This is a genomic window from Cupriavidus sp. 09_S30, from assembly GCF_056930435.1.
Window position 1 is genome coordinate 2,687,346 of the sequence record NZ_JBXOWI010000001.1, and the last position, 55,837, is coordinate 2,743,182.

General features: G+C 66.9%; 55 protein-coding genes and 1 tRNA gene (2 of these 56 only partly in view). 17 read left to right on the top strand and 39 right to left on the bottom strand.

The window, feature by feature from the left end:
• Positions 1-336 carry the 3' portion of a LysR family transcriptional regulator gene (locus tag AC1Z3O_RS12715; RefSeq protein WP_483516077.1) on the top strand. The gene continues 600 nt to the left of window position 1, outside the view, so only the last 336 of its 936 coding nucleotides appear in the window; its start codon lies beyond the left edge, outside the window; its stop codon occupies positions 334-336.
• Positions 337-355: 19 nt separating this feature from the next.
• Here the strand turns inward: AC1Z3O_RS12715 and AC1Z3O_RS12720 are convergent, their stop codons facing one another.
• The 3 genes from AC1Z3O_RS12720 to AC1Z3O_RS12730 form a co-directional block, all read right to left on the bottom strand.
• Entirely contained in the window at positions 356-1,483 is a 1,128-nt protein-coding gene (locus AC1Z3O_RS12720; RefSeq protein ID WP_483516078.1) for an acyl-CoA dehydrogenase family protein, read from the bottom strand.
• A 74-nt stretch (positions 1,484-1,557) separates the two neighbouring features.
• Positions 1,558-3,150: an AMP-binding protein gene (locus tag AC1Z3O_RS12725; protein ID WP_483516079.1), complete on the bottom strand. Its 1,593-nt coding sequence runs from the start codon at positions 3,148-3,150 to the stop codon at positions 1,558-1,560.
• 34 nt (positions 3,151-3,184) lie between these two features.
• Complete coding sequence (locus AC1Z3O_RS12730; protein ID WP_483516080.1) at positions 3,185-3,982, bottom strand: IclR family transcriptional regulator; 798 nt, start codon at positions 3,980-3,982, stop codon at positions 3,185-3,187.
• A 220-nt stretch (positions 3,983-4,202) separates the two neighbouring features.
• On the opposite strand from AC1Z3O_RS12730, the gene AC1Z3O_RS12735 reads away from it, so the two are divergent.
• The 4 genes from AC1Z3O_RS12735 (at position 4,203) to AC1Z3O_RS12750 (ending at position 8,434) form a co-directional block, all read left to right on the top strand.
• Complete coding sequence (locus tag AC1Z3O_RS12735; protein WP_483516081.1) at positions 4,203-5,381, top strand: thiolase family protein; 1,179 nt, start codon at positions 4,203-4,205, stop codon at positions 5,379-5,381.
• 54 nt (positions 5,382-5,435) lie between these two features.
• On the top strand, positions 5,436-6,203 hold the full coding sequence (locus AC1Z3O_RS12740) for an SDR family NAD(P)-dependent oxidoreductase (RefSeq protein ID WP_483516082.1): 768 nt from the start codon (positions 5,436-5,438) through the stop codon (positions 6,201-6,203).
• Between the two features lie 33 nt (positions 6,204-6,236).
• Positions 6,237-7,001 carry a crotonase/enoyl-CoA hydratase family protein gene (locus tag AC1Z3O_RS12745; protein ID WP_483516083.1) on the top strand — a complete coding sequence of 255 codons (765 nt, stop codon included), beginning with the start codon at positions 6,237-6,239 and terminating at the stop codon, positions 6,999-7,001.
• 446 nt (positions 7,002-7,447) lie between these two features.
• A complete protein-coding gene (locus tag AC1Z3O_RS12750; RefSeq protein ID WP_483516084.1) occupies positions 7,448-8,434 on the top strand; it encodes a Bug family tripartite tricarboxylate transporter substrate binding protein in 987 nt (328 codons plus the stop codon).
• 47 nt (positions 8,435-8,481) lie between these two features.
• Here AC1Z3O_RS12750 and AC1Z3O_RS12755 read toward each other — a convergent pair whose 3' ends face one another.
• The 23 genes from AC1Z3O_RS12755 to AC1Z3O_RS12865 all read right to left on the bottom strand — a co-directional run bounded on the left by AC1Z3O_RS12755 (position 8,482) and on the right by AC1Z3O_RS12865 (position 32,031).
• A complete protein-coding gene (locus AC1Z3O_RS12755; protein ID WP_483516085.1) occupies positions 8,482-9,156 on the bottom strand; it encodes an NUDIX domain-containing protein in 675 nt (224 codons plus the stop codon).
• Positions 9,157-9,197: 41 nt separating this feature from the next.
• Complete coding sequence (locus AC1Z3O_RS12760; protein ID WP_483516086.1) at positions 9,198-9,509, bottom strand: DUF2818 family protein; 312 nt, start codon at positions 9,507-9,509, stop codon at positions 9,198-9,200.
• Between the two features lie 19 nt (positions 9,510-9,528).
• Positions 9,529-11,004, bottom strand: a complete 1,476-nt coding sequence (gene nuoN, locus AC1Z3O_RS12765; protein WP_483516087.1) for an NADH-quinone oxidoreductase subunit NuoN — start codon at positions 11,002-11,004, stop codon at positions 9,529-9,531.
• 19 nt (positions 11,005-11,023) lie between these two features.
• Positions 11,024-12,490 carry an NADH-quinone oxidoreductase subunit M gene (locus AC1Z3O_RS12770; protein ID WP_483516088.1) on the bottom strand — a complete coding sequence of 489 codons (1,467 nt, stop codon included), beginning with the start codon at positions 12,488-12,490 and terminating at the stop codon, positions 11,024-11,026.
• A 13-nt stretch (positions 12,491-12,503) separates the two neighbouring features.
• Positions 12,504-14,594 (bottom strand): NADH-quinone oxidoreductase subunit L, encoded by a 2,091-nt coding sequence (gene nuoL / locus AC1Z3O_RS12775; protein ID WP_483516089.1) that lies wholly within the window; start codon positions 14,592-14,594, stop codon positions 12,504-12,506.
• A 62-nt stretch (positions 14,595-14,656) separates the two neighbouring features.
• Complete coding sequence (gene nuoK, locus AC1Z3O_RS12780) at positions 14,657-14,962, bottom strand: NADH-quinone oxidoreductase subunit NuoK (protein ID WP_010809122.1); 306 nt, start codon at positions 14,960-14,962, stop codon at positions 14,657-14,659.
• A 17-nt stretch (positions 14,963-14,979) separates the two neighbouring features.
• Positions 14,980-15,618, bottom strand: a complete 639-nt coding sequence (locus AC1Z3O_RS12785) for an NADH-quinone oxidoreductase subunit J (RefSeq protein ID WP_483516090.1) — start codon at positions 15,616-15,618, stop codon at positions 14,980-14,982.
• Positions 15,619-15,784: 166 nt separating this feature from the next.
• Complete coding sequence (nuoI, locus tag AC1Z3O_RS12790; protein WP_483516091.1) at positions 15,785-16,276, bottom strand: NADH-quinone oxidoreductase subunit NuoI; 492 nt, start codon at positions 16,274-16,276, stop codon at positions 15,785-15,787.
• A 71-nt stretch (positions 16,277-16,347) separates the two neighbouring features.
• Positions 16,348-17,412 (bottom strand): NADH-quinone oxidoreductase subunit NuoH, encoded by a 1,065-nt coding sequence (gene nuoH, locus AC1Z3O_RS12795; RefSeq protein WP_483516092.1) that lies wholly within the window; start codon positions 17,410-17,412, stop codon positions 16,348-16,350.
• Positions 17,413-17,433: 21 nt separating this feature from the next.
• Positions 17,434-19,800 (bottom strand): NADH-quinone oxidoreductase subunit NuoG, encoded by a 2,367-nt coding sequence (nuoG, locus tag AC1Z3O_RS12800; protein WP_483516093.1) that lies wholly within the window; start codon positions 19,798-19,800, stop codon positions 17,434-17,436.
• 12 nt (positions 19,801-19,812) lie between these two features.
• Positions 19,813-21,108 (bottom strand): NADH-quinone oxidoreductase subunit NuoF, encoded by a 1,296-nt coding sequence (nuoF, locus tag AC1Z3O_RS12805; protein ID WP_483516094.1) that lies wholly within the window; start codon positions 21,106-21,108, stop codon positions 19,813-19,815.
• A 1-nt stretch (position 21,109) separates the two neighbouring features.
• The gene (nuoE, locus tag AC1Z3O_RS12810; RefSeq protein WP_483516095.1) at positions 21,110-21,607 is read right to left on the bottom strand and encodes an NADH-quinone oxidoreductase subunit NuoE; all 498 of its coding nucleotides are present in this window, start codon (positions 21,605-21,607) and stop codon (positions 21,110-21,112) included.
• 195 nt (positions 21,608-21,802) lie between these two features.
• Positions 21,803-23,056 carry an NADH-quinone oxidoreductase subunit D gene (locus AC1Z3O_RS12815; protein ID WP_483516096.1) on the bottom strand — a complete coding sequence of 418 codons (1,254 nt, stop codon included), beginning with the start codon at positions 23,054-23,056 and terminating at the stop codon, positions 21,803-21,805.
• Between the two features lie 8 nt (positions 23,057-23,064).
• Positions 23,065-23,664: an NADH-quinone oxidoreductase subunit C gene (locus AC1Z3O_RS12820; protein ID WP_483516097.1), complete on the bottom strand. Its 600-nt coding sequence runs from the start codon at positions 23,662-23,664 to the stop codon at positions 23,065-23,067.
• Between the two features lies 1 nt (position 23,665).
• Positions 23,666-24,148 carry a NuoB/complex I 20 kDa subunit family protein gene (locus AC1Z3O_RS12825; RefSeq protein WP_020203631.1) on the bottom strand — a complete coding sequence of 161 codons (483 nt, stop codon included), beginning with the start codon at positions 24,146-24,148 and terminating at the stop codon, positions 23,666-23,668.
• A gap of 6 nt (positions 24,149-24,154) precedes the next feature.
• Entirely contained in the window at positions 24,155-24,514 is a 360-nt protein-coding gene (locus AC1Z3O_RS12830; RefSeq protein ID WP_483516098.1) for an NADH-quinone oxidoreductase subunit A, read from the bottom strand.
• Between the two features lie 162 nt (positions 24,515-24,676).
• A tRNA-Leu gene (locus tag AC1Z3O_RS12835) sits at positions 24,677-24,761 on the bottom strand.
• A 200-nt stretch (positions 24,762-24,961) separates the two neighbouring features.
• Complete coding sequence (gene secG / locus AC1Z3O_RS12840) at positions 24,962-25,336, bottom strand: preprotein translocase subunit SecG (RefSeq protein WP_483516099.1); 375 nt, start codon at positions 25,334-25,336, stop codon at positions 24,962-24,964.
• Positions 25,337-25,382: 46 nt separating this feature from the next.
• Positions 25,383-26,120: a triose-phosphate isomerase gene (gene tpiA, locus AC1Z3O_RS12845; protein ID WP_483516100.1), complete on the bottom strand. Its 738-nt coding sequence runs from the start codon at positions 26,118-26,120 to the stop codon at positions 25,383-25,385.
• A gap of 440 nt (positions 26,121-26,560) precedes the next feature.
• Positions 26,561-27,565, bottom strand: coding sequence for an NAD(P)H-quinone oxidoreductase (locus AC1Z3O_RS12850; RefSeq protein ID WP_483516101.1), 1,005 nt, complete (start codon positions 27,563-27,565; stop codon positions 26,561-26,563).
• Positions 27,566-27,764: 199 nt separating this feature from the next.
• The gene (pnp, locus tag AC1Z3O_RS12855; protein ID WP_483516102.1) at positions 27,765-29,933 is read right to left on the bottom strand and encodes a polyribonucleotide nucleotidyltransferase; all 2,169 of its coding nucleotides are present in this window, start codon (positions 29,931-29,933) and stop codon (positions 27,765-27,767) included.
• Positions 29,934-30,364: 431 nt separating this feature from the next.
• Positions 30,365-30,634, bottom strand: coding sequence for a 30S ribosomal protein S15 (rpsO, locus tag AC1Z3O_RS12860; RefSeq protein ID WP_483516103.1), 270 nt, complete (start codon positions 30,632-30,634; stop codon positions 30,365-30,367).
• A 158-nt stretch (positions 30,635-30,792) separates the two neighbouring features.
• On the bottom strand, positions 30,793-32,031 hold the full coding sequence (locus AC1Z3O_RS12865; protein ID WP_483516104.1) for a branched-chain amino acid ABC transporter substrate-binding protein: 1,239 nt from the start codon (positions 32,029-32,031) through the stop codon (positions 30,793-30,795).
• Positions 32,032-32,362: 331 nt separating this feature from the next.
• Between AC1Z3O_RS12865 and AC1Z3O_RS12870 the strand changes: the two genes are divergently transcribed.
• Positions 32,363-32,890 (top strand): hypothetical protein, encoded by a 528-nt coding sequence (locus AC1Z3O_RS12870; RefSeq protein WP_483516105.1) that lies wholly within the window; start codon positions 32,363-32,365, stop codon positions 32,888-32,890.
• Between the two features lie 97 nt (positions 32,891-32,987).
• Here AC1Z3O_RS12870 and AC1Z3O_RS12875 read toward each other — a convergent pair whose 3' ends face one another.
• The 8 genes from AC1Z3O_RS12875 to AC1Z3O_RS12910 all read right to left on the bottom strand — a co-directional run bounded on the left by AC1Z3O_RS12875 (position 32,988) and on the right by AC1Z3O_RS12910 (position 40,846).
• Positions 32,988-34,529 (bottom strand): 2-isopropylmalate synthase, encoded by a 1,542-nt coding sequence (locus AC1Z3O_RS12875; RefSeq protein WP_483516106.1) that lies wholly within the window; start codon positions 34,527-34,529, stop codon positions 32,988-32,990.
• Between the two features lie 319 nt (positions 34,530-34,848).
• On the bottom strand, positions 34,849-35,358 hold the full coding sequence (gene lysM / locus AC1Z3O_RS12880; RefSeq protein ID WP_483516107.1) for a peptidoglycan-binding protein LysM: 510 nt from the start codon (positions 35,356-35,358) through the stop codon (positions 34,849-34,851).
• Positions 35,359-35,540: 182 nt separating this feature from the next.
• Positions 35,541-36,446: a CDP-diacylglycerol--serine O-phosphatidyltransferase gene (gene pssA, locus AC1Z3O_RS12885; protein ID WP_483516108.1), complete on the bottom strand. Its 906-nt coding sequence runs from the start codon at positions 36,444-36,446 to the stop codon at positions 35,541-35,543.
• A 27-nt stretch (positions 36,447-36,473) separates the two neighbouring features.
• Positions 36,474-37,136, bottom strand: coding sequence for a phosphatidylserine decarboxylase (locus AC1Z3O_RS12890; protein ID WP_483516109.1), 663 nt, complete (start codon positions 37,134-37,136; stop codon positions 36,474-36,476).
• A 156-nt stretch (positions 37,137-37,292) separates the two neighbouring features.
• Complete coding sequence (ilvC, locus tag AC1Z3O_RS12895; RefSeq protein ID WP_483516110.1) at positions 37,293-38,309, bottom strand: ketol-acid reductoisomerase; 1,017 nt, start codon at positions 38,307-38,309, stop codon at positions 37,293-37,295.
• Positions 38,310-38,416: 107 nt separating this feature from the next.
• Complete coding sequence (gene ilvN / locus AC1Z3O_RS12900) at positions 38,417-38,908, bottom strand: acetolactate synthase small subunit (protein WP_483516111.1); 492 nt, start codon at positions 38,906-38,908, stop codon at positions 38,417-38,419.
• Positions 38,908-40,671 (bottom strand): acetolactate synthase 3 catalytic subunit, encoded by a 1,764-nt coding sequence (locus tag AC1Z3O_RS12905; RefSeq protein WP_483516112.1) that lies wholly within the window; start codon positions 40,669-40,671, stop codon positions 38,908-38,910. Before AC1Z3O_RS12905 ends, ilvN begins: the two co-directional genes overlap by 1 nt.
• Before the next feature lies 1 nt (position 40,672).
• Entirely contained in the window at positions 40,673-40,846 is a 174-nt protein-coding gene (locus tag AC1Z3O_RS12910; RefSeq protein WP_483516113.1) for a hypothetical protein, read from the bottom strand.
• 202 nt (positions 40,847-41,048) lie between these two features.
• Here AC1Z3O_RS12910 and AC1Z3O_RS12915 point away from each other — a divergent pair, with 202 nt between their 5' ends.
• From AC1Z3O_RS12915 to AC1Z3O_RS12960, 10 genes are all read left to right on the top strand, one after another.
• Positions 41,049-41,615, top strand: coding sequence for an RNA polymerase sigma factor (locus AC1Z3O_RS12915; protein WP_483516114.1), 567 nt, complete (start codon positions 41,049-41,051; stop codon positions 41,613-41,615).
• Positions 41,612-42,046 carry a DUF3619 family protein gene (locus AC1Z3O_RS12920; RefSeq protein WP_483516115.1) on the top strand — a complete coding sequence of 145 codons (435 nt, stop codon included), beginning with the start codon at positions 41,612-41,614 and terminating at the stop codon, positions 42,044-42,046. Before AC1Z3O_RS12915 ends, AC1Z3O_RS12920 begins: the two co-directional genes overlap by 4 nt.
• A gap of 5 nt (positions 42,047-42,051) precedes the next feature.
• Complete coding sequence (locus tag AC1Z3O_RS12925; protein ID WP_483516116.1) at positions 42,052-42,813, top strand: DUF3106 domain-containing protein; 762 nt, start codon at positions 42,052-42,054, stop codon at positions 42,811-42,813.
• Between the two features lie 117 nt (positions 42,814-42,930).
• Complete coding sequence (locus AC1Z3O_RS12930; protein ID WP_483516117.1) at positions 42,931-43,458, top strand: RDD family protein; 528 nt, start codon at positions 42,931-42,933, stop codon at positions 43,456-43,458.
• Positions 43,455-44,501: an esterase/lipase family protein gene (locus tag AC1Z3O_RS12935; RefSeq protein ID WP_483516118.1), complete on the top strand. Its 1,047-nt coding sequence runs from the start codon at positions 43,455-43,457 to the stop codon at positions 44,499-44,501. The genes AC1Z3O_RS12930 and AC1Z3O_RS12935 overlap by 4 nt, the downstream gene beginning before the upstream one ends.
• A 153-nt stretch (positions 44,502-44,654) precedes the next feature.
• A complete protein-coding gene (locus AC1Z3O_RS12940; RefSeq protein WP_483516119.1) occupies positions 44,655-45,647 on the top strand; it encodes a UDP-2,3-diacylglucosamine diphosphatase in 993 nt (330 codons plus the stop codon).
• Positions 45,648-45,820: 173 nt separating this feature from the next.
• Positions 45,821-46,963: a glycosyltransferase family 4 protein gene (locus AC1Z3O_RS12945; RefSeq protein WP_483516120.1), complete on the top strand. Its 1,143-nt coding sequence runs from the start codon at positions 45,821-45,823 to the stop codon at positions 46,961-46,963.
• Positions 46,860-47,357: a diacylglycerol kinase gene (locus AC1Z3O_RS12950; protein WP_483516121.1), complete on the top strand. Its 498-nt coding sequence runs from the start codon at positions 46,860-46,862 to the stop codon at positions 47,355-47,357. The genes AC1Z3O_RS12945 and AC1Z3O_RS12950 overlap by 104 nt, the downstream gene beginning before the upstream one ends.
• Before the next feature lie 110 nt (positions 47,358-47,467).
• Positions 47,468-48,166 carry a TetR/AcrR family transcriptional regulator gene (locus tag AC1Z3O_RS12955; RefSeq protein WP_483516122.1) on the top strand — a complete coding sequence of 233 codons (699 nt, stop codon included), beginning with the start codon at positions 47,468-47,470 and terminating at the stop codon, positions 48,164-48,166.
• A complete protein-coding gene (locus tag AC1Z3O_RS12960; protein WP_483516123.1) occupies positions 48,163-48,747 on the top strand; it encodes an LOG family protein in 585 nt (194 codons plus the stop codon). Before AC1Z3O_RS12955 ends, AC1Z3O_RS12960 begins: the two co-directional genes overlap by 4 nt.
• A 27-nt stretch (positions 48,748-48,774) precedes the next feature.
• Here AC1Z3O_RS12960 and AC1Z3O_RS12965 read toward each other — a convergent pair whose 3' ends face one another.
• The 5 genes from AC1Z3O_RS12965 to AC1Z3O_RS12985 form a co-directional block, all read right to left on the bottom strand.
• Positions 48,775-49,383 (bottom strand): DUF924 family protein, encoded by a 609-nt coding sequence (locus tag AC1Z3O_RS12965; RefSeq protein WP_483516124.1) that lies wholly within the window; start codon positions 49,381-49,383, stop codon positions 48,775-48,777.
• 48 nt (positions 49,384-49,431) lie between these two features.
• Entirely contained in the window at positions 49,432-49,872 is a 441-nt protein-coding gene (locus AC1Z3O_RS12970; RefSeq protein ID WP_483516125.1) for a group II truncated hemoglobin, read from the bottom strand.
• An 89-nt stretch (positions 49,873-49,961) separates the two neighbouring features.
• Positions 49,962-52,604 carry an ABC transporter permease gene (locus tag AC1Z3O_RS12975; RefSeq protein WP_483516126.1) on the bottom strand — a complete coding sequence of 881 codons (2,643 nt, stop codon included), beginning with the start codon at positions 52,602-52,604 and terminating at the stop codon, positions 49,962-49,964.
• Positions 52,605-52,875: 271 nt separating this feature from the next.
• Positions 52,876-53,487, bottom strand: coding sequence for a DUF4126 domain-containing protein (locus AC1Z3O_RS12980; RefSeq protein ID WP_483516127.1), 612 nt, complete (start codon positions 53,485-53,487; stop codon positions 52,876-52,878).
• A 205-nt stretch (positions 53,488-53,692) separates the two neighbouring features.
• Entirely contained in the window at positions 53,693-54,628 is a 936-nt protein-coding gene (locus AC1Z3O_RS12985; RefSeq protein ID WP_483516128.1) for a LysR substrate-binding domain-containing protein, read from the bottom strand.
• 227 nt (positions 54,629-54,855) lie between these two features.
• On the opposite strand from AC1Z3O_RS12985, the gene xdhA reads away from it, so the two are divergent.
• Positions 54,856-55,837, top strand: partial view of a xanthine dehydrogenase small subunit gene (xdhA, locus tag AC1Z3O_RS12990; protein ID WP_483516129.1) — the 5' portion only. It continues 530 nt past the right edge of the window; only the first 982 of its 1,512 coding nucleotides appear in the window; the start codon lies at positions 54,856-54,858; the stop codon falls past the right edge of the window.

Consider the following 55,837-nt stretch of genomic DNA (forward strand, 5'->3'; position numbering starts at 1 on the left):
GCGGGCCTGCACAGCGCAGCCATGACCGCCTGCCAGATCGCCGGCTTCGTGCCACGCGTGGCGCAGGAAGCGATCCAGGTGCAGACGGTGCTGGCGCTGGTGGAGAGCGGGCTGGGCGTGGCCCTGGTGCCGTCCATCATGCAGCGCTTCGCCAGCGAGCGCATCCTCTACCGCGAGCTGGAGGACTTCCCCGCCGCCGCCGCGATCGGGCTGGCCCTGGCCTACCGGCCCGAGCAGCAGAGCGCGGCCGCGCAGCGCTTTCGCGATGTGGCCGCGCGCGTGTTCCCGCTGCCGCAGGCCAAGGCCGGCGCCACGGGCACGGACGGCGGCCACTAGTTCAGCGGACTAGTCGCGCCTACAGCGTGCGCGCGATGATCTCACGCATGATCTCGCTGCTGCCGCCGAAGATACGCTGCACGCGCGCGTCGACCCAGGCGCCGCCGATCGCGTATTCGCTCATATAGCCGTAGCCGCCGTGCAGCTGCAGGAACTCATCCAGCACGCGGCCCTGCATCTCGGTGGCGTTGAGCTTGGCCATCGCCGCACGGTCCGGCGTCAGCTCGCGCCGCAGGTGCAGCGCCAGGCAATCGTCGACGAAGACGCGCAGCATGGTCGCCTGCGCCTTGGCCTCGGCCAGCTTGAAGCGCGTGTTCTGGAAGGACAGCACGGTCTGGCCGAAGGTGCGGCGCTCGCGCGTGTACTCGATGGTGCGCGCGAGGAAGGCCTCGATCGAGGCGGCGGCGCGCACTGCGATCACCAGCCGCTCCTGCGCCAGCTCGTGCATCAGGTAGCCGAAGCCGGCGTTCTCCTCGCCCAGGCGGTTGCCCACCGGCACGCGCACGTCCTCGAAGAACAGCTCGGCGGTGTCCTGCGCCTTCAGGCCGATCTTCTTCAGCTTGCGGCCCTTGCTGAAGCCCGGTGTGCCTTCCTCCACGACGATCAGCGAGATGCCGCGTGCGCCCGCCTCAGGGTCGGTCTTGGCCACCACGATCACCAGGCCGGCGTTCTGCCCGTTGGTGATGAAGGTCTTCTGCCCGTTGATGACGTAGTGGTCACCCTCGCGGCGCGCGGTGGTGCGCACGGCCTTGAGGTCGCTGCCGGTGCCCGGCTCGGTCATGGCGATGGCGCCGATCACCTCGCCGCGCGACATGGCAGGCAGCCAGCGCGCCTTCTGTTCATCGTTGCCGTAGGCGTGGATATAGGGTGCGACGATGTCCGAATGCAGGTTGAAGCCCACGCCGCTGGCGTTGATGCGCGCCATCTCCTCGATCAGCACCGCCGAGTGGCCGAAGTCGCCACCGCCGCCGAAGGGCTCGGGCAGCATCGGGTTGAGCAGGCCCTCTGCGCCCGCCTTGCGCCACAGCGCCTTGGGCACGATGCCCTCCTCTTCCCAGTCGGCGTGATAGGGCGCGATCTCGCGCTCGACGAAGCGGCGCACCTGGGTGCGGAACTGTTCATGGTCCTCGCGGAAAACACTACGCATGATGACTTCCTTGGAATGCTCGGCTTGCACCCGGCTAGCGGGTGCGGTCAGGGAAAAGGGATTCCGGACGGGATTCAGGACGCGGCCGCCGCGCGGCGCGCCTGCACGGCGAAGCCCGCGGCGGGCGAGGCGCGGTAGCGTTCCTTGAGCTCGCGGCGCAGCAGCTTGCCGGTCTCCAGCCGCGGCAGCGGTCCTTCGAACACCACGGTGCGCGGCAGCTTCAGCCGGCCCAGCCGGGCCAGGCAGAAGTCGACCAGCTCCTGCGCCAGGTCGGCGCCGGCCCGCGCGGGGTCGCGCAGTTGCACGACGGCCTTGGCGACCTCGCCGAATTCCTCGTCGGGCACGCCCACCACCGCGGCGTCGTAGACGGCCGGATGCTGCATCAGCACGCTCTCCACCTCCTGCGGGTAAACGTTGACGCCGCCGCTCAGGATCAGGTCGGAGCGGCGGTCGCTCAGGTAGAGGTAGCCCTCGGCATCGACGTGGCCGAGGTCGCCGTAGGTGGCCCAGCCCCGATCGTTGTAGGCCTTGCGGGTCTTCTCCGGGTCGTTGTGGTAGGCGAAGTTCGCCACGCCGGAGAAATAGATCATGCCGACCTCGCCCGGCGGCAACTCGCGCCCGTCCTCGCCGACGATGTGGATCGTGCCGGCGGTGGCACGCCCCACCGAACCGGGATGGTTGCGCCAGTCCTGCGGACCGATCGCCGCGGTACCCGCCCCTTCCGAGCCGGCGTAGTACTCGTGGATGACGTCGCCCCACCAGTCCAGCATGGCCTGCTTGATGTGGACCGGGCACGGCGCGGCGGCGTGGATGGCCACGCGCATCGAGCCGAGGTCATGGCGCGCGCGCACCTCGTCCGGCAGGTTCAGCAGGCGCACGAACATGGTGGGCACCCACTGGCTGTGGGTCACGCGGTAGCGCTCGATGGCGGCCAGCGCCTGCGCCGCGTCGAAGCGGCCCAGCGCCACGCAGCTGCCGCCCACCTCGATCGTGCGCATGATGTAGCGCAGCGGCGCGGCATGGTAGAACGGCGCGGTCGACAGGTAGACGGCGCTGTCGTCGAAGCCGAAGCTGCGGCGCCAGGCCTCGACCTCGATATCGGGCCGGTCGCGCTCGGCAAAGGGCAGCAGCGGGCGGCGGATGCCCTTGGGCAGGCCGGTGGTGCCGGAGGAGTACAGCATGTCGCGCCCGAGCGGGCGCTCGGGCAGCGGCGCGGCCATGTCGACGGCGGCAAGCGCCGCCTCATAGCTGTCGAAGCCTTCGGTGGCGTCATCCAGCGTCACGTAGCGCAGCGTATCCGCCCCGTCCTGCGCGCGCGCCGCGCGCACGGCCTGCGCCAGCGGCAGCGTGGCCGCCGATGCGATCAGCACCTTGGCCTCGCAGTCCTTGACCACGTAGGCCGCCTCCGGCGGCGCCAGGTGGGTGTTGACGGCCGTGTAGTAGAGGCCGGCGCGGCGTGCGCCCCAGGCCAGCTCGATCAGCTGCGGCTGGTTCTCCAGCAGCAGCGCGATGGCGTCACCGGCCTGCAGGCCGAGCGACACCAGCCAGCGCGCCGCGCGCTCGGCGCGGCGGTCGAGCTCGCCATAGGTCAGGACACTACCGGTGTCGATCTGGATCAGGGCGGCCTTGTCTGCTTGTGTTTGCGCCCAGCGGTGCAGCTTGGTCATGACTGCTTGTCTCCTCCTGCATTGAAATCCTGCGCTACCCGATCGTCCCCAGCGAGGCCTCCACGCTGCGCACCAGCGTCACCAGGCGCGGACCGAGGTTGTCGGCGAGCTGCTTGCTCTGCTCGCTGTAGGTCGGCACCGAGGCGGCGAAGATCCAGGTCTCGCCGTCGCGGCGCGCGCGCATAGGCACGGCGATCGATTCGATCTCGCGGTGCAGGTCGCGCTGGCCGCGGCTGAATCCGTACTCCTCCAGATCGCGCGCGGCATCGGCCAGGCGCTGCTGCAGCCAGGCCTCGCGCTGCGGATCCTGGGCCTTCAGCCCGGCCAGGTAGGCCGCGCGCTCCTCCGGCGTCATCTGCAACAGGTAGGCGCGGCCGGAGCCGGTGCGCGAGATCGACACGCGCATGCCCACCTCGGGGCGGAACACCTTGCTGCCCACGCCCTGCACGATCTCCACATAGCTGAGGGTATGGCCGATGCCGAGCGTCAGCTCGAGCTGGCCGCAGATATGGTCGGCCAGCTCCTGCATCAGCGGCCGCGCAAGCTGGCGCACCGTCATGCGCGCCAGTGCCGGCGCCGCCAGGTTCAGCAGGCCGACGCCGGGCACGTACTTGGACACGCGCTCCGAATAGCGCAGCAGGCCCAGTTCGCACAGGGTGTCGAGCAGCCGGAACAAGGTTGGCTTGGCCAGCCCGGTCATCTCCATCAGTTCGCGCCCGCTCAGTTCCTGCGCCGTCGGCGAGAAGCAGCCGAGGATGGAAACGCCGCGCGCCAGCGCGCTGACCAGCCGGCCCTCGCCATCCTGGTCCACCGCCGTCATGGGATGGTTCATGCCAGCCCCTCACTATTTCGATACGTCAGTCTCATTAACCGCATCTTGCATTCCAAATAACTACATCGTCAACAAATATTTCTGCGTTTACGCTAGACTTTTCGAGCCACCAAGCTTTAAGCGGGCAAGCGGTAACACGTATTTCGGGCCACTCGTCTCATTTTCTCAGATCGAGCCTTGTCCGAATCCAGCCTTATTCGCCGCATCACAGGAGACAAGCATGCAGCAAGCCGTCATCGTCGACGCCATCCGCAGCCCCATGGGCCGCTCCAAGCCGGGTTCGGCCTTCACCGAGCTCCATGCCACCGAACTGCTGGCCCAGGTGCTCAAGGGGCTGGTCGAGCGCAACCGGCTCGATCCCGGCCTGGTGGACGACGTCATCACCGGCTGCGTGACGCAGGCCGGCGAGCAGTCGGCCGGCCCGGGCCGCGTGGCCTGGCTGGCCGCCGGCTTCCCCGAGCACGTGCCCGCCACCACCATCGACCGCAAGTGCGGCTCCAGCCAGCAGGCCGTGCATTTTGCCGCACAGGGCATCATGGCCGGCGCCTACGATATCGTGATCGCCTGCGGCATCGAGTCGATGAGCCGCGTGCCGATGGGCTCGGCGCGCATCGGCCAGAACCCCTACGGCCCGTCGATGGAAGCGCGCTATGCGCCCGGCCTGGTGTCGCAGGGCGTAGCCGCCGAGCTGGTGGCGGCCAAGTACGAGCTGTCGCGCCAGGCGATGGACAGCTACTCGGCGCGCTCGCACGAGCTGGCCGCCGCCGCGCGTGAAAGCGGCGCCTTCCGGCGCGAGATCCTGCCCATCGTGACGCCCAACGGCGTGATCGAACACGACGAGACGATCCGCCCGGGTACCTCGGTGGAGAAGCTCGGCACGCTGCAGGCCTCCTTCCGCAACGACGAACTGAGCGCGCGCTTCCCGCAGGTCGGGTGGAGCGTCACCGCCGGCAATGCCTCGCAGATCAGCGACGGCGCCGCCGCCATCCTGCTGATGAGCGAGTCGGCGGCGCAGCGCCTCGGCCTGAAGCCGCGCGCGCGCTTCGTGGCATTCGATGTGTGCGGCGACGATCCGGTGACGATGCTGACCGCCCCCATTCCCGCCAGCCAGCGCGCGTTGAAGAAGAGCGGCCTAAGCCTGGACCAGATCGATCACTACGAGATCAACGAGGCTTTCGCCTGCGTGCCGCTGGCCTGGCAGAAGGCGCTCGGCGCCGATGCGGCACGCCTGAACCCGCGCGGCGGCGCCATCGCGCTCGGCCACCCGCTGGGCGCATCGGGCGCCCGCCTGATGACCACCATGCTGCACGCCCTGGAAGACAGCGGCGGCCGCTATGGCCTGCAGTCGATGTGCGAGGCCGGCGGCATGGCCAACGCCACCATCATTGAGCGCCTCTGAACCCTTGGCATTTCCCATCAATCGCTAGAACGCTAGAACAGCAGGAGACCCGAAATGAAGCTTGACTCGCAAATGTCCGCCGTTGTCACCGGCGGTGCCTCCGGCCTCGGCCTGGCCAGCGCCCGGCGCCTGATCGAACGCGGCGTGGCCGTGGTGATCTGCGACCTGTCCGCAGAGCGCGGCGCGGCCGCCGTCGACTCTCTGCAAGGCAAGGTCACCTTCGTGCAGGCCGACGTCTGCGACACCGAGCAGATGAACCGCGTCTACGACGCCGCCGAGGCCCTCGGCCCGCTGCGCGGGCTGGTGCACTGCGCCGGCCTGGGCGGCCCGGTGCGGCTGGTCGAGAAGGACGGCTCGCCCGGCTCGCTGGAGAAGTACGAATCCATCGTGCGCATCAACCTGATCGGTACCTTCAACACGCTGCGCCTCGCGGCCGTGCGCATGGCCAAGAACGAGCCCATCGACGGCGAACGCGGCGCCTGCGTGCTGACCGCCTCGGTGGCCGCCTACGAAGGCCAGATCGGCCAGATCCCCTACGCCTCGGCCAAGGCCGGCATCGTCGGCATGACGCTGGTGGCGGCACGCGACCTGGCGCAGCGCCTGATCCGCGTCTGCACCATCGCCCCGGGCCTGTTCGACACGCCGCTGCTGGCCAAGCTGCCGGAGAACGTGCGCACCTCGCTGGGCGCCATGGTGCCGCACCCGGCTCGACTGGGCGCGCCTGACGAGTACGCCTCGACCGCGCTGCACATCCTCGAGAACCCGATGCTCAACGGCGAGACCATCCGCCTGGACGGCGCCATCCGCATGCAGCCGCGCTGAGGCGCCGCGCGCCACACAGGAGGAGACGAGACCATGAGCGACACCCTGCAGCTTGAGACGCGCGGCAATGTGCTGCTGATCACCATCAACCGCCCCGAGGCGCGCAACGCGATGGACTTCGAGACCGCCACGGCGCTGGCCGCGGCGATCGACAAGCTCGAGTCGGACGACGCACTGGCACTGGCGGTACTGACCGGCGCCGGCGGCACCTTCTGCTCCGGCATGGACCTGAAGGGCTTCCTGGCCGGCAAGCGTCCCAGCATCCCGGGGCGCGGCTTCGGCGGCATCACCGAGGCGCCACCGCGCAAGGTTCTGATCGCGGCGGTGGAAGGCTACGCGCTCGCCGGCGGCTTCGAGCTGGCGCTGGCCTGCGACCTGATCGTGGCCTCGCGCGCGGCGAAGTTCGGCCTACCCGAGGTCAAGCGCGGCCTGGTGGCCGCCGCCGGCGGCCTGATGCGGCTGCCGCGCCGCGTGCCCTACCACGTGGCGATGGAGTACGCGCTGACCGGGGACATGATGGGCGCCGAGCAGGCCCACGTCCACGGACTGGTCAATCGCCTGACCGAGCCAGGGCAGGCGCTGGACGGCGCGCTCGAGCTGGCTGCCGCCATCGGCGCCAACGGCCCGCTGGCGGTCGCCACCAGCAAGCGCATCGTCGCCGAATCGGCGGACTGGTCGAACGAAGAGATGTTCGAACGCCAGCGCCCGCTGGTGACACCGGTCCTCGCCTCGGCCGATGCCCGCGAAGGCGCCGCGGCCTTCGCCGAGAAGCGCAAGCCGGTCTGGACGGGGAAGTAGGCGGCAGCAGGCAGGCTCGTCGGCAACGAGGGCGTTCTCGCCTTGGGCGGGTGATTGCTGGCGACGATGTGGCGGACAACACCGGTGGCTTCGTCCCGGCCCCGGCGTGCTGGAGCACACCGACGGCTTCGTCTGTACGTGGCGCCTTGCTAGACCACCCCTCTCCCCAACCCTCTCCCCATGAGGGGAGAGGGAGCCAAGACCTCGTACTTGGCCCATGGTGTTGGCGCATCGTGTCGGCATTGGCCGGCGCGACGGGCTCGGCTAGTGCGATGGGTTTCGCCGCCGCGCCGGTTTGCTCCCCTCTCCCGCTTGCGGGAGAGGGGCCGGGGGAGAGGGCAGGCCTTCGCTGCCCTGATGGCACCCGCCTCGCGCAAACGCACCGCCCCCCCCAAACCGCCCGCCTGCCACCCCACCATCAAAAGACAACACAAGAGGAGACACCCATGCAATCCACCCCAACCGCCCGGCGGCCGCTGCTGAAGGCCGCGCTGGCGCTGCTCGCCGCCGCGGCGCTGCCGACGGCCCACGCCGACAGCTGGCCCGAGCGTCCCATCACCATCATCGTGCCCGGCGCGGCCGGCGGCACCACCGACATCCCGACCCGCCTGGTAGGCCAGAAGCTGTCGCAGATGCTGGGCCAGCCGGTCATCGTCGACAACCGGCCCGGCAGCGGCGGCATCATCGGCACCCAGGCCTTGCTGCGCGCGCAGCCTGACGGCTACACACTGGTGGTCGGCAACACCGGCTCGCACGCGATCAACTACAGCGCCTACAAGCAGCTCAGCTACAAGCCGCAGGACTTCGTGCCGATCACGGACATGATCTCCTTCCCCAACGTACTGGTGGTCAACGCGCAATCCCCGCTCCAGTCTGTGGGGGACCTCGTCGCCGCCTTGAAGCAGAAGCCCGGCCAACTGTCCTTCAGCTCGGCCGGCATCGGCCAGACCACGCACCTCACCGGAGAACTGTTCGGCATCCGCACGGGCACGCGTGCAATCCACGTCCCCTACCGTGGCTCGACACCGGCCACCACCGCGCTGCTGGCCGGCGAGACGGTCTTCATGTTCGACAACCTGACGCAGGCCCTGCCCCATATCCGCGCGGGCAAGCTGCGCGCGCTGGCGGTGACCAGCACCGAGCGCCTGTCCACCCTGCCCAATGTGCCGACCATGGCGCAAGCCGGCGTGCCCGACTTCGTCGTGATGGGCTGGCTGGGCGTGTTCGCGCCAGCGCGCACGCCGCCGGCCGTGGTGGCGCGACTGCAGGAATCGTTGTCGAAAGTGATGCGCGACCCGGAAATCGTGGCGAAATTCCACGACATGGGCGGATTGGCGGGTGGCGAGCCGCAGGCCCGCTTCGCCGCCCTGGTGGCCAGTGAGCAGAAACGCTGGGCCGAGACCATCCGGGCGTCGGGCGTCAGCCTGGACTGAGGCGAGGCCGGCGCGGCCGCAGCGGCCGCCGCGTCATGTCTGCGCTGTCAGTGCGGCACCGGGCGCTCGCCCGGCTGCCAGGCACCCGACAGGATCTTCTCCAGCCAGAACGCACCGATGATGGTCTTGACATCGCTGACTCGCCCTTCTCGCACCCAGTCAAGCAGCTGCCCGGCCGGCATGATGAAGGTCTCCAGGAATTCGCCGTCGTCGAGCTTGGCCTCGCCCGGGTGCAGGTCCCGCGCCAGGAAGATGTCGATGAACTCCGTCGAGTAGGAGATGACCGGGTGGATGCGGGTCAGGTAGTCCCAGCGTTCGGCGCGGTAGCCCGTCTCTTCCATCAGTTCGCGCTCGCCGCAGCGCAGCGCGCCCTCCTCCGGATCCAGCTTGCCGGCGGGAAACTCCACCATCACCTGCCCGATCGGGTAGCGGAACTGCCGCTCCATCAGCACGCGGCCATCGTCGAACAGCGGGATCATCATCACCGCGCCGGGATGCAGCACATACTCCCGCCCGGTGTGCTTGCCATCCGGCAGCGCGACGATATCCTGCTTCAGCGTAAGGAATTTGCCCCGATGCAACGTCGCCGAAGCGACGCAGGTTTCCTTGAGCCCAGCATCGTGGGCAGATTCATCGTGGGCAGATTGGGTGACTTCGTTGCGGCCGGCCGCATCGGTGGCCGGAGAAGCGGCCGCGCGGGCCAGGTCGATCTTGTCGCTCATGAACACTCCGGAATGGGCGCGGCCCGTTCCCGGAGGGAGCTTCAGGCCGCGGCGCGGTGCTTGACGAGATATTGCCAGGTGAAGCCCGGGAAGGCGAACACCAGCATCATGCAGGCGGTGATGGCGTAGAACTGCCAGCCCTGCGGGAAGGCGTTGCCAAGGCTCGCCTCCACCGCAAAGCCGACTGCGCCGGCCACGAAATACAAGGCGACCAGTTCGCCCAGGCGCAGCCACAGCGGCTTGGCGGGCCGGCGCAGCGGCACCAGCCCGAACAGCCGCTGGTTGACGAACGGCAGGTTGGCACAGATCAGTGCCAGCAGGATGACAAACCAGCCGCCCGTCGAGGAATCCATCGCTGCCGCTCCGTCTGGATCAGGACGCCAGCGTGGCGCGGATCGCCGTGTAGCACAGGTTCATCAGCGCGGCCGGGAAGATGCCGAGCAGGATGATCGCCGCGCCGTTCAGGCTGAGCAGCGAGCGCAGGCCGAAGGTGGCTTCCATCTTCTCCTCGCCCACCGGTGCGTCGAAGTACATCAGCTTGACCACACGCAGGTAGTAGAAGGCGCCAATCAGCGAGAACATCACCGCCACCACCGCCAGCCAGGTCTGGCCGGTACCGATGACTGCCTGCAGCACCGACAGCTTGGCGTAGAAGCCCATGGTCGGCGGAATGCCGGCCAGCGAGAACATCATCACCAGCATCAGGAAGGCGAACCACGGATTGCGGCGCGACATGCCCTTCAGGTCTTCCAGCGTCTCGGCCTCGAAGCCCTTGCTGGTACGCAGCAGGATGATGCCGAAGGTGCCCAGCGTGGTCAGCAGGTAGGTCACCGAGTAGAACATCGACGCGCTGTAGGCGTCGGCAGCGCCGTCGGCCTTGCCGCCGGCAACGCCCGACAGCATGCCCAGCAGCACGAAGCCCATGTGCGAGATGGTGGAGTACGCCAGCATCCGCTTCAGGTTGGTCTGCACGATGGCGGTCAGGTTGCCGATCGCAAGCGAGGCGACGGACAGCACCACCAGCATCATCTGCCAGTCGACAGCCAGCGGCAGCAGGCCTTCCACCAGCACGCGCAGCATCAGCGCGAACGCAGCCACCTTCGCGCCGCCGGCGATCAGCAGCGTGACCGCGGTCGGCGAGCCTTCGTAGATGTCCGGAATCCACATGTGGAACGGTGCGGCGCCCATCTTGAACGACAGGCCGGCGACGATGAAGACCACGCCGAAGGCCAGCATGGTGCCATTGACGCGGCCGGACTCGACCACGCGGAACACCTCGCCCAGGTTCAGCGAACCCGTCGCGCCGTACATCATCGACATGCCGTACAGCAGGAAGCCCGATGCCAGCGCGCCCAGCACGAAGTACTTCATCGCCGACTCGGAGGTCACGCGCGACTCGCGGCGCAGCGCCACCAGGGCGTACGACGACAGCGACAGCAGCTCCAGGCCCAGGTACAGGGTCAGGAAGTTGTTGCCGGTGATCATCACGATCTGGCCGCCCAGCGTGAACAGCGACAGCATGTAGAACTCGCTGGCGAACATGTCGCGCTCGGCGAGGTAGTTGCGGGTGTAGACCAGCGTGGCGAACATGCCCAGGCTGCAGAAGGCCGACAGCACGTTGGCCATCGGGTCCACCACCACCAGGTTGGCGAAGGCGTAGTGCGTCTCGCCGCCGGCGGCGTCCAGGGCGAACCAGAACGTCAATACCAGCGAGGTCAGCAGGGACAGCGGATAGGCCAAGCTCTGCTTGCCCTTGCCGCGCGCCAGGTCGATCCAGTTGATCGCGGCGATGGCAATGGCCAGGAAGATGATTGGCGCCACAGCTGCCAGACTAGAGGACGGTTGCATATTTATCTCTCTCCCCGGCTTACAGCTTCGACTGCGCCACGTGGGACAGCAGGTTCACCACGGACGCGTGCATCACGTCGGTAAAGGGTTTCGGATACAGGCCCATGTACAGGGTCATGATCGCCAGCAGGCCGAGCATGAAGAACTCGCGCTTGTTCAGGTCGAGCAGCTCGCGCACGTGCTCGTGCACCATGTCGCCAAAAATCACGCGCTTGACCATCCACAGCGAATAGGCTGCGCCGAAGATCAGGGCGGTGGCCGCCAGCAGGCCGATCCAGAAATTGAACTTGACCGCGCCCAGGATCACCATGAACTCGCCGACGAAGCCCGAGGTAGCAGGCAGGCCGCAGTTGGCCATGGCGAAGAACACTGCCAGCGCCGCGTACTTGGGCATGGTGTTGACCACGCCGCCGTAGTCGGCGATCTGGCGCGAGTGCACGCGGTCGTACAGCACGCCGATACACAGGAACATCGCGCCCGAGACGAAGCCGTGCGAGATCATCTGCACGATGCCGCCTTCAATGCCGATCTCGCTGAAGATGAAGAAGCCCAGCGTGACGAAGCCCATGTGCGCGATCGACGAGTAGGCGACCAGCTTCTTCATGTCGGCCTGCACCAGCGCCACCAGGCCGATGTAGATCACCGCGATCAGCGAGATCGTGATGATGAACGGGGCCATCGTGTGGCTGGCGTCCGGGGCGATCGGCAGCGAGAAGCGCAGGAAGCCGTAGGCGCCCAGCTTCAGCATGATGGCGGCCAGCACCACCGAGCCGCCGGTCGGCGCTTCCACGTGGGCGTCGGGCAGCCAGGTATGCACCGGCCACATCGGCACCTTGACCGCGAAGGCCATGAAGAAGGCGACGAACAGCGCGATCTGCTCGTTCATCGACAGCTTGGCGTCATGCCACTGCAGGATCTCGAAGGTACCGGTCTTGTTGTACAGGTACATCAGCGCGACCAGGGTCAGCAGCGAGCCCAGCAGCGTGTACAGGAAGAACTTGAAGGCCGCGTAGACACGGTTCGGACCGCCCCAGACACCGATGATGATGTACATCGGGATCAGCGTGGCCTCGAAGAACACGTAGAACAGCAGGCCGTCCAGCGCCGCGAACACGCCGACCATCAGGCCCGACAGGATCAGGAACGAGGCCATGTACTCGGCCACGCGCTCGGTGATCACTTCCCAGGCCGAGATCACCACGATCACCGTGATGAAGGCGGTCAGCACGACGAACCACATCGAGATGCCGTCAACACCCAGGTGGTACTGGACATTGAAGCGCTCGATCCAGTTCGCCTTCTCTTCGAACTGCATGGCCGCGGTGGCGCGGTCGAAGTGGAAGACCAGGGGCAGCGTGGCGACGAAGCTCACCACCGAGCCGAACAGCGACATCCAGCGCACGAAGCACTTGCTGCGGTCGGAACCGTAGGCGAGTACCAGCAAGCCGAAGAAGATAGGCAGCCAGATTGCGAATGACAGAACCATTTCGTTGTTTTCCTTACTTGCCGCCTATCACGCCGGTGACGGTCAGAGTCAGCAGCACCAGCATGCCCACGATCATCGCGAACGCGTAGTGGTAGATATAGCCGGACTGCAGGTAGCGGCTGGCGGCAGCGAACGAAGCCACCACGCGCGCCGAGCCGTTGACCACCAGGCCGTCGATCAGGCCCTGGTCGCCGCCCTTCCACAGGCCACCACCGAGCAGGCGCGCGCCCTTGGCGAACAGTGCCTGGTTGATGTCGTCCATGTAGTACTTGTTCTCGAGCAGCTTGTACAGGCCGGAGAAGCGTTGCTTGATCGCCTCCGGGATGTCCGGGCGCTTCATGTAGAAGAACCAGGACAGGACCACGCCGGCGATGGCCAGCCACAGCACGGGAGTGGTCACGGAATGCAGGGCCATCGGCACCCAGCCGTGGAAGGCCTCGGTCAGCTCCGCCATCGAATGGTGGTTCTCGCCGACGAAGATCACGTCCTTGAAGGCCACGCCATGCTTGAAGAAGTCGCCGAACAGCAGCGGCTCGATCGCGAAGGCACCGGCAATCACCGACGGGATCGCCAGCAGCACCAGCGGCAGGGTCACCACCCACGGCGACTCGTGCGGCTTCTCGCCCGGCGCCAGGCCGTGGTGATGGTCGGCCGAGACCTCCTCGTCCTCATGGTCGCCATGATGATGGTGCTGATCATGGTTGACCTTGCCGAAGCGCTCCTCGCCGTGGAAGACCAGGAAGTACATGCGGAAGGAGTAGAACGCCGTGACGAACACGCCAGCCAGCACCGCGAAGTAGGCGAAGCCCGAACCCGCGATGTGCGACTCGGCCACCGCCTCGATGATCGAGTCCTTGGAGTAGAAGCCCGCGAAGAACGGCGTGCCGATCAGGGCCAGCGAACCGACCAGGGAGGTGATCCAGGTGATCGGCATGTACTTGCGCAGGCCGCCCATATTGCGGATGTCCTGGTCATGGTGCATGCCCATGATGACCGAGCCGGCGCCGAGGAACAGCAGTGCCTTGAAGAAGGCGTGGGTCATCAGGTGGAACACGGCGACCGAGTAGGCGGAAGCGCCCAGCGCCACGGTCATGTAGCCGAGCTGCGACAGCGTCGAGTACGCGACCACGCGCTTGATGTCGTTCTGGATGATGCCCAGGAAGCCCATGAACAGCGCGGTGATGGCGCCGATCACCAGCACGAAGGACAGCGCGGTGTCGGACAGCTCGAACAGCGGCGACATGCGGCTGACCATGAAGATGCCGGCCGTCACCATGGTGGCGGCGTGGATCAGCGCGGAGATCGGGGTCGGGCCTTCCATCGAGTCAGGCAGCCAGACGTGCAGCGGGAACTGCGCCGACTTGCCCATCGCGCCGATGAACAGGCAGATGCAGGCGACCGTGATCATCAGCCAGTCGGTGCCGGGGAAGATCACCGTGGCCAGCTGGTCGCGCTGGGAGAACACATCGGTGTAGTTCAGGCTGCCGCTGTAGGCCAGCAGCAGGCCGATGCCCAGGATGAAGCCGAAGTCGCCGACGCGGTTGACCAGGAAGGCCTTCAGGTTGGCGAAGATCGCGGTCGGGCGGGTGTACCAGAAACCGATCAGCAGGTAGGAAACCAGGCCCACCGCTTCCCAGCCGAAGAACAGCTGCAGGAAGTTGTTGCTCATCACCAGCATCAGCATCGAGAAGGTGAAGAGCGAGATGTAGGCAAAGAAGCGGTTGTAGCCGTCGTCGCCCTGCATGTAGCCGACGGTGTAGATATGCACCATCAGCGACACGAAGGTGACGACCACCATCATCATCGCGGTCAGCGAGTCGACCAGGAAGCCAACCTCCATCTTCAGGCCGCCGATGTTCATCCATTCGTAGATGGTGGCGTTGAAGCTGGCGCCGTCCATCACGTCGCGCAGCACGAGCACCGACAGCACGAAGGCGATGGCCACGCCGAGGATGGTCACCGTGTGGGCCATCATGCGGCCGGCGCGGGATTCCGAGGACGTGCAGCCGAAGAACTTGGTGCCGAACAGGCCGGCTATCGTGGCGCCGGCGAGCGGCGCCAGCGGAATCGCCAGCAGCAGGTTGGGGTTGAGCGTGGTTGCCATAGGACGCTTAGTGGTGTGCGGTCGGTGATCGATCTGGGGTCTTTACGTGTGCGTGCATGGGATCAGCCCTTGAGCGTGTCCATGTCGTCCACGTTGATCGTGTCCAGGTTGCGGAACAGCACGACCAGGATCGCGAGACCGATTGCCGACTCGGCGGCGGCCACCGTGAGGATGAAGAAAACGAAAACCTGTCCGGCCAGGTCTCCCAGGTAGTGGGAGAAGGCGACGAAATTGATGTTGACCGCGAGCAGCATCAGCTCGATCGCCATCAGCAGCACGATCACATTCTTGCGGTTCAGGAAGATACCAACGATGCTGATGGCGAACAGGATCGCACCGAGCACGAGGAAATGGGCGAGAGAGAGCACAGCGTTTCTCCGTGGCTTCAGTTCTGATTGTTGGCGGCGTCGGCGGCGCCGGCACGGGCCTGCGCAGGCATCGAGACCAGGCGCACGCGGTCTTCGCGGCGGGTGCGCAGCTGCTCCGAGATGACCTGGGTCTTGGTGTCCTTGCGGCGGCGCAGGGTCAGCGCGACGGCGGCGATGATGGCCACCAGCAGGATGATGCCGGCCACTTCGAAGGCGTAGATGTAGTCGTTGTAGATCAGCTTGCCCAGCGCGGCCGTGTTGGAGTAGTCCGGGCTTTGCGATGCGGCGCTGACCACGGGGGTGGTGGTGCCGATGAAGTTGCGCACCAGCACGATGGCCATCTCGGCGATGATCAGCGCGCCGACAACCGAGCCCAGCGGCACGTAGGTCCAGAAGTCCCGCCGCAGGTGCTCGATGTCGATGTCGATCATCATCACCACGAACAGGAACAGCACCATCACCGCGCCGACGTACACCAGCACCAGCAGGATGGCGAGGAATTCCGCCTTGAGCAGCATCCAGATCGCGGCGGCCGTGAAGAACGACAGCACGAGGAACAGTGCGGAGTGCACCGGGTTCTTCGCCGTGATGACTTTAAGTGCGGAGAGCACCAGCACCAGCGCAAAGGCGTAGAAGATGGAGGTCGTGAGTTCCATGGTCCCTATCGGATCCTCTTGGGGCCGCGCGGCACGCGCCACCCCTGTGGCACGCGCTTGCGGCATCCTTGCATTGGCCCCTCGCAGGGCCCGATTCAATTTCCGTTGGCTGCGGCAGCCGGTCCTTCCGTCCGCCGCGCCGGCTCAACCGCCTCCAGGCGGCCGATCAGCGATACTTGGCGTCAGCCGCCTTGGCCGCGGCGATCTGCGGTTCGTAGCGGTCGCCCACTGCCAGGAGCATGTCCTTGGTGAAGTACAGGTCGCCCCGCTTCTCGCCGTGGTATTCGAGAATCTGCGTCTCGACGATGGCGTCCACCGGGCAGGCTTCTTCGCAGAAGCCGCAGAAGATGCACTTGGTCAGGTCGATGTCATAGCGCGTGGTACGGCGCGTGCCGTCGGCGCGGACATCGGACTCGATGGAAATGGCCAGCGCCGGGCACACGGCCTCGCACAGCTTGCAGGCGATGCAGCGCTCTTCCCCGTTGGGATAGCGGCGCAGGGCGTGCAGGCCGCGGAAACGCGGCGAGATCGGGGTTTTCTCTTCCGGAAACTGGACGGTGACCTTGCGGGCGAAGAGATAACGCCCGGTCAGCGCCATACCCTTGAAGAGTTCCTTCAGGAGCAGGCTGTTGAAGAAGTCCTTGATGGCGAGCAGCATGACGATTGCTTCCTAGTGATTCCGCTCGGCGCGCGCGTCGGCGCGCGCCGTTCGTTGGCCCTTCCGGCCGTTCAGTGCCAGATGTTCCACGGCGACTTGATCCAGATCGCCACGATGACCAGCCAGGCCACGGTCAGCGGAATGAACACCTTCCAGCCCAGGCGCATGATCTGGTCATAGCGGTAGCGCGGGAAGGAAGCGCGGATCCAGATGAATACCGACAGCAGCAGGAATACCTTGAACAGCAGCCAGAAGAAGCCCGGGATCAGGTTCAGCACGGGGATGTCGAACGGCGCGGCCCAGCCACCCAGGAACATCAGCGCGGTCATCGTCGAGATGATGATCATGTTGATGTATTCGGCCAGGAAGAACAGCGCGAACGCCATGCCCGAGTATTCGATCATGTGGCCGGCCACGATTTCCGACTCGCCTTCCACCACGTCGAACGGGTGGCGGTTGGTTTCGGCCACGCCCGAGATGAAGTACACGGCGAACATCGGCAGCAGCGGCAGCCAGTTCCAGGACAGGATGTTCAGGCCCATGCCGGCGAAGTAGCCGGTGTTCTGGCTGTTGACGATGGCCGACAGGTTCAGGCTGCCCGCCACCATCAGCACCGTCACCAGTGCGAAGCCCATGGCGATTTCGTAGGAAATCATCTGGGCCGCGGCGCGCATCGCGCCGATGAAGGCGTACTTGGAGTTCGAGGACCAGCCGGCCAGGATCACGCCGTACACGCCCACCGAGCTGATCGCCATCACGTACAGCAGGCCCGCGTTGACGTTGGCCATCACCACTTCGGCCTGGAACGGAATCACCGCCCACACCGCCAGCGCCGGCATCAGCACCATCAGCGGCGCGATCAGGTAGATGCCGCGGCTGACCTGGGTCGGCGTCATCACTTCCTTGAGCAGCAGCTTCAGCACGTCGGCGATCGGCTGCAGCAGGCCCAGCGGGCCCACGCGGTTCGGGCCCAGGCGCACGTGCATCCAGCCGATCAGCTTGCGCTCCCACAGAATCAGGTATGCCACGCACAGCAGCAGCGGCAGCACGATGACCACGGCGCGGATCAGGATCCAGAGCGGGGTCCAGGCGATGCCGAACACGTTGTGGCCTTGCGAGGTAATCCAGTCGATCATGTTTCTATCTCGCTATTCTTCTTACGCCGTGACCGCCGGTGCCGCCTTCGCGGCGCCGAGTTCGACGGCCTTCTCGACCTTGACCTGGCCGAACATCGCGCCCAGCGCAGCAGCGGCGCTCGTCGCGGCTGGCACGCGCACGGTGTTGGCCGGCAGCGTGGCTTCGAGCACGCCCGGCAGCACCACGCTGCCCTCGCCCTGCGTCACGCGCACCGGATCGCCGGACTGGATGCCCAGGCTCTCGAACAGCGCGGTCGGCAGGCCGACCTGCATCGCGCGGCGGGCGGCAGCGGTGAGCTGCAGCGAGTCGGCGCGGCGCACGATCGGATCGGCGTGGTAGATGGGCACGTCGGCAATACGCTCGACGCCCTTGCCGGCGGCGCTCACACGGATCGCGGCCTGCGTGGCGTTGTTGAGCTGCGGCGCGACCGGCTTGGCCAGCACGTCGTCGCGCACGGCTTCCGAGGTCTCGTAGTCGAAGCCCGGCACATCCAGCATATTGCCCAGCACGCGCAGCACCTTCCAGGCCGGGCGCGACTCGCCCAGCGCGCGCACCACGCCGTTGAAGCTCTGCGGCAGGCCTTCGCAGTTGACGAAGGTGCCCGAGGTTTCGGTGAACGGCGCGACCGGCAGAATCACGTCCGCATACTGCAGCGCCGCTTCCGAGCGGAACGGCGACAGCATCACCACCGTGCCCGCCTGCGACAGCGTGGCCAGCGCGCGGCGCGGCTCGGCCGAGTCGAACTCGGGTTCGGTGTTCAGCAGCACGTAGGCCTTGCGCGGTGCGTCCAGCATGGCCTGCGCAGTGGCGCCGCCCTGCTGCGGCAGCGCGCCGGCGAGGTAGCCGCCGACCGTGTTGGCCGCTTCGGTCAGGAAGCCCAGCGTGGCGCCGGTCTCGTTGGCGATCCACTGTGCCAGCGCATGCAGCGCGGAGAATTGCGGGTGGCGCACGGCCTCGTTGCCGAGGAAGACGGCACGGCGCTCGCCGGACAGCAGCGCCTCGGCCACGGTCTTGGCCTTGTCGTCGCCATCGAAGCCTTCGGTGCCGGCCGGTGCGGCCACGCCCTTGGCGGCGGCCACGGCGCGGGCGATGCCTGCCAGCGCGGCGGTCCAGCCCGAGGGGGCCACGTCGATGCGGGCGGCCAGCGGCATCAGCAGGTCTTCACCGCCGGCGCCCAGCAAGGCGACGCGGGCGCCCTTCTTGCCGGCCTGGCGCAGACGCGAGGCCAGCAGCGGATGATCCTTGCGCAGCGAGGAGCCGATCACCAGCACGCGCTGCAGCGTGCTCACATCGGCCACCGGCATGCCCAGCCACGGCGCGCCTTGCAGGCCAGCCGAGAAGTCGGTCTGGCGCAGGCGGAAATCGATATTGTCGCTGCCGAGGCCACGCACCAGCTTGGCCAGCAGGTGCAGTTCTTCCAGCGTGCTGTGCGGGCTGGCCAGTGCGGCGATCTGGTCCGCGCCATGCTCGCGCTTGATGCCGGCCAGGCCGTTCGCCACGTACTCGAGCGCGGTCTGCCAGTCGGTTTCCATCCAGTCGCCGCCCTGCTTGATCATGGGCTTGGTCAGGCGGTCGGCGCTGTTCAGCCCTTCGTACGAGAAGCGGTCCTTGTCGGACAGCCAGCACTCGTTGACCTCTTCGTTCTCGAGCGGCACCACGCGCATCACGCGCTGGTTCTTGGTCTGCACCACCAGGTTGGCGCCCAGGCCGTCGTGCGGCGACACCGACTTGCGGCGGGCCAGTTCCCAGGTACGGGCCGAGTAGCGGAACGGCTTGCTGGTCAGCGCGCCGACCGGGCACAGGTCGATCATATTGCCCGACAGCTCGGAATCCACCGTCTGGCCGACGAAGGTGGTGATCTCCGAGTGTTCGCCGCGGTTGAGCATGCCCAGCTCCATCACGCCGGCCACTTCCTGGCCGAAGCGCACGCAGCGGGTGCAGTGGATGCAGCGCGTCATCTCCTCCATGGAGATCAGCGGGCCCACGTTCTTGTGGAACACCACGCGCTTCTCTTCCTTGTAGCGCGATTCGCTGCCACCGTAGCCCACGGCCAGATCCTGCAGCTGGCACTCGCCGCCCTGATCGCAGATCGGGCAATCCAGCGGGTGGTTGATCAGCAGGAATTCCATGACGGACTTCTGGGCCTTGACCGCCTTCTCCGAGTTGGTGAAGACCTTCATGCCGGGGGTGACCGGCGTGGCGCACGCCGGCAGCGCCTTGGGCGCCTTTTCAACTTCGACCAGGCACATGCGGCAGTTCGCCGCGATGGACAGTTTGCGGTGGTAGCAGAAGTGCGGGATGTAGGTGCCCAGCTGGCGGGCCGCTTCCATCACCAGGCTGCCTTCAGCAACCTCAACCTTCTTACCGTCGATCTCGAGTTCAACCATGTTCTGCCACGCTTAGATGTAGGCCGGAACCATGCACTGCTTGTGTTCGACGTGATATTCGAACTCTTTCCAGTAGTGCTTGAGCATGCCGCGGACCGGCATTGCTGCCGCATCACCGAGCGCGCAGATGGTGCGGCCCATGATGTTTTCCGCGACGTTGTTGAGCACGTCCAGGTCTTCCTGGCGGCCTTCTCCGTGTTCGATGCGATTGACCATGCGGTACAGCCAGCCGGTGCCTTCACGGCACGGCGTGCACTGGCCGCACGATTCTTCAAAGTAGAAATACGACAGGCGCAGCAGCGACCGCACCATGCAGCGCGTCTCGTCCATGACGATCACGGCGCCCGAGCCCAGCATCGAGCCGGCCTTGGCGATCGAATCGTAGTCCATGGTCGACGCCATCATCAGGTCGGCCGGCACCACCGGCGCCGACGATCCACCCGGGATCACCGCCTTGAGGGCCTTGCCACCGCGCATGCCGCCCGCCAGCTCCAGCAGTGTGGAGAACGGCGTGCCCAGCGGGATTTCGTAGTTGCCCGGACGCTCGACGTCACCCGAAATCGAGAAGATCTTGGTGCCGCCGTTGTTCGGCTTGCCCATCTTCAGGTATTCCTCGGGGCCGACGCCCAGCAGGAACGGCACCGCGGCGAACGTCTCGGTGTTGTTGATGGTGGTCGGCTTGCCATACAGGCCGAAGCTGGCCGGGAAAGGCGGCTTGAAGCGCGGCTGGCCCTTCTTGCCTTCCAGCGATTCAAGCAGCGCGGTTTCCTCGCCGCAGATGTACGCGCCATAGCCATGGTGCGCGTGCAGCTGGAAGTTGAAGCCCGAACCCAGGATGTTGTCGCCCAGGAAGCCGGCCGCGCGCGCCTCTTCGAGCGCCTGCTCGAAGATCTTGTATTCGTTCCAGATCTCGCCGTGGATGTAGTTGTAGCCCACGGTGATGCCCATCGCGTACGCGCCGATGGCCATGCCTTCGATCAGCGCGTGCGGGTTGTAGCGGATGATGTCGCGGTCCTTGAACGTGCCAGGCTCACCTTCGTCGGTGTTGCAGACGAGGTATTTCTGGCCCGGGAACTGGCGCGGCATGAAGCTCCACTTCAGGCCGGTCGGGAAGCCCGCGCCGCCGCGGCCACGCAGGCCCGAGGCCTTGACGTCGGCGATCACCTGCTCGGGAGGGATCTTCTCGGTCAGGATGCGCGTGAGCTGCTGGTAGCCGCCGCGCTTGACGTAGTCCTCGAGGTGCCAGTTCTGGCCGTCGAGGCCGGCCAGGATCAGCGGCTTGATGTGGCGGTCGTGCAGAGAGGTCATCTTACTTGCTCCCCTTCCCGGCTTCGGCCTTCAGTTCGTCGACCAGCGCATCGAGCTTCTCGTTGCTCATGAAGCTGCACATGCGGGTGTTGTTGACGATCATCACCGGCGCGTCGCCGCAGGCGCCCATGCACTCACCCTCTTTCAGGGTGAAGCAGCCATCGGGGGTGGTTTCGTTGTAATCGATGCCGAGCTTGCGCTTCAGGTGCTCGGCGGCGCGCTCGCCGCCCGACAGGGCGCACGGCAGGTTGGTGCAGACGGTCAGCTTGTACTTGCCCACCGGCTTGGTGTCGTACATGTTGTAGAAGGTCGCCACTTCCTCGACCCACACCGGCGGCATGTCGAGATAGCTCGCGACGAACTGCATGACTTCGGGGGAAACCCAGCCCACCTCGCCCTGTGCCACGGCCAGTGCCGCCATCACTGCCGACTGCTTCTGGTCGGCCGGATACTTGGCGATCGCGCGATCGATTTCCTTGAGAGCTTCTGCTGATAGCATGGTCATTGCAGTAATACGCCGGAACTCCCTTACATCGGTGTTCCGCAGGTTTGCAGCCGTCGCTGCCGTCCTTGCCCGTTCGCCGCCGGCGCGCTTAGCGCTTGCCGGTGCGCCGCAGGTTTCACCCGGCCGCGCCCCATCGCGGGCGCGGCGCCGGTGCGCCCGGATCGTCGTCCGGGAGCCCGCGGCCTGTCTTCAGCGGTCGATCTCGCCGAAGACGATGTCCTGGGTGCCGATGATCGTCACCGCATCGGCAATCATGTGGCCCTTGGCCATCTCGTCGAGCGCCGCCAGGTGCGGGAAGCCCGGTGCCCGGATCTTCAGGCGGTAGGGCTTGTTAGCGCCGTCCGAGATCGCATAGATGCCGAACTCGCCCTTCGGGTGCTCCACCGCCGCGTAGGCCTCGCCTTCGGGCACGTGAATGCCTTCGGTGAAGAGCTTGAAGTGGTGGATCAGCTCTTCCATATTGGTCTTCATGTCCACCCGCGACGGCGGCGCCACCTTGTGGTTCTCGGTGATCACCGGGCCCGGGTTGCGACGCAGCCAGTCGATGCACTGCTTGATGATGCGGTTGGACTGGCGCATCTCTTCCACGCGCACCAGGTAGCGCGCGTAGCAGTCGCCGCCCACGCCCACCGGCACGTCGAACTCGACCTTGTCGTAGACCTCGTAGGGCTGCTTCTTGCGCAGGTCCCACTCGATGCCCGAACCGCGCAGCATCGGGCCGGTGAAGCCCATCTGCAGCGCCCGCTCGGGGCTGACCACGCCGATGCCGACCAGGCGCTGCTTCCAGATCCGGTTGTCGGTCAGCAGCGTCTCGTACTCGTCGACGTAGGTCGGGAAGCGGTTGGTGAAGTCTTCGATGAAGTCCAGCAGCGAACCCGAACGAGCCTCGTTCATCGCCTTGATGGCGCGCTCGTTATGGACTTTCGACGCCTTGTATTGCGGCATCGTGTCAGGCAGGTCGCGATAGACGCCGCCCGGACGGTAGTAGGCCGCGTGCATGCGCGCGCCCGACACCGCCTCGTACATATCGAACAGGTCCTCGCGCTCGCGGAAGGCGTACAGGAACACCGCCATCGCACCCACGTCCAGCGCGTGAGCGCCGATCCACATCAGGTGGTTCATCACGCGGGTGATCTCGTCGAACATCACGCGGATGTACTGGGCGCGCAGCGGCACCTCGAGATCCAGCAGGCGCTCGATGGCCATCACATAGGCGTGCTCATTGACCATCATCGACACGTAGTCGAGACGGTCCATGTAGGGCACGCTCTGGATCCAGGTCTTCTGCTCGGCCAGCTTCTCGGTCGCGCGGTGCAGCAGGCCGATGTGCGGGTCGGCACGCTGGATGACTTCGCCGTCCAGCTCCAGCACCAGGCGCAGCACGCCGTGTGCCGCCGGGTGCTGCGGACCGAAGTTCAGGGTGTAGTTCTTGATGTCTGCCATTGCGCTTCTCAGTGCTGCAAGCCGCCGTAGTTCTCTTCCCGGATCACGCGCGGCGTGACTTCACGCGGCTCGATGGTCACGGGCTGGTAGATCACCCGCTTCTGCTCGGGGTCGTAGCGCATTTCCACGTAGCCCGAGACCGGGAAGTCCTTGCGGAACGGGTGGCCGACGAAACCGTAGTCGGTCAGGATGCGGCGCAGGTCGGGATGGCCCTCGAACACGATGCCGTAGAAATCGAAGGCCTCGCGCTCGAACCAGTTGACCGAGTTCCAGACGTCGATCAGCGACGCCACCACCGGCAGATCGTCGTCCGGCGCGAACACGCGCAGGCGCAGGCGCCAGTTGTGCGTGATGGACAGCAGATGCGAGACGGCCGCAAAGCGGAGACCGTCCCAGGCGCCGTCGCCGTAGGAGGAATAGTCCACGCCGCACAGGTCGATCAGCTGCTCGAAGCACAGCGCGGGATCGTCGCGCAGCAGGCGGGCGCTTTCCAGGTAGTCGTCGGCCTTGACGATCAGCGTCAGTTCGCCGTTCGCCTCGATCAGCTTCTGCACGCGCTTGCCCAGGACTTTCTCCAGGGCGGCCTTGAGGGTATCGATGCTTGCCATGTCAGCCCTTGCGCGCGATGGTGTTGGTGCGGCGGATCTTGTTCTGCAACTGGATCACACCGTAGATCAGCGCCTCCGCGGTCGGCGGGCAACCCGGCACGTAGATATCGACGGGCACGATGCGGTCGCAGCCGCGCACCACCGAGTACGAATAGTGATAGTAGCCGCCGCCGTTGGCGCACGAGCCCATCGAGATGACCCAGCGCGGCTCGGCCATCTGATCGTAGACCTTGCGCAGCGCCGGCGCCATCTTGTTGCACAGCGTGCCGGCCACGATCATCACGTCGGACTGGCGCGGCGACGGACGGAAGACCACGCCGAAGCGGTCCAGGTCGTAGCGCGCAGCGCCGGCATGCATCATTTCCACAGCACAGCAGGCCAGGCCGAAGGTCATCGGCCACAGCGACCCGGTGCGGGTCCAGTTGATCAGCTTGTCAGCGGTGGTCGTGACAAAGCCTTCGTTGAGAACGCCTTCGATTGCCATTTCACATCACTCCCAATCGAGCGCGCCCTTTTTCCAGATGTAGACGAAGCCCACGATGAATTCCAGCAGAAACACGCCCATGGCGATGAACCCCGGCCAGCCGATTTCCCTCAGGGCAACGCCCCATGGGAAGAGAAAGGCTGTCTCGAGATCGAACAGAATGAAGAGGATGGCGATGAGGTAGTAGCGCACGTCGAACTTCATGCGCGCATCCTCGAAGGCCTCGAAGCCGCACTCGTACGGAGAGAGCTTCGCTGCGTCAGGCTTGTTGGGACCGAGGATCCTGCCGATCGACATCAGCGCAATGCCAAGCGCGACGCCGAAGATGATGAGGATGAGGACGGGGAAGTAGGCTTCGAGGTTCAAGGTACGGCCAGCCTTATCTGGAATGTTGTCAACAGCACCAGCTGAAGCGGCGTCCTGTTGCCCACCCCAAGCGCCATTCCGTAGAAAGCACGGCGCCGCCTTGCGGACTGTCGGAGTTCGCAAACCGGGCAAGCCCGGAGCGCGAACTCCGATCAAGTTGTTTGGTGCCGACGGCGAGACTCGAACTCGCACAGCTTTCGCCACTACCCCCTCAAGATAGCGTGTCTACCAATTTCACCACGTCGGCTGGGGGAGAAACAATGTTGCCTGGCGCCGGGTTTTAGGACCCTTCGGGACTCTCTCATGACCGCTTGGTCTTACCATTTGGTCTTGTTTGAGCCCCACCGCTGGGGAATCGTTTCAAGCCTTGGATTCTAACCTAAGAATCCTGTTTTGTTCAATGCACAACTGCAAAAAAAATCAGGAATCAGGGATCCGGAAACCCGATTATTTCGGAACTGCAGGTGCAGCCGGGACCGAAGCCGCGGCAGCAGCAGCGGGCGCGCTGGCGGCCGGCGCGGAAGCGGCGGCAGCAGGCGCAACCTGGGGCGCGGAACCCATCACACCCAGCGACGCCGACGGACGATAGTTCGTCATCATCGTCAGGCTCAGCGTGCAGATGAAGAACACGCTGGCCAGGGCCGCCGTGGTGCGCGACAGGAAGTTGGCCGAGCCGCTGGCACCGAACAGGCTGCCCGAGGCACCCGAGCCGAAGGCCGCGCCGACATCGGCGCCCTTGCCATGCTGCAGCAGCACCAGACCGATCACGCCCAGCGCGGACAGCACCTGCAGGACCACCAACAGAGTTTTGAAAATTGCCATTTGCTTTGATTCGCTTGCCTGATCAATCGATCGGTACGGGCGGCATTCAGGCGTTGCCGATCGCGAGGAAATCTTCCGACTTCAGCGAGGCGCCGCCGATCAGCCCCCCGTCGATGTCGGCCATGGAAAACAGTTCGACCGCATTGTCAGGCTTGACGCTGCCGCCGTACAGGATGGCCATGCGCTGCGCCACATCGGCATCGCGCGCTACCACCTGCGCACGCAGGAAGGCGTGCACCGCCTGCGCCTGCTCGCTGGTGGCGGTCTTGCCGGTGCCGATGGCCCAGACCGGCTCGTAGGCCAGCACGATGCGACCCAGCTGCTCGACCGTGAGCGCATCCAGCACCGCCTGCAACTGGCGGCCGACCACGACCTCGGTCTCGCCCGCCTCGCGCTGCGCCAGGGTCTCGCCCAGGCACACCACCGGCACGATGCCGGCTTCCAGCGCACGCAGCGCCTTGGCCGCGACGGTGGCATCGGTCTCGCCGTGATAGCTGCGGCGCTCGGAGTGGCCGACCAGCGCGTAGCTTACGCCGAAGTCCACCAGCATCGAAGCGGCCACTTCGCCGGTAAAGGCGCCGCGCGCCTCCGCCGACACATCCTGCGCACCCCAGGCCACCGCGCTGCCGCGCAGCAGTGACTGGCACTGCGCCAGGTAAGGGAACGGCGCACAAACCGCCAGGCGCGCACGCGCAGGCGCCGCCTTGATCGCAGCCAGCAGTGCCTCATTGGCTGCCAGGCTGCCATGCATCTTCCAGTTGCCGATGACGAGCTTATCTCTCACGCGAAACGCCCCTGCCTATTTTGACTAAACCCAGCATTGTAGCGTGGTGATTGCGTCGGCGCCATGTTGGCGCGGGAGAGGGCCGCGAAAGCGGTGGCGCAGCGCGATGCCACCCAGCCAGAATCGAATCCGAAAGGATGCGCCAACACCAATCGCCAAGCACAGTGTCTTGGCTCCCTCTCCCCTCATGGGGAGAGGGTTGGGGAGAGGGGTGGTCTAGCAAGGCGCCACACACAAACGAAGCCGTCGGTGTGGTCCAGCACGCCAGCGCCACGACGAAGCCATCGGTGTTGTCCAGCCCGTCGCCGCCCGCAAGCGCCTGCCCTCTCCCCCGACCCCTCTCCCGCAAGCGGGAGAGGGGAGCAAACCGGCGCGGGGCGGAACCCATCGCGCCAGCCGAAGCCGGCAGGATGCGCCAACGCCGCCGCTCGAGCCTCCGCTCACCAAGTCAGCACGATCTTCCCGATGTGCTCGCTCGACTCCATCAGCCGATGCGCGTCGGCCGCCTGCGCCGCGGGGAAGGTGCGGAAGATTGCTGGCTTGATCTTGCCCGACGCCAGCAGCGGCCACACCTGCTCGTGCAGCGCGCGTGCGATCTCGCCCTTGAAGGCGGCCGGGCGCGGACGCAGCGTGGAGCCGGTGACGGTGATGCGCCGGCGCAGGATGTCGCCCAGCGGGATTTCCGCCTTGGCGCCGCCGAGCAGCGCGATGATGACGATGCGGCCGTCATCGGCGATGCACGACAGTTCGCGCGCCAGATAGGAGCCCGCCACCATGTCGAGGATCACGTCGACGCCGCGGCCTTCGGTCAGCGACTTGACCTCGGCGACGAAGTCCTGGGTCTTGTAGTTGATCGCCCGATCCGCGCCCAGCGCCTCGCAGGCCGCGCACTTTTCCGCGCTGCCGGCAGTGACGAAGACCTTGAAGCCCAGCGCCTTGGCAATCTGGATGGCGGTGGTGCCGATGCCGCTCGAGCCGCCCTGGATCAGCAGCGTCTCGTCCTTGCCGCGCGGGCCGCGGCCCAGGTAGCCACGATCGAACACATTGCTCCAGACCGTGAAGAAGGTCTCGGGCAGCGCGGCCGCCTCGATATCCGACAGCCCCGCCGGCACCGGCAGGCACTGCGCGACCGGCGCTGTGCACAGCTCTGCGTAGCCGCCGCCCTGGACCAGCGCGCAGACGCGGTCACCGACCTTCAGGCCGAAGCGGTTGTCGGCGTGCGCAAGGTCGCCGCCCACCACCACGCCGGCCACCTCCAGGCCCGGCAGGTCCGATGCGCCCGGCGGCACCGGATAATTGCCGGTGCGCTGGAACACGTCGGGGCGGTTCACGCCCGAAGCAGCAACACGGATCAGGATTTCGCCGGCCTTGGCGACCGGGTCGGGCCGCTGCGTTTCCTGCAGGACTTCTGGGGCGCCGTATTCACGGATCTCGATGGCTCGCATGGGAACTCCTTGCTGTGATGTGTCGGCGGCGGGCGCTGCAGGCCCTTGCGCCGCGATGGATGGAATACGGATGCGCGCGGTGTGCACGAAAGCGGCGCACCGCAGAACTGACGCAGTGTAAACAAAAAAACGGCTGGACATCGCCAGCCGTTTTTCCTTCCCGCGCCCCCGACCAGGCGGGAGCGCAGTCTCGCCACGCTTACTGCTGCTCGGTCGAGCCGGTCGTTGCGGGCGCTGCCTCGGCGGCTTGCGCGATCGGGGTGATGGTGCCACCCTCCTCGGCCAGCGCGGCCTTCAGCGACAGGCGCAGGCGGCCCTTCTCGTCGGCCTGGATCAGCTTGACGCGCACCTGCTGGCCTTCCTTCAGCCAGTCCTTGATGTCCTTGACGCGCTCGTTGACGATCTCGGAGATGTGCAGCAGGCCGTCCTTGCCCGGCAGGATGTTGACGATGGCGCCGAAGTCCAGCAGCTTCAGCACGGTGCCGGCGTAGATCTTGCCCACTTCGGCTTCCGCGGTGATGCCCTCGATGCGGCGCTTGGCCTCGGCCATGCCCTCGGTGGAGGTCGACGCGATGGTGATCGTGCCGTCTTCCTGGATGTCGATGGTGGTGCCGGTTTCCTTGGTCAGCGCCTGGATGGTCGAGCCGCCCTTGCCGATCACTTCGCGGATCTTGTCCGGATGGATCTTCATGGTGATCATGCGCGGCGCGTGCGCCGACAACTCGGTGCGCGCGTGGCCCATCGCGTGCTGCATCTCGCCCAGGATGTGCAGGCGGCCGTCCTTGGCCTGGGCCAGTGCGACCTGCATGATTTCCTTGGTGATGCCCTGGACCTTGATGTCCATCTGCAGCGCGGTGATGCCGTGGTCGGTACCGGCCACCTTGAAGTCCATGTCGCCGAGGTGGTCCTCGTCACCGAGGATGTCGGTCAGCACGGCGAACTTGTTGCCTTCCAGGATCAGGCCCATGGCCACGCCGGCCACGTGGGCCTTGACGGGCACGCCCGCGTCCATCAGCGCCAGGCAGCCGCCGCACACGGAAGCCATCGACGAGGAGCCGTTCGACTCGGTGATCTCCGAGACCAGGCGGATGGTGTAGGCGAACTCGTCGTCCTTCGGCAGCACCGGAATCAGTGCGCGCTTGGCCAGGCGGCCGTGGCCGATCTCGCGGCGCTTGGGGCTGCCCACGCGACCCGTCTCGCCGGTGGCGAACGGGGGCATGTTGTAGTGGAGCATGAAGCGGTCGCGGTACTCGCCGGCCAGCGCATCGATGATCTGCTCGTCGCTCTTGGTGCCCAGCGTGGCCACCACCAGTGCCTGCGTCTCACCGCGGGTGAACAGCGCCGAGCCGTGCGCGCGCGGCAGCACCGAGGAGCGGATCTCGATCGGGCGCACCGTGCGGGTGTCGCGGCCGTCGATGCGGGGCTCGCCGGCCAGGATCTGGCCGCGCACGATCTTCGCTTCCAGTTCGAACAGGACGTTGCCCACTTCGACCTTGTCGGCTTCCACGCCGGCTTCTGCCAGCTTGGCGGCAACGGTCGCGTAGACTTCCTTCAGCTTCTGGCTGCGCGCGGCCTTCTGGCGCAGCTGGTAGGTTTCCTGCAGCAGCGGCAGGCCGATCTCGCTGACCTGGGCGATCAGGGTCTCGTTCTTGGCCGGCGCGGTCCAGTCCCACTCCGGCTTGCCGCCTTCGCGCACCAGCTCATGGATGGCGTTGATGGCGATCTGCATCTGCTCGTGGCCGTAGACCACGGCGCCCAGCATCACGTCTTCGGACAGCTGGTTGGCTTCCGATTCCACCATCAGCACGGCGCGCTCGGTGCCGGCCACGACCAGGTCCAGGTCGGAGGTGGCGATCTGCGAGCGGGTCGGGTTCAGCAGGTACTGGCCGTCCTTGTAGCCGACGCGGGCGGCGCCCACCGGGCCGTTGAAGGGGATGCCCGACACGGCCAGAGCGGCCGAGGCGCCGATCAGCGCGGGGATGTCGGCCGGCACTTCAGGGTTCAGCGACAGCACGTGGATCACCACCTGCACGTCGTTGTAGAAGCCTTCCGGGAACAGCGGACGCAGCGGACGGTCGATCAGGCGCGAGGTCAGCGTCTCCAGCTCCGAGGGACGGCCCTCGCGCTTGAAGAAGCCGCCCGGGATCTTGCCGGCGGCGTAGGTCTTCTCGATGTAGTCGACGGTCAGCGGGAAGAAGTCCTGGCCGGGCTTCGGGGTCTTGGCGGCCACCACGGTGGCGAGCACCACGGTGTCTTCCACGTCGACGATCACCGCGCCGCCGGCCTGGCGTGCGATCTCGCCGGTCTCCATGCGCACGGTGTGCTGGCCCCACTGGAATTGCTTGACGACTTTATTGAACATGGTCATGAGCGTTCCTTCGTTCATGCTTGCACGCAAAGGTGCAACGCCCGCGCTCGCAGCCGCGGGCGAACTGCCGGGTCTGCGCCAGTTGCGGTCGAGGGGAAGTGCTATGCCATTCCAGCGCGCCACCGTGCCCCGTGGTGGTAATGGCGATGGCGCGCTGGAATGACACAAAACCCCGTTTCCTTGGCTGGCCCCGGTGTCGGTAGATAAAGAACTAACTAAGTTACCCCGTTGCACGCCTTGGTGCAACGGTCGCCGGGCCGGGTCGGCCGCGGCGGCTTGAAGTGAATTGAAATCCACTCGCAGCGGATGGCCCCGGGGAATTCCCGTGGGCCACAAAAACAAAATGCCTGCATCAGCGATGCTGACGCAGGCATTGCGGCTTCACGCGAACGCGTGCGGTCCGTTGGTCCGTGCCGCCATCCGGCTGTGCCTTACTTGCGCAGGCCCAGCTTCTCGATCAGCGCGCGGTAACGGTCCGCATCGTTGGACTTCAGGTAGTCCAGCAGGCGGCGACGGCGGCTCACCATGCGCAGCAGACCGCGGCGGCTGTGGTGATCCTTCATGTTGGCCTTGAAGTGCGGGGTCAGCTCGTTGATGCGGGTGGTCAGCAGGGCGACCTGGACTTCGGGGCTGCCAGTGTCGTTCTCGCCACGGGCGAACTGCTTGATGACTTCGGACTTGTTGATATCGGCGACTGCCATGATGATTTCCTTTCACTTGCGAACGCCACAGCGCGGGATGCGCCGCATGCGTCGTGCCTTGTGCTTTTTCAGGCATCTGCCGCGCCTGGCCGGCTGGCCTGGCGACGACAGGCCGCGATTATAGCCCAAAACGGCGAAGCGGCGCACGCCACGCGGCCCTAGAAGCGCTCCATGCGGCAGGTCGTCGGCAACATGGCCTGCGCCGCCGTCAGCTTGCGCACCGTGCGGAAGCCGTACCCCGAGCCCTCGTTATCGAAGCGCACCGCCCCACCCTGGCGCGCCATCTCCGACACATAGAGGGGCTGCTGCAGCTGGTGGTCGGCCGCGCGCATGGTCGCATCGTGGAAGGCGTTGGTGAAGCGCATGCCCTCCAGCGCACGGGCCACCTTGGCCACATCCGTCGAACCGGCCTGCTCGATCGCGCGCGCCAGCATCTCGACCATCACCTGCATGCGCAGCAGCAGGTAGTCGTCCTTCGGCTCGGGGTAGCGCGCGCGGAAGGCCCGATAGAAGGCGTCCGAGGCGGCGCCGCCGACGTTCGGATGCCACTCCGCGACCGCGAGCACGTGGTCCACGCCGGCATCGCCCATCGCCGCCGGCGCGCCCAGGCTGTTGCCATAGAAGGTGTAGAACCTGGCGGCCAGCCCGCCCTCGCGCGCCGCCTTGACCATCAGCGTCAGGTCATTGCCCCAGTTGCCGGTGATCACGGCATCGGCGCCGCTGGCCTTGATCTTGGCAATGTACGGCGCGAAGTCCTTGATCTTCCCGATCGGATGGAACTCGTCGCCCACCACCTTCACGTCCGGACGCTTGGCCTCGAGCATCGCAGCGGCAGAGCGCGCCACCTGGCGGCCGAAGCTGTAGTCCTGGTTGATCAGGTAGGCGCGGTGCACCGTCTTGTCGGCGCGGATGACCTCGGTCAGCGCCTGCATGCGCATGTCGGCGCTGGCGTCGAAGCGGAAATGCCAGAAGCTGCAGTTCTCGTTGGTCAGGCCCGGATCGACCGCCGAGTAGTTCAGGAAGAGCACGCGCGCCGCCGGTTCGCGAGAGTTATGGCGGTTCACCGCCGCCACCAGCGCGGCCGCCACGGCCGAGCTGTTGCCCTGCAGGACGAAGGGAATGTGCTTGTCGAGCAGCGCACGGAACTGGATCAGGCTCTCATCGACATTGCCCTTGCTGTCGAAGGTGACCAATTCCAGCGGCCGCGCCCCCTCGGCGGTCTTCACGCCGCCGCGGGCATTGACCTGATCGATCGCCAGGCGCAGATTGCGCGCCACCATTTCGCCGGCGTTGGCGAAGGGCCCCGACAGGCCGTCGATCATGCCCAGCCGGATCGGCTCCTGCGCCCCGGCCCCTGCCGCCACGCACAGCAAACCCGCCGCCAGCCAGCGCCACACACGCGCCCTCCGCCCCCATCCTGCCGATGCCGCCTCCGCCCTATTCCACACCTTCGCTCTCCCGATTCCGAAACGCGCATGGTAATGCAGCCACCCCGGCATGACCAAGGCGCGCGCATCGCGCAAATACCCGACAGTTGGCAGTGACTTGCACGAACTAAACGAGAGATTGGAATATCCAGCCCATGCGCAGCCGTGCGCCGCGCGGCCCGCGCGCACGTAGTGCCAGCTTCACACATGCTTGACCGCCCCGCTACACTCATGAGATCACGTGACGCCCGGGCGAACGGCCGCACAAGCGCCGCCCTCGCCAGCATCAACAAGGAATGCCATGAACATCCGATTGCCACGCACTGTCCGACAGCTTGCGCTCGGCCTGGCCGCGACCGCGCTGGCGGCCTGCGCCGTGCTCGCGCCCGTGCAGGAGGGCCAGAAACTGATCGGCTCGCCCCAAGCGGCGGTCCAGTCCACCTTCGGCCAGCCGACCGATGTCTACCAGCTGCGCGACGGCACCACGCGCTGGATCTATTCCAAGCAGCCGCTGGGCCAGCAGTCCTATGCCGCCGACTTCGACAGCCAGGGCCGGCTGACGGACTTCCGCCAGATGCTGCAGACGCCTGAGCTGTACAAGGCGCAGGTCGGCACCTGGACCAAGCGCGACGTGATGGAGCACTTCGGCCTCCCGCGCGAGCCGACGCAATACTTCCCGATGATGAAGCGCGAGGTCTGGTCCTACCGCTTCAAGCATGAAGGCCAGTGGCCTTCGCTGTTCAATTTCTACTTCGACGACGAGGGTGTCCTGCGCCAGACGCAGATCACGCCCGACCCGCTGTACGACAGGGCCGACTCGCGGCGCTGACGCCATAAAAAAAACCCGCCCTCCCCCGGTTCGGAGGAGAGCGGATTGTCCCGGTGTTCGGGCCGGTTGGGCCGTCGACCGCCTGCGCGGACCCGGGTCAGATCTGCGGGTTGATCTTCTGCACGGCCTTGTCGTGCAGCTTGTTCAGCGCGGCCAGGTAGGCCTTGGCCGAAGCTGCCACGATGTCCGGGTCAGTGCCCACGCCGTTGACGATGCGGCCGGCCTTGGACAGGCGCACCGTCACTTCGCCCTGGGCCTGGGTGCCGGTGGTGATCGCGTTGACCGAGTACAACACCAGCTCGGCGCCGCTGTCGACCTTGCTCTCGATCGCATGCAGCGTGGCATCGACCGGGCCGTTGCCCTCGGCCTCGCCGATCTGCTCCTGGCCGTCCATGTTGAAGACGACGCGTGCGTGCGGGCGCTCACCAGTCTCGGAATGCTGCGCCAGCGAAACGAAGCGGTAGTGCTCGTTGGACGCCTCGGCGGCCTCGTCGGACACGATGGCGACGATGTCCTCGTCGAAGATCTCGGCCTTCTGGTCGGCGAGTTCCTTGAAGCGGGTGAAGGCGGCGTTGACCTCGGCCTCGCTCTCCATCTCGATGCCCAGTTCCTGCAGGCGCTGCTTGAAGGCGTTGCGGCCCGAGAGCTTGCCCAGCACGATCTTGTTGGCGCTCCAGCCCACGTCCTCGGCGCGCATGATCTCGTAGGTGTCGCGCGCCTTGAGCACGCCGTCCTGGTGGATGCCCGAGGCGTGCGCGAAGGCGTTGGCGCCGACCACCGCCTTGTTGGGCTGCACCACGAAACCGGTGATCTGCGAGACCAGCTTGGAAGCCGGCACGATCTGGGTGGTATCCACGCCGACGTCGAGGTCGAAGTAGTCACGGCGCGTCTTCACGGCCATCACCACCTCTTCCAGGCTGGTGTTGCCGGCACGCTCGCCCAGGCCGTTGATGGTGCACTCGACCTGGCGTGCGCCGCCCAGCTTGACCGCGGCCAGCGAGTTGGCCACCGCCATGCCGAGGTCGTTGTGGCAATGCACCGACCAGATCGCCTTGTCCGAGTTGGGGATGCGCTCGCGCACCGAGCGGATCAGGCCGGCGTAGCCCTCGGGCACGGCATAGCCCACGGTGTCCGGCAGGTTGATGGTGGTCGCGCCTTCCGCGATCACGCCTTCCAGCACGCGGCACAGGAAGTCCATGTCGGAGCGGCTGCCGTCCTCGGGCGAGAACTCGATGTCATCCGTGAACTGGCGCGCGAAGCGCACTGCCAGACGGGCCTGTTCATAGACTTGATCGGGCGTCATGCGCAGCTTCTTCTCCATGTGCAGCGCCGAGGTGGCGATGAAGGTATGGATGCGGAAGGAGTTGGCCGGCTTGAGGGCCTCGGCGGCGCGCGCGATGTCCTTGTCGTTGGCGCGTGCCAGCGAGCAGATGGTGGAGTCCTTGACGGTCTGGGCGATGGCGCGGATGGCCTCGAAGTCGCCGTTGGAACTGGCCGCGAAACCCGCCTCGATCACGTCGACCTTCAGGCGCTCGAGCTGGCGTGCGATGCGGATCTTCTCGTCGCGCGTCATCGAGGCGCCGGGCGACTGCTCGCCATCGCGCAAGGTGGTGTCGAAAATGATGAGTTTGTCAGACATTGTGGGGCTCCTAGGCCAGTTTTGTGCTGTGTCGGCCAGCTTGCTGCCGGAATCTGTGGTCTGCTGAATGCAAAACGCCCCGGCGTGCATGAATGCAGGCCGGGGCGTTTTTGAATCCTGTTTGGCTTCGCGCGAGAGGGCTCGATCGTCCTCAGCAGTCCTCAGCGCGCACGCGTCCCGACCGGGTGGCCTAGTAGGCGACCTAGTAGAGTGCGGGCGGAAAGGGCTTGGCGCGAAATCATGCAGAGCAATATATCTGAGTTGGTGCGCGCGTGCAACACAGGGTTTTTCCGGGGCCGGCGGCACGCGCGCCGGGCATTCAGGCCTGGGGCGGAATGCGCAGCTTCTGGCCCGGGTAGATCTTGTCGGGATTGGACAGCATCGGCTGGTTGGCCTCGAAGATCCGGTTGTACTCCGCGCCATTGCCGTAGGCCGCCTGCGAGATGGCCCACAGCGTGTCACCCTTGACCACCGTGTGCCACTGCGACTCGGCGGACTCTACGTTGACCGACATCTGGTCTTCCACCTTGTCGACGCCCTGCACATTGCCACAGCAGAGGATGATCTTCTCGCGCGTCGCCTGGTCCGGCGCCACGCCAAACACCGTCACCAGGCCTTGGGCGCCGTCCACCTGCACGCTCAGCGCGGTGGCGTCGAGGCCCATTTTGCGGATGTAGGCCTCGATGGCCTCACCCGCGGCCCGGTTCGCGTCCTCGGCCCCGGCCGCGGCCGCATCGGACGCGCCGTTATCGGGTGCGGGAGCAGCCTGGGCCTGCCCGCCGCCGAAGAGTTTCTCGCCTGCTTCCTTGATGAAGTCCAGCACGCTCATGATGACCTCCTGGTGATGAATGCGCTACGCCTTGAATCTCCCGCCGCAGCCGTGCCGCGCGGGCGTAAAACCGAAGCCGCAGCGTAACCCGAAGCGCGGCCGGCAACCTGCAAACAAAAGCAAAGGCGAAATTCAGCCAAAAACAAAGGCGCCGCAGCGCCTTTGTTTTTGTCACCGTCCGGCTAGGAACCCTTGCCGTTGTTGCGCACCCGCGCCACGCCCGGCTTGCCGTGCAGCGCACGCCACGCCCACAGCACGTAGCCCGAGATCGCGTAGACCACGAACAGGCCGAACAGCGCCACCGGCGGATCGGTGGACACCACGACGAAGAGCACCAGTACCAGCACCATCATGCCGAACGGCACGCGGTAGCGCACGTCGAGCGCCTTGCCGCTGTAGAACGGCGCGTTCGACACCATCGACAGCCCCGCGTAGAGCGTGAGGCCGAAGGCCACCCACGGCATCCACAGCTCCTTGACCGACAACTTGTTGTCGATCACCAGCCAGACGAAGCCGGCCACCAGCGCCGCCGCCGCCGGGCTGGGCAGCCCCTGGAAGAAGCGCTTGTCGACCACGCCGATGTTGGCGTTGAAGCGCGCCAGCCGCAGCGCCGCGCAGGTGCAGTAGACGAAGGCCGCCAGCCAGCCCCACTTGCCCAGGTCGTGCAGGATCCACTCATACATCACCAGCGCCGGCGCCACGCCGAAGGAGGTCATGTCCGAAAGCGAATCGTACTGCTCGCCGAAGGCGCTCTGGGTATGCGTGATGCGGGCCACGCGGCCATCCATGCCGTCCAGCACCATGGCCGCGAAAATGGCGATGGCGGCCACGTCGAAGCGCATGTTCATCGCCTGCACGATGGCGAAGAAGCCGGCGAACAGCGCCGCCGTGGTGAAGGCGTTGGGCAGCAGGTAGATGCCGCGGTGGCGCGGCCGCACGAAGACGACATCGTCCTCCTGCTCATCGTGCTCGTCGCGCGGGTCGAAGCCGCCCGGGTCACCCCCGCGCAGCTGGTTGTGTCGGAACGGCCGCAGATGGGTCACGTTGCCGTTGCTGGCGCGCTTGTTGCGCCGGTTGAAAGCACCCATGCCGGTTCTCCTGTGCGTGGCTGCCGCTTACTGCTGCGCGTCCGCCACGTCGAGCTCCGCCAGCACGGTCGACGACGCCGACACCTTCTCGCCAATGGTCACGCGCGGGCGCGCGTTCAGCGGCAGGTACACGTCGACTCTCGAGCCGAAGCGGATGAAGCCATAGCGCTGGCCGCGCGACAGCGCCTCACCCACCTTCGTGTAGCACAGGATGCGGCGCGCCACCAGGCCGGCGACCTGCACCAGGGTGACGAGCTGGCCGTCGGCCGCACGGCGGATCACCACGGCGTTGCGCTCGTTCTCGTTCGAGGCCTTGTCCAGGTCGGCGTTGACGAACTTGCCGGCGAAGTATTCGATCTTTTCGACCGTGCCGTCGATGCTGCTGCGGTTCGAGTGGACGTTGAACACGTTCATGAACACGCTGATCTTCAGCGCCTCGCGGCCGGCATAGGCGTCCTGCACCTTCTCCACCGCGACGATGCGGCCATCGGCGGGCGCCAGCACCGCATTGGGCTGCTGCGGCACCGGGCGCGGCGGATCGCGGAAGAACTGCAGCACGAACAGCGTGATGATCCACAGCGGCAATGCCCACCAGAAGCCCGCGCCGGCGTTCACCAGCAGTGAGATGACAAAGGCGCCGACCAGGAACGGCCAGCCTTCACGGGCGATCAGCGGATGAGGATAGTTCATGCAAAGCTTGTTCGAAGATGAAAGTCTGACAAGGATAACAAAAAGCCGTCCCGCCTCCGCCCGAATCGCCCCTCGAATGGCAAGGGCAGGGGCGGTAGGCGGGACGGCCATGGCCGGCGGAGCCTTGCCCCGCCTGGCCTGCCGGCTCGCGCCAGCTTAGTTCTTCGACTGGTCGACCAGCTTGTTCTTGGCGATCCAGGGCATCATGGCGCGCAGCTTGGCACCCACTTCCTCGATCTGGTGCTCGGCCGTCAGGCGGCGGCGCGAGATCAGGGTCGGGGCGCCGGCCTTGTTTTCCAGCAGGAAGCTCTTGGCGTACTCGCCGGTCTGGATGTCGGTCAGGCACTGCTTCATCGCCTTCTTGGTCTCCTCGGTCACCACGCGCGGGCCGGTCACGTACTCGCCGTATTCCGCGTTGTTGGAGATCGAGTAGTTCATGTTGGCGATGCCGCCTTCATAGATCAGGTCGACGATCAGCTTGAGCTCGTGCAGGCACTCGAAGTAGGCCATTTCCGGCGCGTAGCCGGCTTCCACCAGCGTTTCGAAGCCGGCCTTGATCAGCTCGACGGTACCGCCGCACAGCACGGCCTGCTCGCCGAACAGGTCGGTTTCGGTCTCTTCGCGGAAGTTGGTCTCGATGATGCCGGCGCGGCCGCCGCCGTTGGCGGTGGCGTACGACAGGGCGATGTCACGGGCAGCGCCGGACTTGTCCTGGTGCACGGCGATCAGGTGGGGCACGCCGCCGCCTTGGGCGTAGGTGCCGCGCACGGTGTGGCCCGGGGCCTTCGGCGCGATCATGATCACGTCGAGGTCGGCGCGCGGGATCACGGCACCGTAGTGCACGTTGAAGCCGTGGGCGAAGGCCAGTGCGGCGCCTTCCTTGATGTTGGCGTGCACTTCGTTCTTGTACACGTCGGCGATCTGCTCGTCCGGCAGCAGGATCATGACCACGTCAGCGCCCTTCACGGCTTCGGCAACTTCCTTGACCGTCAGGCCGGCGTTGACCGCCTTGTTCCACGATGCGCCGCTCTTGCGCAGGCCGACCGTCACGTTGACGCCCGAATCCTTCAGGTTCAGCGCATGGGCGTGGCCTTGCGAGCCGTAGCCGATGATGGTGACGTTCTTGCCCTTGATCAGGGAGAGGTCGGCGTCCTTGTCGTAAAACACTTTCATGATGGTTCCTTCGCTTTCTGTCTATCTTGGTATGGATTGGCGGCGCCCCGTGCGCGATCTGCGCACCCGGTGCACGCCGCCGTGGATACTGCGGCTCTGGTTCTGGCTCAGACCTTGAGGATGCGCTCGCCGCGACCGATGCCCGAGCCGCCGGTGCGCACCGTTTCCAGGATGGCGGTGCGGTCGATGGCATCGAGGAAGGCATCCAGCTTGCCGCCGTCTCCGGTCAGCTCGATGGTGTAGGTCTTCTCGGTGACGTCGATGATGCGGCCGCGGAAGATGTCGGCGGTGCGCTTCAATTCTTCGCGCTCCTTGCCGACCGCGCGCACCTTGACCAGCATCAGCTCGCGCTCGATGTGGGCGCCCTCGGTCAGGTCGACCACCTTGACCACCTCGACGAGGCGGTTCAGGTGCTTGGTGATCTGCTCGATCACGTCGTCCGAGCCGGTGGTGACGATGGTCATGCGCGACAGCGACTGGTCTTCCGTCGGCGCCACGGTCAGGGTCTCGATGTTGTAGCCGCGGGCCGAGAACAGGCCGACCACGCGCGACAGCGCGCCGGCTTCGTTTTCCAGCAGGACCGAAATGATATGACGCATCACAGGTCCTCCGCGCCGAGCAGCATTTCCGAGATGCCCTTGCCGGCCTGCACCATCGGCCAGACGTTCTCCGTCGGGTCGGTCTGGAAGTCCAGGAACACGGTGCGGTCCTTCAGGCGGAAGGCCTCGCGCAGCGCGGGCTCCACATCAGCCGTCCTTTCGATGCGCATGCCGACGTGGCCATAGGCCTCGGCCAGCTTGACGAAGTCGGGCAACGCGTCCATGTAGGAGTGCGAGTAGCGGTTGTCGTACTCGATCTCCTGCCACTGGCGCACCATACCGAGATAGCGGTTGTTCAGCGCGCAGATCTTGACCGGGGTGTCGTACTGCAGGCAGGTCGACAGTTCCTGGATGCACATCTGGATCGAGCCTTCGCCGGTGATGGTCACCACTTCCTTCTCGGGGAAGGCTTTCTTGATGCCCATCGCGTACGGCAGGCCCACGCCCATCGTGCCCAGGCCGCCGGAATTGATCCAGCGGCGCGGCTGGTCGAACTTGTAGAACTGCGCGGCCCACATCTGGTGCTGGCCCACGTCGGAGCAGATGAAGGCGTCGCCCTTGGTCAGTTCCCAGATCTTCTCGACCACGTACTGCGGCTTGATGATCTCGGAATCGCGGTCGTACTTCAGGCAGTCCACCGAGCGCCACTGCTCGATCTGCTCCCACCACTTGGCCAGCGGCTCGCGGCGCGGCTTGGTCTCGCTCGCCTGCAGCTGCGAGATCAGCTCCTGCAGCACGTCCTTGACGTTGCCGACGATGGGGATGTCGACCTTGACCCGCTTCGAGATGGAGGACGGATCGATGTCGATGTGGATGATCTTGCGCGCCTGCGAGGTGAAGTGCGCCGGATTGCCGATCACGCGGTCATCGAAGCGCGCGCCGATGGCGATCAGCACGTCGCAGTTCTGCATGGCCATATTGGCTTCATACGTGCCGTGCATGCCGAGCATGCCGACGAACTGCTTGCTCGTGCCGGGGAACGAGCCCAGGCCCATCAGCGTGTTGGTGACCGGGAAGCCGGTGAGCTGGGCCAGCTGGCGCAGCTCGTCGCTGGCATTGGCCAGCACCACGCCGCCACCCGAATAGATGAACGGACGCTCGGCACCCAGCAGCAAGGCCAGGGCCTTGCGGATCTGGCCCGAGTGGCCCTTGTTCACCGGGTTGTACGAGCGCATGTCGATCGACTTGGGATACTCGTAGCGGCAGGCGTTGCGCGAGACGTCCTTCGGGATGTCGACCACCACGGGGCCCGGACGGCCGGTGGCAGCGATATAGAAGGCCTTCTTGATGGTGGCGGCGAGGTCGCGCACGTCCTTGACCAGGAAGTTGTGCTTGACGATGGGCCGCGTGATGCCAACCGTGTCGCACTCCTGGAACGCGTCCTGGCCGATGGCCGAGGTCGGCACGTTGCCGGTGATCACCACCATAGGGATCGAGTCCAGGTAGGCCGTGGCGATGCCGGTCACCGCATTGGTGACACCGGGGCCCGAGGTGACCAGGGCCACGCCGACCTTGCCGGTGGCGCGCGCATAGCCGTCGGCGGCGTGGACCGCTGCCTGCTCGTGGCGCACCAGGATGTGCTCGATCTTCTTCTGCTTGTAGAACTCGTCGTAGATATACAGCACTGCGCCGCCGGGGTAGCCCCAGACGTACTCGACGCCTTCTTCGGCAAGTGCGTGGACGAGGATTTCCGCCCCGATCATTTCGGGTGCGGCGGATGAATTGCTGTCGGCGTGGGAGAATTCCGCGCTGGGCATGTTCATGTCAGTCCTTTGCAATTTTCGGCAAAAAATTGTTTGGATGCTCTCTGCCGGGCTTGTGGCGCGGGTTCAAGCGATGCGCGTCTGCATGGGAGACCGCCTCATAAGCGGCCGGATGAGACAACCACGTATGTCGTGTGAGCGGATGATAATACTGCATTGCATCAGCGCGGTCCATGATATTTTCCGCGCCTGCTCGCGGCGCCCCGATGAAGGCCCGGTGCCACCGCCTCCGAACGTGTATTAGAAATGAGACAACGTGTCAGCCGGCCGGTTTTTTTGCTAGCATCGCTGCAATTTTGGATGTGCCCAAGGCCTCTGGCCGCACATCCCGGGCCGCAATTGCGCCAGCCACGAGCTTACCGTCTGCTTCCGCCTGCATGGCAACCGACCAGGAACTATCTGATTTTCTCGCCAGCGTCGAGCGGCGCGCCTTCAAGCAGGCCGTGTTTGCAGTACGTGACGATGAAGCCGCCTTGGACATCGTCCAGGACGCCATGATCAAACTCGCCGAGAAATACGGCGATAAGAGCGCCGCGGAACTGCCTCCCCTGTTCCAGCGTATCCTGCAGAACACGATCCACGATTATTTCCGGCGCCAGAAAGTGCGCAATACCTGGGTGACGCTGTTCTCCAACCTGCGCGACGACCGCGAAGGCGACGACAACGACCTGCTCGAGACACTGGAAGCCGAGATCGGCAGCGAATCGGCCGAAAGCAGCGCCGACAAGGTGGAGCGGGCACAGGTGATGGGGATCATCGAGCAGGAGATCCAGCGCCTGCCAGCGCGTCAACGCGAGGCGTTCCTGATGCGTTACTGGGAGGACATGGACGTCGCCGAGACTGCCGCGGTCATGGGCTGCTCGGAAGGCAGCGTCAAAACGCATTGTTCCCGTGCCACACATACGCTGGCGCAGGCCCTGCGAGCGCGGGGAGTCCGACTATGAGCAGAAACGACAGAGAAATCCAGGAACGCCGCTTTGTACATGAAGTGCGCCAGGCCCTAGACGCCTCGGCGCAACAACTGCCGCCCGCGATGAGCGAGCGGCTGGCTGCCGCTCGCCGCATCGCGCTGGCGCACAAGAAGGCCGAGGCCACGGTCAGGGTTCCGCAGTTCGCGGTGGCCGGCGCGCACGCCTCGCCGCTCCTCGAAGAGGACGATACACCGCTTTCCCGTGCGGGTAGCTGGCTGCGCCGCCTGGCCCTGGTGTGGGCGCTGATCGCGCTCGCCATCGGCCTGACAGCCATCTACCAGTGGCAGCAGCAGAAACGCATCGACGAACTGGCAGACGTGGACGCTGCCATGCTGCTGGATGAACTGCCCCCGGCTGCCTACGCCGACGAGGGTTTCCACGTTTTCCTCAAGCGCGGCCAATAAGCCTGATGACCCGCCCCCATTCCGACGCTCATCGCCGCCGGCTGGCTCTGATCGTGTCCGCCGGCCTGATCGCCGCCGCCGCCTGGGTGTTGGACCCGCCGGCGGCGCACGCGCAAGGTGCCTCATCAGCCAGATCCAGCGCATCCGTATCCCCCGCCTCGCAGCCCGCGCCGGCCCGCAGCACCGCGCAGGCGCACCCTAAGTGGGAGGAACTGACCCCGGTGCAGCAGCGCATCCTGGCGCCGCTGGAGCCCGGCTGGGAAAGCCTGGGTGAACTGCACCGGCGCAAGTGGCTCCAGATCGCCGAGCGCTATCCGAAGTTCTCGCCGGCCGAGCAGGCCAAGCTGCAGGCGCGCATGAGCGAGTGGGCCAAGATGACGCCGCAGCAGCGGCGCGTGGCGCGCGAGAACTACCAGATCACCCGCTCCCTGCCGGCCTCGAAGAAGGCCGAGGCCTGGAACAAGTACCAGAGCCTGCCCGAAGAGCAGAAGAAGAAACTCGCGGATGCGGAGAGCGTGCCGCACCGCCCGGGCGCCGTCAGCGCCTTGCCGTCATCCAAGCGCTTGCCCGTACAGACCGGCAAGCACGGCGCCCGGCCGGCAGCACCGGCCAGCGCGTCGGCGGCCGCCGCCAAGGCGGCGAGTGCGCCCGCGGCGGATGCCGCCGCCCAGCCGGCTCCCGCCTCGTCCGTGCCCGTATCGCCCGCGGCCGAGAATGGCACCGAGGCCATGGCCAGCACCCCGGCTGACACGAACGCCCGCAACTGAACTGCAAGATGCAGGACCGTGCAGGACATCGGTCCTGCACGCATTTGGCATAATGCGGCGGTACCCGCGATCTCCGCGGGCGGGCGCCTGCAAGCGCGCCGATAGTCTGACAGCGCCATGACCGCCGCCACCCTCGCCAAACCGCTTTCCGCCAGCCACACCCCCTCCCTGCGCCGCCGCCTCGCCTGCATGCTCTACGAGGGCGTGCTGCTGTTCGGCGTGCTGAGTGCCTCCACCGCCGCCTACCTGCTCATCCGGCCAGGCCTGCGCGCGCTCGGGCTCGACACCCCGCTCGCCATGCAGCTGTGGAGCTTCCTGGCGATGGGCCTCTACTTCGTCTGGTTCTGGCAGCGCAACGGCCAGACGCTCGCGATGCAGACCTGGCGCATCCGCATCGAAACCGCACAGGGCGTGCCCCCGCGCTGGCCACAAGCGGCCTGGCGCTATCTGCTGACCTGGCTCTGGCTGCCGCCCTCGGCCGCCGTCGGCCACGCCCTCGGGCTGGTCAAGGGCCCCTTCCTGGCGGTGCTGGGTGGCGGCCTGCTGATCTGGGTGATGCTGGCCTGGCTGAGCCCCGGCCGCCAGTTCCTGCACGACCGCCTGGCAGGCACCCGGCTGGCCGACCTGCGCCCGCGCCCCGCATGAACCTGAGCGCCAGCGCCCTGCGCCAGATCGCCCTTGCCGGGCAGATCGCGGCGAGCGGGTGCGCGGCGGCCCTGGCGCACTGGGGCGGCTGGCCTTGGCCCGCGGCGGTACTGGGCGCCGCCGCGCTGGCACTGGCGCTATTCGGCCTGACCGTGGCGGGCGCCTTCGCCATTTCCCTGTCCGGCGTGGGCGTGTCCGCGCCGAAGCGGCCCGCCATGCCGCCCGATCGCGCACACGCCGCGCTAAGCCTCGCGGGCGCGCTGGACTGCTATCTGCGCGAATGCGTGGCCGTGTTCCGTATGTTCAACTGGATCGAGCCCTTCTGCTCGCGGCGCCCATTCGCGCCCCTCGCCCCCCTCACGCCCTTGCCGCCCGGCACGTCGCCGAGACCGCCGCAGCCGCCGCTGCTGCTCGTGCATGGCTACGCCTGCAACCATGCGATCTGGCTCGACCTCCAGCCGGCGCTGGCCGCCGCCGGCTATGCCTGCGAGGCAATCGACCTGGAACCGGTGTTCGGCAGCCTCGACGGCCATGCCGATGCCGTGCTCGCACACATGCGCGCCATCCATGCGCGCACGGGCCAGGCGCCGCTGCTGCTATGCCACAGCATGGGCGGCCTGGCTGCGCGAGCGGCCCTGGTGCGAGGCCGCGCAGAAGGCAGCGCGCCATGCGCCGGCCTCGTCACCCTGGGCTCGCCGCACCAGGGATGCGCGCTGGCATCGCTGGGCGCCGGCGCCAGTGCACGGCAGATGCGCTGCGGCAGCGCCTGGCTGCGTGCGCTGGCCAGCGCCGAAGGCCCGGCCGAACGCGCGCTGCTGGCCTCCGTCTTCAGCTGGCACGATTCCATCGCCGGCCCGGCCGGCACCGGCTGGCTGCCCGGCGCCCGGCATTGGCCGCTGGCGGGCATCGGCCACGTCACGCTGCTGCGCCACCCGCGCGCGCGCGATGCAGTACTGGCCGCGCTGGCGAGCTTCGGCACCGCCACCGAGGAGAGCGCGGCCGCCAGCCCTGCCCCGGCCGCCGCCGGCACCGCCAGCCGGTAGCCGGGCCCGCCCCTGCGCAGCACACCCTGCGCAGCACACCCTGCGCAGCACAACCTGAGCCGCCGGCCGGCCTTCATGTGACGGTCATCCTTCCGTCATGGCGCGGTCACGACCCGCTGGCCCAATGCAGCCATCGCCGTTACCGGGGTCGCCATGGTTCAAGCAATCCGATTTGCCCGCGGGCGTCTCGCCCGGGCCGCGCACAAGCTGCGCGGCAGTGCCGCCGGGACCCCGCCACTGCCTGCCGCACTGACGGCCTTCATGCCGCCCTCCGAGCTCGACACCCCCGGCCCCCGCCCTGCCACCGACAGCGCCGCCAGCCAGCGCGACGCCCTGAAGTCCGCCCCGCCCCATACAATCCAGCGCTACCGCACCATCTGGGTTTCCGACGTGCACCTGGGCACGGCAGGCTGCCAGGCGGACTACCTGCTCGACTTCCTCAAGCACAACGAATCGGAGCGGCTCTACCTGGTCGGCGACATCATCGATGGCTGGCAACTGCGCCGCGGCTGGTACTGGCCACAAAGCCACAACGACGTCGTGCAGAAGCTGCTGCGCAAGGCCCGCAAGGGCACCGAGGTCATCTACGTGCCGGGCAACCATGACGAGATGGCGCGCCAGTTCGACGGCCTGGCCTTCGGCGACATCACGGTGCGCGAGGATGCCGTGCACGTCACCGCCAGCGGCCGGCGCCTGTGGGTGGTCCACGGCGACCTGTTCGACGGCGTGGTGCAGCACGCGCGCTGGCTGGCCTATCTCGGCGATTCGCTCTACACGATGATCCTGGCGCTGAACCGCCATTTCAACCGCGTGCGCGCGCGGCTCGGCTTCCCATACTGGTCGCTGTCCCAATACCTGAAGCACCAGGTCAAGAACGCAGTCAACTACATCAGCTCCTTCGAGCATGCGATGGTCGAGGAAGCGCGCCGCCGCGGTTGCGATGGCGTGATCTGCGGCCACATCCACAAGGCGGAGATCCGCGAGCTCGACGGCCAGTTCTACTGCAACGACGGCGACTGGGTGGAAAGCCTGTCGGCGCTGGTCGAGACCATGGAAGGCGAACTGAAGATCGTCTACTGGACCACGCTGCTCGATCCGCCGGCGCCGGTGCGCGCGCGGCGCCGGCGCGCGACCGCGACAGTCTGAGCTGCGACGGACCGGGCCCTCGGTCACATGGTCCGCCCGGTCCGCACGCGCGGCAGCCCTGCACAACTCACAACACAGCGTTCGCGCAGGACGTCGCACACGTCCATGCGCGACATACGCGACATACGCGACGACATACGCGACATAGGCGGCCCAAGCCGCAAGGAGCCAGCATGAAGATCCTGATCGTCACCGACGCCTGGGAACCGCAGGTCAACGGTGTGGTGCGCACGCTCAAGTCCACGCGCCGCGAACTGCAGGAGATGGGCCATACGGTGGAACTGATCACGCCGCTGGACTTCCGCACCGTGCCCTGCCCGACCTACCCCGAGATCCGGCTGTCGCTGCGGCCCGGCCGCGCGGTGGCCGAGCGCATCCGGGCCTTCGCGCCGGACGCGCTGCATATCGCCACCGAGGGCCCGCTCGGCATGGCGGCGCGCCGCCATGCCCTGCGCGACGGCATGCCCTTCACGACCGCTTACCACACGCGCTTCCCGGAATACGTGCAGGCGCGCTTCGGCGTGCCGCTGGCCTGGACCTACCGCTTCCTGCGCTGGTTCCATGGCCCGGCCCGGGCGGTGATGGCACCCACGCCGGTAGTGCTCGACGACCTGTGCCGCTATGGCATCGGCCACTCGGTACTGTGGTCGCGCGGTGTGGATCTCGAGGTCTTCACCTCGCGCCGCGCCAATGTGCTCAACACAGCCCACCCGATTTTCCTCTACGTGGGCCGCGTGGCCGTCGAGAAGAACGTGGAGGCCTTCCTGGCGCTCGACCTGCCGGGCTCCAAATGGGTCGTGGGCGACGGCCCTGCGCTGGCCTCCCTGCGCGCGCGCTACCCCGGGGCCAGCTATCTGGGTGTGCTGAGCCAGCCCGAATTGGCCAAGGTGTATGCTTCAGCCGATGTCTTCGTCTTCCCGAGCCGCACTGACACCTTCGGACTGGTCTTGCTGGAAGCGCTGGCCAGCGGGCTGCCGGTGGCCGCCTATCCGGTGACCGGCCCCATCGACGTGCTGGGTGACAGCCGTGCCGGCGTGATGCACGAAGACCTGCGTGAAGCCTGCCTGGAAGCGCTGCGCATCGACCGCGCCACCGCCCGTGCGCACGCCGAGCGGTTCTCGTGGCGCGCCGCTTCCGAGCAGTTCCTGTCCCACTTGCGGCCGATGGCCGTCGCCCAAGGCGATGCCCCGGCCCCACGCACCTCGCAAGAACATGCCGAAAATGCAGCCGCAGTCCGTCCCGCCACATATCAAGGCCAAGGCGGAACCCACGCCGGTGCCAACGCCGGCCGAGGCGAGCACCGAATACACGATTGAGCACAACCCCTACAAGGGCAATCGCGGGCTGGCGCGCGCTTGGCGCGCCGCGGTCAACTCCCTGTCCGGCCTGCGCTACGCGGTGCTGGAAGAGAGCGCGTTCCGCCAGGAGCTGACGCTGGTTGCCATCCTCACGCCGTGCGCGCTGCTGGCGCCGGTCAGCGTGGTCGAGCGCATCCTGCTGTTGGGCACGCTGCTGCTGGTGCTGATCGTGGAACTGCTCAATTCCAGCGTCGAGGCCGCGGTCGACCGCATCTCGCTAGAGCGCAACAGCCTGTCCAAGCGCGCCAAGGACTACGGTAGCGCGGCCGTGATGCTGGCGCTGATCCTGTGCGCCGGCACCTGGCTCGCCATCGTGGGGCCGCTGGTGGCGGGCTGGCTGCGGGCGCTCTGACGCCCTGGCGGAATGGGGCGGAAAGGGGCAGGCAAGAGGCAGACAACGGGCGGGCACGCTGCGGTGTTTGCTTATAATCGCTCTCCCACGTCCCGATCCACCGGCAGCCCATGGAACCCAAACCGCAATCCGGACCCCGCCGCACACGGGACCGCATTCTCGACGTCTCGCTGCGCCTGTTCAACGAACTGGGCGAGCCCAATGTCACCACGACCACCATCGCCGAGGCGATGGAGATCAGCCCCGGCAATCTGTACTACCACTTCCGCAACAAGGACGACATCATCAACTCCATCTTCGTGCTGTTCGAGCAGGAGATGGAGCGCCGCCTGAAGCTGCCCGATGATCACAAGCCCACGCTGGACGAAAGCTGGGGCTATCTGCAGTACATGTCGGTCTTCATGTGGAATTACCGCTTCCTGTACCGCGACATCAACGACCTGCTGGCGCGCAACCGGATGCTGGAAACCAACTTCAAGCGCATCGTCGAGCAGAAGAAGCGTTTCGCCCAGGCCATCTGCCGGCAGTTCCTCGAGGACGGCGAGATGGAGGCCACGCCCGAGCAGGTGGAGGCTGTCTGCACCAATATCGTGGTGGTCGCCACCTACTGGCTGTCGTTCCAGTTCGTGCAGCACCCGCGCCAGTACAACGACCCCGAGCGCATCCGCGGCTATTTGCACGGGTCCAGCTACCACATCTTCTCCATCCTCGCGCCCTATCTGCGCGGCAAGGCGCGCGACGCCTTCGACCAGCTCGCGCGCGAGTACGCGGCCGCCAAGGACGCACAGACCAGCAAGGAACAGAAGTGAAATCCATCTGCGTGTATTGCGGCTCCAGCCCCGGCAACCGCCCCGAATATGCGGAGCAGGCCCGCGCGCTCGGCCAGGCACTGGCCGAGCGCGGCCTGTCCCTCGTCTATGGCGGCGGCAAGGTCGGCCTGATGGGCATCATCGCCGACGCGGTGATGGCCCATGGCGGCACCGCCATCGGCATCATCCCGCAAGCGCTGCTGGACAAGGAAGTCGGCCATCGCGGCCTGAGCGAGCTGCACGTGGTGCGCAATATGCACGAACGCAAGCAGATGATGGCAGACCGCGCCGACGCCTTCATCGCCATGCCCGGCGGCGTGGGCACCTTCGAAGAACTGTTCGAGACGGTGACCTGGCAGCAGCTCGGCTACCACGCCAAACCCATTGGCCTGCTCAATGTGGCGGGCTTCTACGACGGCATGCTCGGCTTTATCGCGCACGCCGTGCAGGAAGGCTTCCTCAAGCAGGTCCACGCCGACCTGCTGCACGTGGACGCCACGCCCTTGGGCCTGCTCGGCAAGCTCGAGCAGGCGCCGCGCGTGACCGTGGACAAGTGGCAGGAAAAGCGCGAGCAGACCTGAGCCCGCGCATTGAGCCGCCCCGCCGGCTCAGAACGACGAGCCCGGCTCGCGCAGGAAGGCGGCTTCCTCGGCTGAACTCTCCCGCCCCAGCACCGCATTGCGATGCGGGAAGCGACCGAAGCGTTCGATGATGACCTGGTGCTTGTCCGCCCATTCGACGGTGTCGACCTCGCCGCCGCTGTCGTCCCGCAGCCGGCGCGTCAGGCGCGCCGAATCGGCCTGGGCGGCGCGGTCCTCGGCGTGCTCGAAGGGCATGTAGCAGAACATCCTGTGCCAGGCGGTAGGCAGGCGCAGGTCGGCGCCACTTGCCACGGCCTGCTGCGCCAGTGCCAGCGCGCGCGCGTCGGTGGCGAAGCTGCGCGCCTCGCCGCGGAACATATTGCGCGGGAACTGATCGAGCAGCACGATGCGCGCGCAGGCGCCTTCCGGGCAGTGCGCCCAGGCCGCGTCCTGCTGCGCGCCGCCGGGACCGGCCGCGGCTTCCCAGTCGACCAGAAAGGCGTCGCGGATGTGCCGATCAAAGGCATCCGACTTGCTGAACCATTCGCGGCGCGAAGTGTTCCAGGCGGGCGCCCCGGGCGTACCGAACCAGAAGTCGAGCACGCGCCGTGCCGTGGCGGGTAGCGTATCCGTCATGCCTTGCTGTCTCCTCGAATCGAATGGGCAAGCGTTGGGGGCCCGCTTTCAGCGCGTGACGTTGCGCATCCAGTCCGCGGTCTGGAAGAAGGCCTGCATCAGGCGCAGCTGCAGGGGCTCGGGCAATCCGACGTCCTGCATGGCCAGCGCCATGCAGCGCATCCATTGGTCGCGCTCGCTGGTGCCGATCTCGAACGGCAGGTGGCGTGCGCGCAGGCGCGGATGGCCGAAACGCTCGATGAAGTGGTTGGGGCCGCCGAGCCAGCCGCACAGGAACCAGAACAGCTTGTCGCGCGAACCGTCGAGCGAGGCCGGGTGCAGTGCGCGCAGGCCGGCGAATTCCGGCTCCAGGTCCATCAGGTCGTAGAAGCGGTCGACCAGCTCGCGCACCCGCGCCTCGCCGCCGACCAGTTCATAGGCGCTGGTTTCCTTGCTGGTTTCCTCGTTTTGGCCGCTCTCGGGGGCGCCGCTGGGTTCGGTACTCGTCATGCCGTGAAATCGAATCGCTTGGAAATGCCGCCATGATACGGGCATTGGCGCCAGGCCGTGGATCAGCGCAAGCGCCGCGCCGGCCTGCCTCAGGCATCGCGCAGCGTGGCCAGCGCCGGCTGCCGCAGCACTTCGCGCAGCCCGAGCCAGCCGCCGGCCAGGGCGCAAAGGGCTCCCGCCGCCACCCCGGCCGGCACGATCCATGGATTGAGGCGGTAAGGAAACTCGAATACGTGGGTAGCCAGCCCCCAGCCCACGGCGATCGCCCCCAGGCTGGCCAGCAGGCCGGCCAGCGCGCCGACCACCAGGAACTCGGCGTACTGGATCTGCCTCACCAGCGCGGCCGAGGCGCCCAGCGCCTTGAGCAGGCCCGCATCGCGCCGGCGTTCGTCGCGCGTGCCGGACAGCGCCGCGTACAGCACGGTCACGCCGGCCACCAGCGTGAAGGCGAACAGGAACTCCACGGCGGCGATGACCTGGTCGAGCACCTGCTGCACCTGGCGCAGGATCAGCTCGGTGTTCACCACCGTGATGTTGGGGAAGGCGGCGACCAGCCGGTTCTCCAGCGGCGCCTGCGCGGGTGGCAGGTGGAACGCGGTGATATAGGTCTCAGGCATGCCATGCATCAGCGCGGGCGGCAGGATCACGAAGAAGTTGACCCGCATCGAGCTCCAGTCCAGCTTGCGCAGCGACGTCACCCTCGCCTCCACCTGCTGCCCCGCGACGTCGAAGCGCAGGGTGTCGCCCAGCCGGATGCCCAGCGTGTCGGCGATGCCCTGCTCCACCGAGGCGCCGGCCAGGTGGCCGTTTTGCCAGGTGCCGGCGACGATACGGTTGCCCTCGGGCAGCGCATCGGTATAGGAGAGGTTGAATTCGCGCTCGACCAGATTGCGCGCGCGCTCCGCCGGATAGTCCGCGCCGGTCACGGCACGGCCCGCGATATGGGTCAGGCGGCCGCGCACCATCGGATACAGCAGGTCCTGGATGCCGGCGCCCGCCAGCTTGGCGCGCAGCGGCTCGCGCTGGTCGGGCTGGATGTTGATGATGAATCGGTTCGGTGCGTCGGCCGGCGTGGCGCCCCGCCAAGACGCGATCAGGTCGCTGCGTGTCATGCCCAGCAGCAGCAGCGCCATCAGCCCTATCGCCAGCGCTACAGTCTGCAGCACGGTGACGCCGCGGCGGCGCTCCAGCACGGCCAGCGCAAAGCGCCAGCCGACGCCCGCCAGGCCTGCTCCCGTGCGCCCGCGCAGCAGCTTCGCCAGCGCGGCCAGCGCCGCCAGCGAGAGCAGCCCGAACAGCACGCCCGCGGCAAGGAAGCCGCCTGCCGTCAGCAAGCCGAGCTTGAGGTCGCGCGCGGCCGCCAGCAGCAGCGCGCCGAAGGCGCCGAGCCCGAGTGCGTAGGCCACCCAGGCCGACACCGGCGGCAGGCCCAGGTCCCGCCGCAGCACGCGCAGGGGCGACACGCGGGTCAACGCCAGCAAGGGCGGCAGCGCGAAGCCGGCCAGCAGCACCAGCCCGGACAGCAGGCCGAGCGCGGCCGGCCGCGGCGACGGCGGCGGCAAGGTCACGGTCAGCAGCCCGCCCAGCGACAGCAGCAGCCCATGATGAGCCAGGTAGCCCAGCGCCACGCCAGCCGCGGAGCCGGCCAGGCCGATCAGCAGGAACTCCAGCGCGAAGGCGAGCAGGATCTGCCGGCGCGACAGGCCCAGGCACTTGTAGACCGCGCAGGCGTCCGTATGGCGCTGCACGTAGCGGCGCGCCGACATGGCAATCGCCACCGCCGCGATCATTGCCGACAACACGGCCACCAGCGACAGGAAGCGCTCGGCCCGGTCCAGCGTGGCACGCATCTGCGGCTGGCCCGTCTCCAGCGATTCCACCCGCATATTGCGCAGGCCGAGCCGTTCGATTTCGGCCTTGGCCCATTGCTGGAACGCGGCCGCGGCCGGGTCTGCGCCCGCCACCAGCAGCCGGTAGCTGACGCGGCTGCCCCAGCCGATCAGGCCGGTACTGTCCAGGTCCGACAGCGGCAGCATCACGCGCGGCGCGAAGTTCATGAAGCCGGCACCGCGGTCCAGTTCCTGCGTGATGATGCGCGCGATGCGGAAGCCGCGGCTGCCGAGCTGGATGGTGTCGCCCATGCGCAAGCCCAGCGCGTCCAGCAGCGCCTCGTCGACCCACACCGTGCCCGGCGCGGGGATGCCGTCGGCCGTTTGTTCTGCTTCGCCGGGTGCCGCGCTCGTCTTGAGCTTGCCGCGCAGCGGATAGCCGGGGCTGACCGCCTTGAGCGCCGCCAGCCGGCTCGTTGCGGCCGCCGCTGTGCCGGATGCCGCGGACGCAGCGGCTGCAGCGGATGCCGCCTTCGCCGGGCGCGCCGTCGCCATGCTCGGGAAGGTCACGGTCTGGGCCACCGCCAGCCCGGCCTGCCTGGCATGCTCGGTGAAGGCGGCTGGAAAAGGCTGGTCCGCGACCAGCAGCACGTCCGCGCCGATCATCTGGCGCGCGTCGCGCTCAAGCCCCAGCCGCATGCGGTCGGCCAGGAAGCCGACGCTGCAGAGCGCCGCCACCGCCAGCACCACGGCGAACAGCAGCAGGTTCAGCTCCCCGGCCAGCCAGTCGCGCCGCGCCATGCGCAGCGCCTGGCGCCAGGCGGAAAAGCGCGGCGAGGACGCGGCGGCCGGTGCAAAGGCGGCTGACGGCGGAAGCGAAGGCAGGCGTGGCGGTTTGGACATCGTCGGCAATCGGCAGGTGGAGCAGTGGTGTCGGTGGTATGAGGGGAATCGGCAAACCCGGTGAAACCGTGGCGATCGGGGCACGGCGCGGAGGGAGCAGCCCGGCCGTGGCAGCGGCCTGGAGCCCGCCCCTGCCCTGCCTTTCTCCGGCCGGCCTTAGAAGCGCTATCAAAATGAAGCGAAGCGGTTCTGGCTAGGCGCGCGGCCGCAGACAGTACAACTAGTACGGCAAGGCCGCGCAACGACGCCAGAATCATTTTGATAGCGCTTCTTACTCGCGCCGGACCGGCTCCCGCGCCTTGCCCGCCGCCCTGCCCAGCGCACCGTGCAGGCGGCGCACGCCGCGCCACAGGCGTGGCAGCAGCCACGCGGCCAGCAGCAGGAAGAACAGCAGCAGGACCAGGAACAGCACCGGCAGGAAAAAGGACAGCAGCAGGCCGCCGGCGGCACCGAGATCCTCGGTGAACGAGGCAACCCAGTTGGAGAACGGCTCGGGCGATACATTGATCAGGGCGCGCGTGCCCGCCTTGACCGCATGCGCGGTGCCGGCCAGCGTGCCGCCCGCCAGCCCGGCCGCGACCACCCATTGCGGATCGAGCTGGCCGAAGGCAGCCGCGGCCAGGATCGCGCCGGCGGGGATGCGTATGAAGGTCTGGACGCTGTCCCAGACCGAATCGAAACCCGGCATCTTATCGGCCAGGAACTCGGCCAGCGCGAGCGCCGCAGCCAGGCCGAGCACCCACCACGATGTCAGCGGCTGCAGCCCCGGCGGCAGGTGCAGCCAGCCCAGGCGCGCAAGCAGGCCCGCCGTGAACACGGCCAGATAGAGGCGGAATCCGCTGGTCCAGGACAGCCCGGCTGCCAGTGCGGCCGTTTCCAGCATGGCGCTCCTTGCATTGGGTGCATTCGAGCGGCGGGATTGCCGCTGAATGCAGTGTAAACCGGATCGGGCACCGCCTCAGGCGCGGTGCGGCGGCTGCAATGATGCGCCCATGAGCACGATCCGTCTCAGGAGACCTCAGGCAGCCTCAAGCGGCCTGAAATGGCCTGAAATGGCCTGAAATGGCCTGAAGCGACCTTAGGCGACCTCAGGCGGCCCCAGGTGCCTGCGGCAGGTCCGCCGCCACCTCGGCGATCATGCGGCGCAGCCAGAGCACGTCGGGCGCCGCGTGGCAGCGCTCGTGCCAGAGCTGGTAGAAACGCATGCGCGGAAACGCCACCGGCGAGGCCACCATGCGGATCGGCAGATACTGCGCATAGTGCGCGGCGAACTGGCGGCCGGTGGTGAACACCATGTCGGTCTTCATCAGCACGTAGGGCACCAGCCCGAAGTACGGCAGCGTGACCTGGATATTGCGCTTGTAGCCCTGCTCGGCCAGGGCCTGGTCGATCATGCTGCGCTGCATCGAAGCATAGGGCGCCGGGGCCAGGTGCGGCATCTCCAGGTAGTGCTTGAGCGTCAGCCCCTTGCGCGCCAGCGGATGCTGGGCGCCGAGCATGCACACCACCTCGTCGTCGAACAGCGGCGAGATATGCAGGTGCTCGGGCGGCGACAGCCAGTTGCCGATCACGATATCGAGCTGGCCCTGCTCCAGGTCTTCCAGGAAGTCGCCGCCGGCGGTCATCGCGTGCACGAACAGCTTGGCGCCCGGCGCCAGCCGCCGCACCCGCTCCACGATATTGGGTAGGAAGAAAGCGTCCAGGTAGTCCGGGGCGCCCAGGTGGAAGGTGCGCGTGGTGGTGGCGGGGTCGAACTGCTGCGGCGGGCGCGCGATGCGGTCCATCGCCGCCAGGCTCTGCTCGGCCAGCTGCAGCAGTTCGCGGCCGCGCTCGGTCGGCACCATGCCGCTTTTGCCGCGCACCAGAATGGCGTCCCCGGTGATCTCGCGCAGGCGCTTCAGGGTATTGCTGATGGCGGGCTGCGATTGCCCGAGGCGCACGGCGGTGCGGGTCACGCTCTGCTCGGTGAGCAGGGTATGCAACACCCGCAGCAGATAGGTATCGAGATGGTCGCGTCCGTGCATGGCGGGCGCCCCGGAGCCCGCTGGGACCAGGCTGGGCCGGAGGTGGCGAGGAGAGTGGGAACGGCGCATAGTGTAAGTGAGGGACCCGGCAGGCGGTCAATCCGCACGCACCCTGGATGGCCGGGTTTCTCGTTGATGGCGCACATCACCTGGGCCGAATATTGCTGGACATGGCCCGATGCTATGTTTCACGCCATAACACGAGGCTCAAGACGGAATACGAGACCATGGAGACGCAACCCATCCGCTTCTATCATCGCGGCCAGATCCAGGAAGTCGCGAACGCCCCCATCACCCGCACCGTGCTGCAGTACCTGCGCGAGGACGCGCGCTGCACCGGCACCAAGGAGGGCTGCGCCGAGGGCGACTGCGGCGCCTGCACCGTGGTCATCGGCGAGCTGCAGGACGACGGCCAGGTCGCCTTCAAGGCGGTCAATTCCTGCATCCAGTTCCTGCCCACGCTGGACGGCAAGGCCCTGATCACGGTCGAGGACCTGCGCCAGGCCGACGGCACCCTGCACCCGGTGCAGGAAGCGCTGGTGGAATGCCATGGCTCGCAGTGCGGCTTCTGCACGCCGGGCTTCGTCATGTCGCTGTGGGCGCTGTACCAGCAGTACACGCCGGGCGGCGACGCCCCCGCGCGCAGCACCATCTGCGACGCGCTCACCGGCAACCTGTGCCGCTGCACCGGCTACCGGCCCATCATCGACGCCGGCCAGCGCATGATGGCGCTGCCCGCGCCGCAGCCGGGCAAGCTCGAGCCGAGCACCATCGCCGAGGCCCTGCGCGGCCTGCGCCGCGACGGCACCTTCCACTACAGCGCCAACGGCCAGCACTTCCATGCGCCGCGCACCGCCTCCGCCTTCGCCGCCATCAAGGCGGCCCAGCCGGGCATCCGCATCCTGGCCGGCAGCACCGACGTGGGGCTGTGGGTCACCAAACAATTCCGCGAGCTGGGCGACCTGCTCTATGTGGGCCAGGTGCGCGACCTGTACTACATCGAGCCGCGCGACGGCATGCTCGAGATCGGCGCCGCAGTGCCGCTGGAGCCGGCCTACGCCGCGCTCACGGCCCATCATCCCGAACTGGAAGAGATGTGGAAGCGATTCGCCTCGCTGCCGATCCGCAACGCCGGCACGCTGGGCGGCAATATCGCCAACGGCTCGCCGATCGGCGATTCCATGCCAGCGCTGATCGCGCTGGGCGCCG

Coding starts and splice junctions, on each gene's coding strand:
- AC1Z3O_RS12720 (WP_483516078.1), bottom strand. CDS start 1,483: ATGCGTAGTGTTTTCCGCGAGGACCATGAACAGTTCCGCACCCAGGTG.
- AC1Z3O_RS12725 (WP_483516079.1), bottom strand. CDS start 3,150: ATGACCAAGCTGCACCGCTGGGCGCAAACACAAGCAGACAAGGCCGCC.
- AC1Z3O_RS12730 (WP_483516080.1), bottom strand. CDS start 3,982: ATGAACCATCCCATGACGGCGGTGGACCAGGATGGCGAGGGCCGGCTG.
- AC1Z3O_RS12735 (WP_483516081.1), top strand. CDS start 4,203: ATGCAGCAAGCCGTCATCGTCGACGCCATCCGCAGCCCCATGGGCCGC.
- AC1Z3O_RS12740 (WP_483516082.1), top strand. CDS start 5,436: ATGAAGCTTGACTCGCAAATGTCCGCCGTTGTCACCGGCGGTGCCTCC.
- AC1Z3O_RS12745 (WP_483516083.1), top strand. CDS start 6,237: ATGAGCGACACCCTGCAGCTTGAGACGCGCGGCAATGTGCTGCTGATC.
- AC1Z3O_RS12750 (WP_483516084.1), top strand. CDS start 7,448: ATGCAATCCACCCCAACCGCCCGGCGGCCGCTGCTGAAGGCCGCGCTG.
- AC1Z3O_RS12755 (WP_483516085.1), bottom strand. CDS start 9,156: ATGAGCGACAAGATCGACCTGGCCCGCGCGGCCGCTTCTCCGGCCACC.
- AC1Z3O_RS12760 (WP_483516086.1), bottom strand. CDS start 9,509: ATGGATTCCTCGACGGGCGGCTGGTTTGTCATCCTGCTGGCACTGATC.
- nuoN (WP_483516087.1), bottom strand. CDS start 11,004: ATGCAACCGTCCTCTAGTCTGGCAGCTGTGGCGCCAATCATCTTCCTG.
- AC1Z3O_RS12770 (WP_483516088.1), bottom strand. CDS start 12,490: ATGGTTCTGTCATTCGCAATCTGGCTGCCTATCTTCTTCGGCTTGCTG.
- nuoL (WP_483516089.1), bottom strand. CDS start 14,594: ATGGCAACCACGCTCAACCCCAACCTGCTGCTGGCGATTCCGCTGGCG.
- AC1Z3O_RS12785 (WP_483516090.1), bottom strand. CDS start 15,618: ATGGAACTCACGACCTCCATCTTCTACGCCTTTGCGCTGGTGCTGGTG.
- nuoI (WP_483516091.1), bottom strand. CDS start 16,276: ATGCTGCTCGCCATCAAGGACTTCTTCAACAGCCTGCTCCTGAAGGAA.
- nuoH (WP_483516092.1), bottom strand. CDS start 17,412: ATGATCGACTGGATTACCTCGCAAGGCCACAACGTGTTCGGCATCGCC.
- nuoG (WP_483516093.1), bottom strand. CDS start 19,800: ATGGTTGAACTCGAGATCGACGGTAAGAAGGTTGAGGTTGCTGAAGGC.
- nuoF (WP_483516094.1), bottom strand. CDS start 21,108: ATGACCTCTCTGCACGACCGCCACATCAAGCCGCTGATCCTGGCCGGC.
- nuoE (WP_483516095.1), bottom strand. CDS start 21,607: ATGCTATCAGCAGAAGCTCTCAAGGAAATCGATCGCGCGATCGCCAAG.
- AC1Z3O_RS12815 (WP_483516096.1), bottom strand. CDS start 23,056: ATGGCAGACATCAAGAACTACACCCTGAACTTCGGTCCGCAGCACCCG.
- AC1Z3O_RS12820 (WP_483516097.1), bottom strand. CDS start 23,664: ATGGCAAGCATCGATACCCTCAAGGCCGCCCTGGAGAAAGTCCTGGGC.
- AC1Z3O_RS12825 (WP_020203631.1), bottom strand. CDS start 24,148: ATGGCAATCGAAGGCGTTCTCAACGAAGGCTTTGTCACGACCACCGCT.
- secG (WP_483516099.1), bottom strand. CDS start 25,336: ATGGCAATTTTCAAAACTCTGTTGGTGGTCCTGCAGGTGCTGTCCGCG.
- AC1Z3O_RS12850 (WP_483516101.1), bottom strand. CDS start 27,565: ATGCGAGCCATCGAGATCCGTGAATACGGCGCCCCAGAAGTCCTGCAG.
- pnp (WP_483516102.1), bottom strand. CDS start 29,933: ATGACCATGTTCAATAAAGTCGTCAAGCAATTCCAGTGGGGCCAGCAC.
- rpsO (WP_483516103.1), bottom strand. CDS start 30,634: ATGGCAGTCGCCGATATCAACAAGTCCGAAGTCATCAAGCAGTTCGCC.
- AC1Z3O_RS12870 (WP_483516105.1), top strand. CDS start 32,363: ATGAACATCCGATTGCCACGCACTGTCCGACAGCTTGCGCTCGGCCTG.
- AC1Z3O_RS12875 (WP_483516106.1), bottom strand. CDS start 34,529: ATGTCTGACAAACTCATCATTTTCGACACCACCTTGCGCGATGGCGAG.
- lysM (WP_483516107.1), bottom strand. CDS start 35,358: ATGAGCGTGCTGGACTTCATCAAGGAAGCAGGCGAGAAACTCTTCGGC.
- pssA (WP_483516108.1), bottom strand. CDS start 36,446: ATGGGTGCTTTCAACCGGCGCAACAAGCGCGCCAGCAACGGCAACGTG.
- AC1Z3O_RS12890 (WP_483516109.1), bottom strand. CDS start 37,136: ATGAACTATCCTCATCCGCTGATCGCCCGTGAAGGCTGGCCGTTCCTG.
- ilvC (WP_483516110.1), bottom strand. CDS start 38,309: ATGAAAGTGTTTTACGACAAGGACGCCGACCTCTCCCTGATCAAGGGC.
- ilvN (WP_483516111.1), bottom strand. CDS start 38,908: ATGCGTCATATCATTTCGGTCCTGCTGGAAAACGAAGCCGGCGCGCTG.
- AC1Z3O_RS12905 (WP_483516112.1), bottom strand. CDS start 40,671: ATGAACATGCCCAGCGCGGAATTCTCCCACGCCGACAGCAATTCATCC.
- AC1Z3O_RS12910 (WP_483516113.1), bottom strand. CDS start 40,846: ATGGACCGCGCTGATGCAATGCAGTATTATCATCCGCTCACACGACAT.
- AC1Z3O_RS12915 (WP_483516114.1), top strand. CDS start 41,049: ATGGCAACCGACCAGGAACTATCTGATTTTCTCGCCAGCGTCGAGCGG.
- AC1Z3O_RS12920 (WP_483516115.1), top strand. CDS start 41,612: ATGAGCAGAAACGACAGAGAAATCCAGGAACGCCGCTTTGTACATGAA.
- AC1Z3O_RS12925 (WP_483516116.1), top strand. CDS start 42,052: ATGACCCGCCCCCATTCCGACGCTCATCGCCGCCGGCTGGCTCTGATC.
- AC1Z3O_RS12930 (WP_483516117.1), top strand. CDS start 42,931: ATGACCGCCGCCACCCTCGCCAAACCGCTTTCCGCCAGCCACACCCCC.
- AC1Z3O_RS12935 (WP_483516118.1), top strand. CDS start 43,455: ATGAACCTGAGCGCCAGCGCCCTGCGCCAGATCGCCCTTGCCGGGCAG.
- AC1Z3O_RS12940 (WP_483516119.1), top strand. CDS start 44,655: ATGGTTCAAGCAATCCGATTTGCCCGCGGGCGTCTCGCCCGGGCCGCG.
- AC1Z3O_RS12945 (WP_483516120.1), top strand. CDS start 45,821: ATGAAGATCCTGATCGTCACCGACGCCTGGGAACCGCAGGTCAACGGT.
- AC1Z3O_RS12950 (WP_483516121.1), top strand. CDS start 46,860: ATGCCGAAAATGCAGCCGCAGTCCGTCCCGCCACATATCAAGGCCAAG.
- AC1Z3O_RS12955 (WP_483516122.1), top strand. CDS start 47,468: ATGGAACCCAAACCGCAATCCGGACCCCGCCGCACACGGGACCGCATT.
- AC1Z3O_RS12965 (WP_483516124.1), bottom strand. CDS start 49,383: ATGACGGATACGCTACCCGCCACGGCACGGCGCGTGCTCGACTTCTGG.
- AC1Z3O_RS12970 (WP_483516125.1), bottom strand. CDS start 49,872: ATGACGAGTACCGAACCCAGCGGCGCCCCCGAGAGCGGCCAAAACGAG.
- AC1Z3O_RS12975 (WP_483516126.1), bottom strand. CDS start 52,604: ATGTCCAAACCGCCACGCCTGCCTTCGCTTCCGCCGTCAGCCGCCTTT.
- AC1Z3O_RS12980 (WP_483516127.1), bottom strand. CDS start 53,487: ATGCTGGAAACGGCCGCACTGGCAGCCGGGCTGTCCTGGACCAGCGGA.
- AC1Z3O_RS12985 (WP_483516128.1), bottom strand. CDS start 54,628: ATGCACGGACGCGACCATCTCGATACCTATCTGCTGCGGGTGTTGCAT.